44 protein-coding genes and 1 riboswitch are annotated in these 53,678 nt (G+C 56.6%); of the genes, 5 read left to right on the top strand and 39 right to left on the bottom strand.

Annotated features, from left to right (window positions below):
- Nucleotides 1-121 precede the first annotated feature (121 nt).
- From NE562_RS01650 to NE562_RS01485, 34 genes are all read right to left on the bottom strand, one after another.
- Entirely contained in the window at nt 122-931 is an 810-nt protein-coding gene (locus NE562_RS01650; protein ID WP_280960646.1) for a Cof-type HAD-IIB family hydrolase, read from the bottom strand.
- Entirely contained in the window at nt 928-1,848 is a 921-nt protein-coding gene (locus tag NE562_RS01645) for an RluA family pseudouridine synthase (protein WP_280960645.1), read from the bottom strand. The genes NE562_RS01650 and NE562_RS01645 overlap by 4 nt, the downstream gene beginning before the upstream one ends.
- Complete coding sequence (gene lspA, locus NE562_RS01640) at nt 1,841-2,332, bottom strand: signal peptidase II (protein ID WP_280960644.1); 492 nt, start codon at nt 2,330-2,332, stop codon at nt 1,841-1,843. The genes NE562_RS01645 and lspA overlap by 8 nt, the downstream gene beginning before the upstream one ends.
- Before the next feature lie 66 nt (nt 2,333-2,398).
- A complete protein-coding gene (gene ileS, locus NE562_RS01635; RefSeq protein WP_280960643.1) occupies nt 2,399-5,188 on the bottom strand; it encodes an isoleucine--tRNA ligase in 2,790 nt (929 codons plus the stop codon).
- Nucleotides 5,189-5,223: 35 nt separating this feature from the next.
- The gene (locus NE562_RS01630; protein ID WP_280960642.1) at nt 5,224-5,910 is read right to left on the bottom strand and encodes a DivIVA domain-containing protein; all 687 of its coding nucleotides are present in this window, start codon (nt 5,908-5,910) and stop codon (nt 5,224-5,226) included.
- 159 nt (nt 5,911-6,069) lie between these two features.
- Complete coding sequence (locus NE562_RS01625; protein ID WP_280960641.1) at nt 6,070-6,330, bottom strand: YggT family protein; 261 nt, start codon at nt 6,328-6,330, stop codon at nt 6,070-6,072.
- Between the two features lie 11 nt (nt 6,331-6,341).
- Entirely contained in the window at nt 6,342-6,803 is a 462-nt protein-coding gene (locus NE562_RS01620) for a cell division protein SepF (RefSeq protein ID WP_280960640.1), read from the bottom strand.
- Between the two features lie 26 nt (nt 6,804-6,829).
- Nucleotides 6,830-7,549, bottom strand: coding sequence for a YggS family pyridoxal phosphate-dependent enzyme (locus tag NE562_RS01615; protein ID WP_280960639.1), 720 nt, complete (start codon nt 7,547-7,549; stop codon nt 6,830-6,832).
- Nucleotides 7,546-8,814: an HlyD family efflux transporter periplasmic adaptor subunit gene (locus NE562_RS01610; protein WP_280960638.1), complete on the bottom strand. Its 1,269-nt coding sequence runs from the start codon at nt 8,812-8,814 to the stop codon at nt 7,546-7,548. Before NE562_RS01610 ends, NE562_RS01615 begins: the two co-directional genes overlap by 4 nt.
- Nucleotides 8,815-8,835: 21 nt before the next feature.
- The gene (gene hfq / locus NE562_RS01605; RefSeq protein WP_280960652.1) at nt 8,836-9,090 is read right to left on the bottom strand and encodes an RNA chaperone Hfq; all 255 of its coding nucleotides are present in this window, start codon (nt 9,088-9,090) and stop codon (nt 8,836-8,838) included.
- A gap of 26 nt (nt 9,091-9,116) precedes the next feature.
- Nucleotides 9,117-10,058 (bottom strand): tRNA (adenosine(37)-N6)-dimethylallyltransferase MiaA, encoded by a 942-nt coding sequence (miaA, locus tag NE562_RS01600; protein WP_280960637.1) that lies wholly within the window; start codon nt 10,056-10,058, stop codon nt 9,117-9,119.
- A 10-nt stretch (nt 10,059-10,068) separates the two neighbouring features.
- On the bottom strand, nt 10,069-12,039 hold the full coding sequence (gene mutL / locus NE562_RS01595) for a DNA mismatch repair endonuclease MutL (protein ID WP_280960636.1): 1,971 nt from the start codon (nt 12,037-12,039) through the stop codon (nt 10,069-10,071).
- Between the two features lie 43 nt (nt 12,040-12,082).
- Entirely contained in the window at nt 12,083-14,674 is a 2,592-nt protein-coding gene (mutS, locus tag NE562_RS01590) for a DNA mismatch repair protein MutS (protein ID WP_280960635.1), read from the bottom strand.
- 15 nt (nt 14,675-14,689) lie between these two features.
- Entirely contained in the window at nt 14,690-16,090 is a 1,401-nt protein-coding gene (miaB, locus tag NE562_RS01585; RefSeq protein WP_280960634.1) for a tRNA (N6-isopentenyl adenosine(37)-C2)-methylthiotransferase MiaB, read from the bottom strand.
- A gap of 53 nt (nt 16,091-16,143) precedes the next feature.
- Nucleotides 16,144-16,812, bottom strand: a complete 669-nt coding sequence (locus tag NE562_RS01580) for a TIGR03936 family radical SAM-associated protein (protein ID WP_280960633.1) — start codon at nt 16,810-16,812, stop codon at nt 16,144-16,146.
- The gene (locus tag NE562_RS01575; protein ID WP_280960632.1) at nt 16,805-18,667 is read right to left on the bottom strand and encodes a TIGR03960 family B12-binding radical SAM protein; all 1,863 of its coding nucleotides are present in this window, start codon (nt 18,665-18,667) and stop codon (nt 16,805-16,807) included. The genes NE562_RS01580 and NE562_RS01575 overlap by 8 nt, the downstream gene beginning before the upstream one ends.
- 73 nt (nt 18,668-18,740) lie before the next feature.
- Nucleotides 18,741-21,137: a heavy metal translocating P-type ATPase gene (locus NE562_RS01570; protein WP_280960631.1), complete on the bottom strand. Its 2,397-nt coding sequence runs from the start codon at nt 21,135-21,137 to the stop codon at nt 18,741-18,743.
- A gap of 4 nt (nt 21,138-21,141) precedes the next feature.
- Nucleotides 21,142-21,516: a metalloregulator ArsR/SmtB family transcription factor gene (locus tag NE562_RS01565; RefSeq protein ID WP_317865630.1), complete on the bottom strand. Its 375-nt coding sequence runs from the start codon at nt 21,514-21,516 to the stop codon at nt 21,142-21,144.
- A gap of 123 nt (nt 21,517-21,639) precedes the next feature.
- Entirely contained in the window at nt 21,640-22,548 is a 909-nt protein-coding gene (locus NE562_RS01560) for an SPFH domain-containing protein (protein WP_280960630.1), read from the bottom strand.
- A 32-nt stretch (nt 22,549-22,580) separates the two neighbouring features.
- The gene (locus NE562_RS01555) at nt 22,581-23,021 is read right to left on the bottom strand and encodes an NfeD family protein (protein ID WP_280960629.1); all 441 of its coding nucleotides are present in this window, start codon (nt 23,019-23,021) and stop codon (nt 22,581-22,583) included.
- A 126-nt stretch (nt 23,022-23,147) separates the two neighbouring features.
- The gene (gene groL / locus NE562_RS01550; RefSeq protein ID WP_280960628.1) at nt 23,148-24,773 is read right to left on the bottom strand and encodes a chaperonin GroEL; all 1,626 of its coding nucleotides are present in this window, start codon (nt 24,771-24,773) and stop codon (nt 23,148-23,150) included.
- Nucleotides 24,774-24,820: 47 nt separating this feature from the next.
- Nucleotides 24,821-25,105: a co-chaperone GroES gene (locus tag NE562_RS01545; protein ID WP_280960627.1), complete on the bottom strand. Its 285-nt coding sequence runs from the start codon at nt 25,103-25,105 to the stop codon at nt 24,821-24,823.
- 164 nt (nt 25,106-25,269) lie between these two features.
- Nucleotides 25,270-26,418, bottom strand: a complete 1,149-nt coding sequence (locus NE562_RS01540) for a THUMP domain-containing class I SAM-dependent RNA methyltransferase (protein ID WP_280960626.1) — start codon at nt 26,416-26,418, stop codon at nt 25,270-25,272.
- Between the two features lie 102 nt (nt 26,419-26,520).
- Nucleotides 26,521-28,089 (bottom strand): oligosaccharide flippase family protein, encoded by a 1,569-nt coding sequence (locus NE562_RS01535; RefSeq protein WP_280960625.1) that lies wholly within the window; start codon nt 28,087-28,089, stop codon nt 26,521-26,523.
- Between the two features lie 90 nt (nt 28,090-28,179).
- The gene (gene tgt, locus NE562_RS01530) at nt 28,180-29,322 is read right to left on the bottom strand and encodes a tRNA guanosine(34) transglycosylase Tgt (protein WP_280960624.1); all 1,143 of its coding nucleotides are present in this window, start codon (nt 29,320-29,322) and stop codon (nt 28,180-28,182) included.
- Nucleotides 29,323-29,382: 60 nt separating this feature from the next.
- Nucleotides 29,383-30,960: an amidohydrolase gene (locus NE562_RS01525; protein WP_280960623.1), complete on the bottom strand. Its 1,578-nt coding sequence runs from the start codon at nt 30,958-30,960 to the stop codon at nt 29,383-29,385.
- 95 nt (nt 30,961-31,055) lie between these two features.
- Nucleotides 31,056-32,360 (bottom strand): NCS2 family permease, encoded by a 1,305-nt coding sequence (locus NE562_RS01520; protein ID WP_280960622.1) that lies wholly within the window; start codon nt 32,358-32,360, stop codon nt 31,056-31,058.
- 30 nt (nt 32,361-32,390) lie between these two features.
- Nucleotides 32,391-34,124: an adenine deaminase gene (locus NE562_RS01515; RefSeq protein WP_280960621.1), complete on the bottom strand. Its 1,734-nt coding sequence runs from the start codon at nt 34,122-34,124 to the stop codon at nt 32,391-32,393.
- Between the two features lie 44 nt (nt 34,125-34,168).
- Nucleotides 34,169-36,283, bottom strand: coding sequence for a diguanylate cyclase (locus NE562_RS01510; protein WP_280960620.1), 2,115 nt, complete (start codon nt 36,281-36,283; stop codon nt 34,169-34,171).
- 18 nt (nt 36,284-36,301) lie between these two features.
- Nucleotides 36,302-36,655, bottom strand: a complete 354-nt coding sequence (locus NE562_RS01505) for an Hpt domain-containing protein (protein WP_280960619.1) — start codon at nt 36,653-36,655, stop codon at nt 36,302-36,304.
- A gap of 358 nt (nt 36,656-37,013) precedes the next feature.
- Nucleotides 37,014-39,764 carry an AAA domain-containing protein gene (locus NE562_RS01500; protein WP_280960618.1) on the bottom strand — a complete coding sequence of 917 codons (2,751 nt, stop codon included), beginning with the start codon at nt 39,762-39,764 and terminating at the stop codon, nt 37,014-37,016.
- Between the two features lie 166 nt (nt 39,765-39,930).
- On the bottom strand, nt 39,931-40,125 hold the full coding sequence (locus NE562_RS01495; protein WP_280960617.1) for a YwbE family protein: 195 nt from the start codon (nt 40,123-40,125) through the stop codon (nt 39,931-39,933).
- Between the two features lie 113 nt (nt 40,126-40,238).
- Nucleotides 40,239-41,267, bottom strand: a complete 1,029-nt coding sequence (queA, locus tag NE562_RS01490; protein ID WP_280960616.1) for a tRNA preQ1(34) S-adenosylmethionine ribosyltransferase-isomerase QueA — start codon at nt 41,265-41,267, stop codon at nt 40,239-40,241.
- A gap of 41 nt (nt 41,268-41,308) precedes the next feature.
- A complete protein-coding gene (locus tag NE562_RS01485; protein WP_280960615.1) occupies nt 41,309-43,042 on the bottom strand; it encodes a SpoIID/LytB domain-containing protein in 1,734 nt (577 codons plus the stop codon).
- Between the two features lie 79 nt (nt 43,043-43,121).
- A riboswitch (Lysine riboswitch) is annotated at nt 43,122-43,303 on the top strand.
- Nucleotides 43,304-43,446: 143 nt separating this feature from the next.
- Here NE562_RS01485 and asd point away from each other — a divergent pair.
- From asd to dapB, 3 genes are read left to right on the top strand one after another with little or no spacing between them, the layout of a single operon-like run.
- On the top strand, nt 43,447-44,529 hold the full coding sequence (gene asd / locus NE562_RS01480) for an aspartate-semialdehyde dehydrogenase (protein WP_280960614.1): 1,083 nt from the start codon (nt 43,447-43,449) through the stop codon (nt 44,527-44,529).
- Between the two features lie 15 nt (nt 44,530-44,544).
- Entirely contained in the window at nt 44,545-45,435 is an 891-nt protein-coding gene (gene dapA, locus NE562_RS01475) for a 4-hydroxy-tetrahydrodipicolinate synthase (protein ID WP_280960613.1), read from the top strand.
- Nucleotides 45,436-45,467: 32 nt separating this feature from the next.
- The gene (dapB, locus tag NE562_RS01470) at nt 45,468-46,229 is read left to right on the top strand and encodes a 4-hydroxy-tetrahydrodipicolinate reductase (protein ID WP_280960612.1); all 762 of its coding nucleotides are present in this window, start codon (nt 45,468-45,470) and stop codon (nt 46,227-46,229) included.
- Nucleotides 46,230-46,367: 138 nt separating this feature from the next.
- Here dapB and NE562_RS01465 read toward each other — a convergent pair whose 3' ends face one another.
- A complete protein-coding gene (locus tag NE562_RS01465; protein ID WP_330645823.1) occupies nt 46,368-47,408 on the bottom strand; it encodes a tyrosine recombinase XerC in 1,041 nt (346 codons plus the stop codon).
- Nucleotides 47,409-47,458: 50 nt separating this feature from the next.
- Nucleotides 47,459-47,815 carry a winged helix-turn-helix transcriptional regulator gene (locus tag NE562_RS01460; RefSeq protein ID WP_280960611.1) on the bottom strand — a complete coding sequence of 119 codons (357 nt, stop codon included), beginning with the start codon at nt 47,813-47,815 and terminating at the stop codon, nt 47,459-47,461.
- Between the two features lie 155 nt (nt 47,816-47,970).
- On the opposite strand from NE562_RS01460, the gene NE562_RS01455 reads away from it, so the two are divergent.
- Nucleotides 47,971-48,495: an O-acetyl-ADP-ribose deacetylase gene (locus tag NE562_RS01455; protein ID WP_280960610.1), complete on the top strand. Its 525-nt coding sequence runs from the start codon at nt 47,971-47,973 to the stop codon at nt 48,493-48,495.
- Nucleotides 48,488-49,486: a helix-turn-helix transcriptional regulator gene (locus tag NE562_RS01450; protein ID WP_280960609.1), complete on the top strand. Its 999-nt coding sequence runs from the start codon at nt 48,488-48,490 to the stop codon at nt 49,484-49,486. The genes NE562_RS01455 and NE562_RS01450 overlap by 8 nt, the downstream gene beginning before the upstream one ends.
- A gap of 231 nt (nt 49,487-49,717) precedes the next feature.
- On the opposite strand, the gene NE562_RS01445 is transcribed toward NE562_RS01450, so the two are convergent.
- From NE562_RS01445 to metF, 3 genes are read right to left on the bottom strand one after another with little or no spacing between them, the layout of a single operon-like run.
- Nucleotides 49,718-52,084 (bottom strand): homocysteine S-methyltransferase family protein, encoded by a 2,367-nt coding sequence (locus NE562_RS01445; RefSeq protein WP_280960608.1) that lies wholly within the window; start codon nt 52,082-52,084, stop codon nt 49,718-49,720.
- A gap of 42 nt (nt 52,085-52,126) precedes the next feature.
- Nucleotides 52,127-52,771, bottom strand: a complete 645-nt coding sequence (locus NE562_RS01440; RefSeq protein WP_280960607.1) for a vitamin B12 dependent-methionine synthase activation domain-containing protein — start codon at nt 52,769-52,771, stop codon at nt 52,127-52,129.
- The gene (metF, locus tag NE562_RS01435) at nt 52,768-53,628 is read right to left on the bottom strand and encodes a methylenetetrahydrofolate reductase [NAD(P)H] (RefSeq protein WP_280960606.1); all 861 of its coding nucleotides are present in this window, start codon (nt 53,626-53,628) and stop codon (nt 52,768-52,770) included. The genes NE562_RS01440 and metF overlap by 4 nt, the downstream gene beginning before the upstream one ends.
- Nucleotides 53,629-53,678: the final 50 nt, after the last annotated feature.

Below are 53,678 nucleotides of genomic sequence, written 5' to 3'. Positions count from 1 at the left end.
GCGTCAGCATACCCTAAGGCGCTGGGTGCGTTCAACTAATCCAATTATACAAAATAAAGATTTTGTATAATTAAGGGGAGGGGTTTACCAACCAAACCAGAACGGCCCTCTGAATTTTATTTTAAGTGTATTGTTTGTCCAGCCATTCCACAGCATCGGCCACGGCGCCGCGATTGTTATCGCAGACGACAACGTCCGCAACCTTTACGATATCTGTTTCGGCATTTTGAGGTGCAAATCCGATATGCGCGGTGCGCAGCATCATCTCATCGTTATAGCTGTCGCCGACCGCATAAATGTTTTGTTCAGCCACACCACAGCGCGCTGCGATCGATCGCAAGGCTGTACCCTTGTGTACGCCCAGCGCTGTGATTTCACAGAACGACGGCATGCTGGAAGAGATACAAAACCGATCCGCATAAGGCTGCAGCAGCTCTCTCAGCTGCCGCATCACGGCCGGGTCTCCGGTTAGGTTGATCTTGCACCAGCCGGCGGTGTCGCCAAGCTCATCCTGTGCGACCAATTCGTAGTCGAGCTTTAAGATCCGTAGGTGTTCCGCCGTGACTTCACCCATCTGCCGGATCAGGATCCGGTCATCTACAAAGATTTCACAACCGATTTGTGAAAAAGTTGACAATGCTACGCTGATCAGTTCCTTCGTGTCCGCCGGCATACCGGCGCAGCGCAGCACTTTATGCTGTTCATCCATCACCAGCGAGCCGTTCAGCAGGCTATACGGCGCATTAAACGGCAGCTGCGGCAGATAGGCTAAAATCGCTTTGGGCGCGCGGCCGGTCGCCAGAGAGAACAGTCCCCCCTGCTCGGTAAAGTGACGGAGTGCCTGCTCGTTGCGGGGCGAAATGCGCCGGTCGCTGTCTAGCAGCGTGCCGTCCATGTCGCAGGCCAAAAGGACGCCTTCAAACTTTTTCATTCCATACGCTCCAGTTTAGCAAGAATTTCTGTAAAGTATAGGGGCAGCGGGGCGCAAAATTCCATTAGTTCCCCTGTTTTGGGATGCCGCAGCGTCAAACGCACGGCATGCAGACACTGTCCCCCGATACTAGAAAAACGATCTTTTTTCAGGCCATACAACGGGTCCCCGATAATCGGATGTCCCAGCGACGCCATGTGTACGCGAATTTGATGCGTGCGGCCGGTTTCCAGTTGGAACGACAGGTGCGTATAGCCGTGATACCGTTTGATGACCTGATAGTGCGTCACCGCTTCGCGGCCGCCTTCGATGATCGCCATCTTCTTGCGATCGGTCTTATGGCGGGCGATCGGCTTATCCACCACGCCTTCATCGAGTCGCGGCGATCCCACAACGATTGCTTCATAGCCGCGAAACGCGCTATGCGACGCAATTTGGGCGGCTAGGCCTTGGTGTGACGCATCGTTTTTAGCGACCACGAGCAGGCCGCTCGTATCTTTATCAATCCGGTGCACGATACCGGGCCGGTGCTCGCCGTTAATGCCGGATAAGCTGTCGCCGCAGTGATACATCAGCGCATTGACCAACGTGCCCGACCAGTTTCCAGCAGCCGGATGAACGACCATGCCGCGCGGCTTATTGACCACGATGATATCCGCATCTTCATAGACTATATCAAGCGGTATATTTTCAGGAAGCAGCTCAGTTTCGCGGAGCGCGGGTATGGTAACGGTAATCTGTTCGCCGCCAAGCAGCTTGTAATTCTTTTTCAGTTTTTTCCCCTTCACGACGACCGCACCGTCGCTGAGCAGGTTCTGCGCCGCCGAACGGGTCAGTCCTTCGATCTGCTCCGATAGGTAACTATCGATCCGCTTGCCCGCGTCCTCCGACATAGCGGAAAGGATATGCTCATTCATGGTCTTCCGTCTCCTGAGTCACGGCGGGTTCTTTATCCTTATGCTGGAACAGCACGTAGATCACAAACAGCAGCCCGCCCAAACAAATAAAAATATCGGCAACGTTGAACACAGGAAAATGGATCAATCGAAAGTCAAAAAGATCGACCACAAAACCGCGTACCGCACGGTCTATCGCGTTGCCTAGAGCACCGGCGGCAACCAGCACAAGGGACCAGCGGCCCAGATTGCTCTGGATGACGCCTTTGTGCAGCACATAGATGATCACAATAGTGATCACCGTTGCGAGCACGACAAAAAGCCATGGAGAGTCAAACTTCGCAAACAGGCTGAACGCCGCGCCGCGATTTTCTACATAGGTCAGATGGAATACGTTTTCGATCACCGGGATCGTCCCTTGTGGCTGCAAAACAGTCAGCGCCCAGTATTTTACCGCCTGATCGGCGGCGATCATCAGCACAGCCGCGATGATGAAGAAAGGCATAGATGAAACTCCTTTTCGTAAAAAAGGGGAACAGATACATTTCTGTTCCCCCTTCCCCTTTTCATTTCAGCCGACGACCTGTGCGCAGCGCGCGCACAGCGCCGGATGCTTGGCATCCGTACCGACGGAGTGGGATTGTTTCCAGCAGCGCAGGCATTTTTCGCCAGCGGCCCGCTGAACCGCAATCGTCAGGCCCGGGAAGTATTCGCTCGCCATCCCCTCGCCCTCGCCGGAAACGACTTTGAGTTCGGAAACGATGCAAAGATCGGCCAGATCCTGACCGCAGCCGCTAAGCATCTTTGCGTCTTCTTCAGACGCGTAAATCGTGACGCTGGCTTCTAGCGGCTTGCCGATTACCTTTTCGTTTCGCGCGCCCTCAAGCGCCTTGTTCACGTCATCGCGGAAAGCGGTAAGCTTGCTCCACTTTGCCATGCCGGCCTCATCGAACGTATAGGCGTCGCAGGCGGAAGGCATATCGTTATAGGCGACATTGCGGGTATCGTCTCCCTCGCCGTGCGGCATAGCCTGCCAGATCTCATCCGCAGTAAAGCAAAGGATCGGCGAGAGCATACGCACCAGCGCGTTGAGGATCAGGTACATCGCAGTCTGCGCGGAACGGCGGCTTAAGCCGGTCGTATCGTCGCAGTACAGACGATCTTTGATCACATCCAGATAGAAATTCGACATATCCACCACACAGAAGTTATGAATCGCGTGGAAGACGGTGTGGAATTCATACGCATCATAACCGGCGCGCACCTTAGCGGTAAGCTCGCTCAACTTCATCAGCGCCCATTTATCCAGTTCAGGCATATCCGCATAGGCGATCTGATCCTTTGCGGGATCAAAATCGCTGAGATTGCCGAGGATATAACGCGCCGTATTGCGGATTTTCAGATAATTCTGCGACAAGTGCTTGAGCATGTCCTTGGAAATGCGCATATCCTGCCGATAATCGGCGGAAGCGACCCAAAGGCGCATGACGTCGGCGCCGTACTGGTTCAGGATATCGTCCGGCGCAATGCCGTTGCCAAGCGACTTGGACATTTTCTGACGTTCTTCATCCACGATCATGCCGTGTGTGATGACGGTCTTGTAGGGCGCCTTGCCCTGTGTTGCGATCGAGGTGAGCATGGAGGACTGGAACCAGCCGCGGTATTGGTCGTTGCCCTCGAGATAAACGTCCACCGGGGTCTGCTGGCCCTCGCGGTTTTCAATCACCGCGCGCCAAGACGAGCCGGAATCGAACCAAACGTCCATGGTATCGGTTTCTTTTTCAAACTCGTGGCTGCCGCATTCGCAAGTGACATCGGCGGGCAGAATCTCGCTTGCGTCCAGTTCAAACCAAGCGTTCGAGCCCTTTTCGCGGAACAGGTCGGCAACCAAGCGGATCGTCTGCTCGCTTACGAGCGGCTTACCGCATTTTTTGCAGGTAAAGATCGGAATCGGTACGCCCCAGACGCGCTGGCGCGAAATACACCAATCCGAACGTTCGCGGATCATCGAGGTCATGCGCTCCTCGCCCCAAGCAGGGATCCATTTGATACCGGCGCAGGCCTTCACCGCATCGTCCTTGAGCGCGTCGATCGAGCAGAACCACTGTTCGGTCGCGCGGAAAATGATCGGGTTCTTGCAGCGCCAGCAGTGCGGATAGCTGTGCACGATGTTTTCAATCGCCAGCAGCGCATGGCAAGCCTTGAGATCCTCCAAAATGACGGGCGTGGACTTTTCGTAGTACATACCGGCATACTTGCCCGCATCCTTTGTTGTGATGCCTCTGCCGTCGACCGGGACGATGATCGGAATGTCGTACTTTTGACAGACGACAAAGTCGTCCGCGCCAAAGCCGGGCGCGGTGTGTACGCAGCCGGTACCGGCGTCAAGCGTAACATGGTCGCCGCAGAGGATGACGCTTTCGCGATCCATAACCGGATGCTTGGTGCGCATCATCTCTAAATCCGAGCCCATCAGCGTGCCGACGACCTCATACGAATCGATCCCCGCCGCCTTCATGACCGCGGCGGCCAGTTCCTTGGCCAGCACATAAATATCGCCGGAAGGAACCTTCACCAGATCATACGCAAACGCGGGATTGACCGAGATTGCCAAGTTGCCCGGCAACGTCCAAGTCGTCGTTGTCCAGATGACGAAGTATACATGATCCAGACCGCCGGTAATCGGGCTGATCTTGCCCTTATCGTCGGTCACATGGAACTTTACATAGATGGACGAGCACGGCTCGTCCTGATATTCAATTTCAGCCTCGGCCAGCGCGGTCTCATCGTGCGGGCACCAGTAGACGGGCTTTAGGCCCTTGTAAATATAGCCCTTTTTCGCCATCTCGCCGAAAATCTCGATCTGGCTGGCCTCGTAATCATGCGTCAGCGTCAGGTACGGGCGATCCCACTCGCCGATTACGCCGAGGCGCTTGAATTGCGTGCGCTGCGTATCGACGTGCGCCTGTGCAAATTCCTCGCACTTAGAGCGGAACTCCGCAGTCGACACCTTGTCCCGATCCATGCCGTAGGCCTTGATCGCCTGCCGCTCGATCGGCAGGCCGTGCGTATCCCAGCCCGGGATATAGGGCGCCTGAAAGCCCGCCATATTTTTATAGCGCACAATGAAATCCTTCAGAATCTTGTTGAGCGCATGCCCCATATGCAGATTGCCGTTGGCATACGGAGGGCCGTCGTGCAGAACAAAGAGCGGCTTGCCTTCGTTCTTTTGCATCAGTGTCTGATAAAGATCGTCCTTTTCCCAGCCTGTCAGAAAATCAGGCTCGCGCTTTGGCAAACCTGCGCGCATGGGAAAATCGGTTTTGGGAAGATTGATCGTCTGGTTGTAATCCTGCGACATACCGTCGTGTCCGTCCTTTCGTGTTTGGGCTTTCCTTATTTAACATCCTTGGGATCGTAATCGTTCCCAAATTTCAGTTCGCCAAAATCAAAGTTTTTTTCTGTTCTGCCGCTATCCGGCATGGGTATACGGCGGGTCGCTTCCGCGACCGGCTCATCCCCCTTTTCAGCGGTTTCATCCTCGATGATATTGGATACCTGCTGTCCCACCTGCTGGTCGAGCGGCTGGGTCTGTTGCTGCGCCGGGGACTTGGGCGCTTGCTCGCGAACAAGCTTTTCCGCCTTCGCCAGATCGGCCAGCGCCTTTGCCTGCGCCTGATAGACCGCGGAAACGCGATATATAAAGTCCGACGTATATTTGCGCGCCGTTTTCAGCTTCTGCTCCTCCAGCGCGATTTCGCCCTGCGTGGTCTTGACCTTGTTTTCCGTTTCGTTTTTGGCGGCGGCAAGGATCTGCTCCGCTTCCGCCTTGGCCTTGTCGACCGTTTCCTGCGCAATGCTCTGCGCGCTCATCAGCGCGCGGCGCATGCCGTCCTCCACGCCGCGGTATTCCTCGATCTTATCGACAAGAACCTTCATTTTGGCCTTGAGCGCGGCGTTTTCCTTCTGCATCGTGGCAAATTCCTCGGCCACGCGCTCCAAAAAGGTATCGACCGACTTCATATCATAGCCGCCGAAGACCGCCTTTTCAAAACCGATTTCCTGAATTTCCTGCACCGTCATATCGTTTTTCCTCCGTACTTTCGCGCCGGTTTGCCCGGCGCTTTTCTGCTTATCTTTCTATATTGCCGTTAAACACGGTAAAATGGCCGGGCGAACCCGACCACCTCGAACCGAAACCATGGTTTCGTCAGTTTGCTGCGGCATACCCGCTGAAAAGACCTATAGGCTGTAAAGTAAAACCTGTAGTAACTCCAGCATTAAAAACGCTGCAAAAAACGGTATGTCCAGCGGAAAGCCGCGCAGGATCTGTAAGCGATCAAACAAGGCGCGAAACGGCATAATGACCGGCTCTGTGATGAGATAAAGAAACTCCTGAATCTTACTGCCCTGAGAGAACCAAGACATGATCGCACGCGCGAAGAACATAAACTCAAAACACCGGATGATGGACGAAACTAGATAAATTACAAAATGATTCACGTTATTCAGCCTTAAAAGTACATGCCGTTGTTTTCCAGCTCATCGATCAGATCACCCATGATATCGACGTTATACGGCGTTATGATGTATGTGCTGTTTGCAACTTTTTTTATTTTACCTTCATTGGCATAAGCCACTCCGCTGAGGAAATCGACCAAGCGACGCGCAACGTCCTTATTGGTCTGCTCTAAGTTGAGCACAACCGTGCGCTTGTCCTTGAGATGGTCGGCAATCTCGGCGGCGTTTTCAAACCGGTCGGGCTTAACGAGCACAACAGCCAGTTGCGTTGTCGCGTTGATATTGACGACCTTATTGCTGCGTCGTACGGAAGATGTGGTCTCGGGCGCGTCGAACGCGGACGGCGAAGACGAGATAGCGGGTTCCTCCGCGCGCTGGCGGGGCACCTGCTCGTCAAAATCGTCTTCGACATCTTCCCCCTTGACCCAATCAATAAAACCCTTGATCGAACCCATAGAAAGTTCCTCCTTATGACTTGCGGCTAGGGAACGGGATAGGGACGCGCGCCAAAAATCGCCGTGCCGATCCGAACCATGTTGGAACCGCATGAAATCGCTGTTTCAAAGTCATTTGTCATACCCATAGACAAATAATCCATATTTACATTATCGTATTTTTTCGTCAAAATGTCAACAAATATCTGGTGCATTTCGTTGAAATAGCGCAAATTTTTCGTGGTTTCATCTGCAATCGGCGGAATTGCCATCAGGCCGCGGATACGTATTGCGGGCAGCAAACGCAGCTGATCGAGCGCTTCCGGGAGCATTTCGGGCATAAGTCCGCTCTTTGCCTGCTCCCTGCCGATGTTGACTTCCAGCAAAATATCCTGCGTGATCCCCTTTTTTGCAGCTTCTTTTGCGATCGCCTGCCCGAGCTTCAGGGAGCCGACCGACTGGATGAGAGATACCTTGCCGATCAGATATTTGATTTTATTAGACTGCAGCGTGCCGATAAATTGCAGATCAGCGCCCGCGTAGGCGTTTTGTTCATATTTATCGGTCAGCTCCTGCACGCGGTTTTCGCCGCATACGCGAATGCCCGCCTCGATTGCGGCGCGCACCCTGTCCGCGTCGTTCATCTTGGTCGCGGCGACAAGGGTGATATCCTCCGCGCGGCGGCCGCTGGCTACGGCCGCGCGCGCAACGTGCGCCTGCACGTCCTTTATTCTTTCCGCCAGCGTTATTCTCTCTTCTTGTGTCATGTGTTCACCACCATATTATTTTGCAGGCCCTTACCGCGCACGATGATCTTATCCTGCGCTACCAGAGCGCTCGCGTCGGTCGCGCTCTGTTCGACGACATAATACGAATCTGTCTCAAAAAGCGGTGTGATATTTTTAAATTTGGTAACCGAACCGCTCAGGATGAATACGCCGAGGCGGCTGTTTCCTTCGGAATCGGTCATCATGCGCGCGGCCTCCTTCGGCACTTTCAAGCCGGTGTAGGTGCCGAGGATGATATCGATCGGCTGGTCACGCATCGAAACCATCTCGCTGTTAAACTCATTACCCTCCAAAACGATCAGCGCGGTCTCCGCGTCCCGTTCCTTGTTGACGGCATATACCGTTGCCGCCGTTTCGATCGAAGCGCGCGTAAAATTGACGCGCACGCTGCCCGCCTTGGCCAGCCGGTCGGCTTCCGCGACAGGCACCTCGGCGGCAAGATACCAGCTAAAGCCCTGCACGATCTTGCCAAGCGCGTCGTCAGCCCGCACGGGTTTGGTCTCGGTCAAATCCCGGAACTCCTCCACGGTCATTTTTTCGAGCTGATCGGGGTTTAGGATGCTTTCATATCCGTCCACGATCTCGGAAAAATAGCCGGAGGCGGGCGAAGTGATCTGATTGGTGCGTCCGGAGACCTGCTGGGACAGGCTTTGCTGCTCGCCTGTCAACGCGTCGCGCTCCGCTGAAACCGTGGCGGCGTCCAGATTGCCCGCGTCGCGCTTGAGCGAGAGCGAGCGCAGAGACTCCACGGCGGGCGCGAGCGTCGTGCCCGAACCGGACTTGAGAAGCGCCGTCATTTGCTGTAGATTCAGCGTGATCAACTGGTCGAGCTTGGCCGCGTCCGAACCGTCGCCCGCGGTTTGTAGCGCGGCGTCGAGCGTGGCGATCTGGCCTTCGACCTCTTCGAGCTCGCGGCTGAGGGACAACGTCTGCTCGTCCGCGTAAACGGTGGCCAGCGCCGCGTCCTGCTGCACACGCTCGCCACTGTAAACGATGTGCTTTACCGTGGAGCTTTCACTGCCGGACACGGTGGTTTCCGTACGGAAAAACCAACCGTTCGCCGCAAAGCTGTCGTTCGCCGTGATATGCACCGCGCTGGCCGTCTCGATCGAGCCGGAAAAGGCGGAATAGATTTGCGCGCCCAGATAAACGACTAAGAGCACAGAAATGACGATCAAGATCGGCCTTGCGCCTGTGCCCTGTCTTTGATTTTGTTTTTGTTTGGCTTTTGTCTTTTTCGCCATGGCTTGTCCTCGCTATGTAATTTATTCCGCGCCGTCATTCTCCTCCCTGTGTCCGGAAAGATCCACGCGATGCTGCGGAATAATGGTGGATATGGCATGTTTATAGATCATCTGCTGCTTGCCGTCGCTTTCCAGAATAACGGTGAAATTATCATAGCCGCGCACGGCGCCCCGCATCTGAAAGCCGTTGGTCAGGAACACGGTCACGTTTTGGCCTTGCTGGCGCACCGCGCAAAGCATTCTGTCCTGTAGGTTGATTTCGTTTCTCACAACAATTCCTCCATAATTTACAAATTATGGTCTCATTGTACACCGTGTTTTTGCAGATATTTTGTCGTTTCTTGGAGGAGGAAGCGAAGTTCTTCCCCTTTATTATAATAGATCCAGTGGATCCTGTCATCCTTTTTCAGCCATGTCAGCTGTCTTTTCGCGTAGTTGCGGCTGCGGCGCTTGAGTAGCTCGGTGCATGCGGCGAGCGTCGCTTCGCCGTGCAAATAGGCCGTTAATTCCTTGTAGCCGATCGCCTGCGCGGCGGTCCCGGTCAGGCGGCCGGCCTCCAAAAGGCGGCGGGTCTCTTCCAGCAGGCCCTGTTCCAGCATCTGATCGACGCGGCGGTCGATGCGTTCATAAAGCACCTGCCGGTCGGCCGGGCATACGCCGATCATCAGCGCGTCGTATTTGGGCGCGGGCCGCTTATTTTTCCTATTCAACTCGCCAATCGTCATGCCGGTCTGCTCGTACACCTCGAGCGCGCGGATCACGCGTTTGAGATTATTGGGGTGCAGGTTGCCCGCGCTTTCGGGGTCGACCCGCGCAAGACAGGCATGCACCGCGTCGTTCCCCTGCTCCCGCGCCATGAGGCGATATTTTTCGCGCACGGCCTCGTCGGTCTCGTTGCCGGAAAAGGCGGCGCATTCGATCAGCGCGTTCATATAAAGCCCGGTTCCGCCCGCGACGATCGGCACCATGCCACGGCGCAGGATATCGGCGGCGGCGCCGTCCGCAAGCTCGACATAGCGTGCAACGGAAAAGCTCTCATCCGGCTCGCACACGTCGATCAGATGATGCGGTACGCCCTCGCGCTCGGCCAGCGTGGGCTTGGCCGTGCCGATATCGAGATAGCGGTACACCTGCATCGAATCAGCCGATATAATTTCCGTATCCAGCATTTTGGCAAGCGCAACGGCAAGCGCAGTTTTGCCGCTCGCCGTTGGACCGCACAGGCAGATCAGGCGGTTATCCATCGGTTCACTCCTATTGGTTGACACGCTTAAACAGCTTGTCCAGCTCGTATTTGGTCAGTCGTACGGTGGTGGGTCTGCCATGGGGGCACGAACGCACGTCCTCGTCGCTCAGCACCCGGTCGCACAGATCCTGCAATTCCGTCAGCGAAGTCGCCTTGCCCGCTTTGATGGCGGCCTTGCAGGCGACCATATGGATCAGATCGTCTAGCCGGTCGGGCACGGGCGCGCGGCTGGTCAGCGTCTTTTCCGCCAGCTCGCTGATCACCGCGGGGATATCGCCGAAATCCAGATAAGCGGGCGCAGAACGAACAGCAAAGCTATTTTCCCCAAAAGGATCCACGTCAAACCCGGCCTGCAGCAGTTCGTTGAGCTGCTCGCGCAGCACGGCGGCCTGCTCGGCCGTCAATTCGACAACGGCGGGCGTCAATAGCTCTTGTGAGGGGATAACGCTCTCCCGGCGCAGCTTATTGAACAGCATGCGCTCATGCGCGGCGTGTTTATCGATTAAAATCAGTCCGTCCGCGTCCTCCGCAATCAAGTAGGTGTGGAAGCACTCGCCGATCACGCGCGCGCCGCCGGTAATCGTCTGAACCGCCGGCTCCTGCTTTTCGGCGGGTACCGCCGGCATGGCGGCGAGCGCTTGCTCCGGCGGCGCCTGTACCGGTTCCGCCTCCTCTCGCAGCGGCTGAAGCAGCGCCGGGTCGACGCGCCGCGGCGCAAAGCCGGGCGCGGATTGATAGGGCTGCATAGGCGCGGCGGCCGTGTCGCTTTCTATGGGCCGCTGAGGACGCACAGCGCGCGGCGGCACGGCGACAAAAAAGTCTTCTATGGGCGGCGGCGCGTTTTTTTCCTCACGCGGAAGCGCCTCATGCGCTGTCGCGGGTGGCGAAACCGGAACCGCGATCTGCTGCTGCGCGGCCGAAAGATTATCCTCCCGGGGCGCGGGCGTGGGAGCCGGTTTTTCCTGATGCGTCAAGAGCGGGATATTATCGCCCGCCGCGAGCGCATTTTTGCAGGCGATATAGACGGCCTCGAACACCGGCTTTTCCTGCGAAAATTTCACCTCTGTTTTAGCCGGATGCACGTTAACGTCGACCGAATTCAGCGGCAATTCCAGAAAGACCGCGCCGGAGGGGTACTTGCCCGTGATCATGGCATTGCGGTACGCTTCTTCCATCGCAGCCTGCATCAGCTTGCTTTTGACATAGCGGCCGTTGACGAAAAAATGCTGCATGCCCCGGTTGGGACGCCCCAGATGAGGCTTGACGATATAGCCGGTCACCGTCATATTTTGGTGCTCGGTTTTGGGGACGGGCAGCATGCTATCGGTCATTTCCTTGCCGAAAACAGCAAACACGGGCGCGATCAGCTTGCCGCGCCCATCGGTCGTAAAGACCTGCTTGCCGTCCCGGATCATGGTGAAACCGATCTCGGGATGCGACAGCGCCGCGTGCTGCACAACGCCGAGAATATAGCCCGCTTCGGTAAAGTCCTTTTTTAGAAATTTCATGCGCGCGGGCGTATTATAAAACAGATCGCGCACAACCATGGTCGTGCCCACCGGGCAGCCCGCTTCTTCGCACGTCTTTATCTGGCCCGCTTCCAGATGCAGGTGCAGGCCCGCGATCGCGTCGGCCTGACGGGTAAACAGATCGATGCGGGTGACGGAGGAAATAGCGGCCAGCGCTTCGCCACGGAAACCGAGCGTGCCGATCTTGTTCAGATCCTCCTCGGTGCGCAGCTTACTGGTCGCGTGGCGGCGAAACGCGATGGGCGCGTCCTCCGCCGCGATACCGCAGCCGTTATCCGCGATGCGCAGATAGGATATGCCGCCGTTTTCGATTTCCACCGTGATACGCGTCGCACCCGCGTCGATCGCGTTTTCCACCAGCTCTTTCGCAACGGACGCAGGCCGTTCGACGACCTCGCCCGCCGCGATCAGGTCGGCCAAATGCGGGGATAGTTCATGGATGATTGCCATTTTGATTCCTTTCAGAAGGTCGGGTCAAATACAGCGCTTGTTGTCAAAGCAGCTTTTTCAGCTCGTACAGTGCGTTGAGCGCCTCGATCGGCGTCATGGTATCCACCTGCATGGCGCGCAGGCGGTCGGCCACAGCGCCGCCGGAAAGCTCGTTCATGGTAAGCTGCGGCGCTTCTTCCTTGCTCTCTACGGCGCGCACCTCGGGCTTGGGCGCGGTGGCTTCCAGATCGGCAAGCACGTGCTTGGCGCGGCGGATCACCGCGTTTGGCACGCCGGCAAGTCCGGCCACTTCAATGCCGTAGCTGTCGTCCGCTCCACCGCGGACGATCTTGCGCAAAAAGGTGATATCGTCTCCGCGCTTCTTCACCGCGATGTTGTAGTTCTTTACGCCCGGCACAAGGTCTTCCAGCGCGGTCAATTCGTGATAATGGGTGGCAAACAGCGTGCGCGCGCCGATTTTTTTCATATCCGTGACGTATTCGACGACTGCGCGCGCGATCGACATGCCGTCGTATGTCGATGTGCCGCGTCCGATCTCATCCAGCACGATCAGGCTGGCCTTGGTCGCGTTTTTTAAGATTTCGGCAACCTCGGTCATCTCTACCATGAAGGTGGACTGGCCGCTCGCCAGATCGTCCGACGCACCGACGCGGGTAAACACGCGGTCGGCCACGCCGATGTGCGCCGCGGCCGCCGGTACGAACGAGCCGATCTGCGCCATGATGGTGATCAGCGCCACTTGGCGCATATAAGTAGATTTGCCGGCCATGTTGGGCCCGGTGATGATGGCGGTGCGGTTTTCCTTGTTATCGAGCACCGTGTCGTTCGGGATAAACAGGCTGTCCGCCAGCATTTTTTCCACCACTGGATGGCGGCCGTCCCGGATATCGATGCGGCCGGAAAAGTCGACCGTGGGGCAAACATAGTTGTTTTCCGCCGCCGCTTCCGCGAGCGCGCACAGCACATCCAGCGTGGCGAGCGCCTGCGCGGTGGCCTGTACGCGGTGCACCTCGGCGCCGACCGCTTCGCGCACCTGAACAAACACCTCGTATTCGAGCGCCGTCAGGCGTTCCTGCGCGCCGAGCACCGTGCTTTCGAGCGTTTTAAGCTCCTCTGTGATATAGCGCTCGCAGTTCGCGAGCGTCTGTTTGCGGATATAATGATCCGGCACCATGCTCACATTGGACTTCGTTACCTCGATATAATAGCCGAACACGCGGTTGTAGCCGATCTTCAGGCCCTTGATTCCCGTTTTTTCGCGCTCGACCTGCTCGATCGCCGCGATTTCCCCCTTGCCGCCGCTGGCCAGATCGCGCAGGTGGTCGATCTCTTCGTGGTGTCCGGTACGGATCAGTCCGCCGTCGCGTAGGCTGATCGGCGGTTCGTCCACAATCGCGGAGGCGATCAGCACGCGCACATCCTCCAAAAGATCAATCCTGCCGGTCAGTTCGCGCAGCAAACCCGTGCCGAAGCGCGAAGCCTCCTCGCGAATGGCGGGCAGATGCTCGATCGCGGCGCAGAGCGCCCGCAGATCGCGCGCGCCGGCCGTGCCGTATACCACGCGGCCGATCAGCCGTTCCATGTCGAACACCCGGTTGAGCTCGTCGGCGAGCGCGCCCCGCGCGATCACATCTTCAAACAGCGCGCTCACCGCGTGCTGCCTCCGTTCGATATGGAGCGGGTTGCGCAGCGGTTTTTCAATCCACTGCCGGATCAGGCGCGCGCCCATGGCGGTTTTGGTGCGGTCCAGCACCCACAGCAGCGTGCCGCGCTTTTCCTGCGTGCGCATGGTCTCGCACAGCTCTAAATTGCGGCGGGCGATCAGGTCTACCTCCATGTATTTGCCCTGCTGGTATACCTGCAAGGAGTTGAGGTTCGCAAGGCTCGATTTTTGCGTTTGTTCCAGATAGCAGAGCATGCCGCCGATGCTTTGCGCGGCCTGCGGCAGCTCGGTCAATCCGACCGCGTCAAAGTCGGTCACGCGAAAACGATCGATGATGCGCTTTGACGCAGCGTCCGCGTCAAAGCTTGCCTCGGGCATGGGCTCGATCAAGGCTTCCAGCCGTTCATGCAGAAAGGCCGTAAGCTGCGCTTCTCCCGCCGCTTCCCCGCCGACCAGCACCTCACGCGGGCCAAACCGGCCCAGCTCGCTGAGGATCTCGCCCCAAGAATCCGAGCCGGTCGCGTAAGCTTCGCCTGTCGTGATATCGGCAAAGCAAACGCCGATCCGGCCGCCCGCGGAAAAAACGCAGCCGAGAAAATTGTTGCGGTTTTCATCCAGCATGGAGGATTCAATCACCGTGCCGGGCGTTACCATGCGAACAATCTCACGGCGGACAAGGCCCTTGGCCAGCTTGGGATCCTCCACCTGCTCGCAGATCGCGACCTTATAGCCCTTCCGCACCAGCTTGGCGATATAACCTTCCGCGCTGTGGTAAGGAACGCCGCACATAGGCGCGCGCTCCTCCTGCCCGCAGTCGCGGCCGGTCAGGGTCAGTTCAAGCTCGCGTGAAGCGAGCTTGGCGTCGTCAAAAAACATTTCGTAGAAATCGCCCAAGCGGTAAAACAGAATATAATCCCGGTGCTTGTCCTTGATCTCAAAATACTGCTTCATCATGGGCGTAAGTTCTGCCATGCTATTTCCTCGTTTCTATCTTTTTTGCGCGTACAAACAGCGCAAAGAGGTTTTCTCAATCTCTGCTTCGATAAAGGAACCCACCACAATGTCTTCGCCGCGCACGCAGACGAGTAAATTGCCTTCGGTCCTCGCCGTAAAGGGATAGTCCGGATTTTTTGATTCGCCGTCCACCAGCAGACGCAGCGTTTTGCCCTGATAGGCCGCCTGCCGGCGGGCAACGATCTCGTCCTGCGCCCGCAGCAGACGTTCAAAACGAGCCTGCTTTTCCGCGCTTGTCGCGGGGTCCTCGTAGGACGCGGCAGGCGTGCCGCTGCGTTTGGAATACAAAAAGGTGAACAGGAGATCGTATTCGATCTCCTGCGTCAAACGCAGGGTCTCTTCAAAATCGGCCTCGGTCTCGCCCGGAAAGCCGACGATAATATCGCTGGAAAGCACAATTTCGGGTATTTCTTCGCGCGCATAACGGATCAGCTCCCGGTATTCGCCCGCCGTGTAGCGCCGGTTCATACGAGAAAGCACGGCGTCGCTGCCGGATTGCACCGGCAAATGCAGCTGCTTTGCCACCTTGGAACACGCGGCCATGGTATCAATCAGCTTTCTCGACGCATCCTTCGGGTGGCTCGTCATGAAGCGCAATAGAAAATCGCCCGGCACGTCATTCAAACGCCGCAGCAGATCAGAAAAATCGATTTCCAGCCCCAGATCCTTGCCGTAAGAATTGACGTTTTGCCCCAAGAGGGTGATGTCCTTATAGCCCTCCCGCGTAAGCTCGCGCAGTTCGGCCTCGATTTCCTCCGGCCGTCGGCTGCGTTCGCGGCCGCGCACATAGGGCACGATGCAGTAAGTACAGAAATTGTTGCAGCCATACATGATCGACAGCCACGCCTTGGGTCCCTCCCCGCGCAAAAGGGGCAGGCCCTCGGCGATATCGTCCGCACCGCCGATATCGAACACGCGCTTTTCACCGGTCAGCACCCGCCGCAGCAGCGACGGGAAACGCCAGAGCGCGTGCGTGCCAAACAGCAGGCTGACCTGCGGATAGCTTTTTTTAATCTTCTCTACATTCTTCTCCTGCTGTGCCATACAGCCGCACAGCGCGATAATTACATCGGGACGCTGCTTTTTCAAATGGGACAGCGCGCCGATATTGCCGAACGCCCGATCCTCCGCGTGCTCGCGCACCGCGCAGGTGTTAAACAGGATAAAATCCGCATGCTCCGGCGAATCGGTCATCTGGTAGCCCATCTCCGCGAGCATGCCGCGAATGGTCTCGGTATCGGCCTCGTTCTGCTGGCAGCCGAAGGTATGGGTGTACGCGCGTTTCTCCCTGCCGTGATTCATCGCGGCCACAAGGGACATATCGCCAAACTGCGCGCGCAGCTGTTCGGCGGAAACGGTGGTTTGCTGACTCATGCGGTAATTGCTCCTCTATATACGAATGCCGCATTCAAACGGCGCTTTCCGGTTTAACGAAACGGCTCGCCCTCGGCGGTAAATACGTTCATACGGTGGTAAGCGCAAAACGGAAGCGCATACTGCGGCAAATATTGCCTGATTGCGCGGGTCAGGTATTCCGGGCTCAGGCTCACGCTGCCGGCCGCCGTGGTGACGACCGCGACGGCTTCGCCCTCCTTTTCCTCTACGGAAAAGTCCCGCATTAGCTCGCGCATATTGACGAGCTTTTCTCCGCGCTTGGACTTTTTCAAAATTTCGATCTGCTTTTGCGCGAACAGCGTGCGCACATCGGTCAGGAATGAAGCGGGCAGGCCATCCTCAAAGCCCCAAGTGATACGGTACTGCGACCAAGCGATCCGCGCGATCTTCATGCCGCCGTCCTCTAGCGGATAGATTTCGATCGCGCGCAGGCCTTCCGGGAAAACATCGTTCAGCGCCTCGACCGCATTAATCGGCACGCTTTCGGAGGTGATGTTGAAATCCAAAAATTCGCACGCGCCGGAAAATCCGGTCGATAACGGCAGCGCCACGGAAACATAAGCGTGCTGGTTAAAGCCTTCGGTAAACCAAAGGGGCATTTGGCAGCGCGCCATCGAGCGCTGCATGGTGTGCATCAGGTCGAGGTGCGAAATATACTTGGCGCGCCCCTCCTTGGCAAATTTCATGCGGGCCTTAAACATGGCAGCGGCCTCCCTTCAGCAGGGCGCTCGCGCCGCACCCCGCGCACTTCTGCATGCAGTCCACGGTGGGGACCGCCTCGCGTGAGCGCTCCCACTCGCGCTTTAGGTGTTCCTTATCCGTGCCGCAGCCGATGTGATCCCACGGGAACACTTCGGTCAGCGGACGCTGGCGGGAAGCGTAAAACGCGGGGTCGAGCCCGCAGTCGGCAAAAGCCTGCATCCATTTTTCATAATCGAAGAACTGGTCCCACCCATCGAATTTGCAGCCGCGCTGCCAAGCCAGATAGATCGCCTTGCCCTGCCTGCGGTCGCCGCGGGCGATCACGCCCTCGAGAACCGAAGTTTCGGCGTCGTGCCAGTTATACGTCACGTTTTTGGTCTTCATGATCTTTTTCATGTAGGCCTGCTTTTCACGCAGCATGTCCAGCGTGTCCTGCGCGTCCCACTGGAACGGCGTTTGCGGCTTGGGCACAAAGCACGAAGCCGACGCCGTGACCCTTACGCCGCGCGCACGATTTTGTGTATTTTCCTTCCAGCAGAAAGCGACCTTTTTGCAGGTCTCCAAAATGCCGTCTAAATCCTCCGTGGTCTCGGTGGGCAGGCCCATCATGAAATACAGCTTGATATTGTTCCAGCCGCCGCGAAAAGCGATCGCACAGGCGGAGAGCAGGTCGTCCTCCTCCAGATTTTTGTTGATCACGTCGCGCAGGCGCTTGGAACCCGCTTCCGGCGCAAAGGTCAGGCCGCTTTTGCGCACCTTCTGCACGCGCTCCATCAGCTCGGCGTTGAAGCTGTCCGCGCGCAGGCTGGGCAGCGACAGGCTGATATGACGCGGCTCGCAGTAATCCAGCATGGTGGAGGTCAGCCCCGACAGGTCGCCATAGTCGCTGGTCGAAAGCGAAGAGAGCGAAATTTCCTCATAGCCCGAGTTTTTCAAAACAGCCTCGGCCTGCTTTTGCAGCACTTCTTTTGACTTGCTGCGCAGCGGCCGGTAGGTGTGCCCGGCCTGACAGAAGCGGCAGCCGCGCGGACACCCGCGAAACAGCTCCACCATCGCGCGGTCGAACACGATATCGGTGGACGGGACGACGAACGATTCCGGATAGTACATCGTGTCGAGATCCTCTACAATGCGCTTTTGCACCTTAGCGGGCGCGCCGTCTATCGGCGCAACGCTTTCCACCGTGCCGTCCTCGTGGTAGCGCACCTCGTACAGCGCAGGCACGTAGACGCCCGGAATGCCGGCGGCCTGACGCAAAAAGCGGGGTTTGTCCCAGCTTTCCCGCTTGGCCTGACGGTACAGATCGGTGAACTCAAGCATGACCTCTTCCCCGTCGCCGATCAGGAACACATCGACAAAATCAGCCAGCGGCTCCGGGTTATAGGCGCACGGTCCGCCGCAGACGACCAGATGGGAAAGCGCCTTCCGCTCCGCCGCAAGCACCGGGATACCGCCGAGATCCAGCATGTTCAGGATGTTGGTGAAGGAAAGCTCGTATTGCAGCGTAAAACCGATTATATCAAACAGATGGAGCGGATCGCCGCTCTCCAGCGCGTACAGCGGGATGCCCGCGCTGCGCAGTTCGTCCTCCATATCGACCCAAGGCGCGCAAACGCGCTCGCACCAAACGCCGGGTTGATCGTTTAACAGGCCGTACAGAATGCGCGAGCCCAAGTGGGACATGCCTACTTCATATACATCGGGAAAGCAAAAAGCAAACCGCAGGTCTACCTCTTCCCTGTTTTTCATCACCGAACCCCATTCGCCGCCGACATAGCGCGCCGGCTTCTGAACACGGGACAGGATGGCTTCCATTTTCTTGTGCAATATGTTTTCCTCCCAAGCGAAATACATTTTTAGTATATCATAAAACGCGAAAAAACGCCATACCGAAAAACGGTACAGCGTTTGTTTCGCCCGCGAAATATCACTTGATGCTGAGCGTGCGCGAGGCGTTGAGCACGGTGAGTACGGTGAGCAGCACATCGGCCGCGACCGCCTGCCACATCATCGTTACGCCGAACATCGTCAGCAGCAGCAAAACCACCTTAACGCCGAGCAACAGCACCATGTTTTGCAGCGCCACGCCGTGCGTGCGGCGGCTGATGCGCACCGCGTCGGTCAGACGGGTCAGGTCGTTGGTCATAATGAGCACATTTGCCGCGCCAGCCGATTCCGGAGAGCCTGCCGCGCCCATCTCAACGCCGATATCCGCCTGCCCCAGTTCAGACGCGTCGTTTACGCCGTCTCCCACATAGGCGGCCGTGCCGTCCGTCGGGATGGTGCGCAAAAGGAATTCAAGCTTGGAGGCCTTTTCCTCCGGTAGCAGCCCTGCGTGCACCGTGTCGATACCGATCGTATCGGCCGCCTGCTGCGCGGGCAGCTCGGTGTCGCCGGTCAGAATGACGGTGCGCAGAACGCCGAGCGATTTTAAGCCGGAGACCGCCTCCGAAGCTTCGCTCCGCACGGTATCCTGCAAAACGATCGCACCCGCGTAATCGCCTTCGTATGATACATATACGACGGTGCCCGCTAGATCGGGCACGCCCTTGACGCCGCGCGAGATCATCAGCTTGCGGTTGCCGACCAGCAGGTTGTGGTTGCCGATGCGCGCGCGCACGCCGCGCCCCGGGAACTCCTCAAATTCGGATATTTTCTGCGGAATGCCTTGATAGGCGGCCACAATGGCGCGCGCCACCGGATGGTCGGAGAGCTGCTCCGCCGTCGCGGCGAGAGCCAAACAGCTTTCCGCGTTGAAATCAGGGGTGGCCTGAATCTCCTTGACATGCAGCTTGCCCTCGGTCAGCGTGCCGGTTTTACCAAACACGACCATGCGCAGCTCGGCAAGCTTTTCGATGGCGTCGTTGCCCTTGACCTGAATGCCCTTTTGTGCAAGCCGGCCGTTGCCGCCGACAAAGCTCATCGGCACGGAGAGCAGCAGCGCGGTCGGACAGCAGATGACAAGCACGGTCAGCGCGCGATAAATCCACGTGGCTGTATCGCCGATACGGAATAGAGGCGGCAGCAAGGAGAGCAGTACCGCCAGCACGATAATGATCGGCATGTAGCGGGACGCGCCGTGGATCACGCTGTTTTCCAGCGACGCGCGGCGGCCTGCGGATTCCTCCCGCATGCGCAGGATTTGGCTGACGGCGCAGTCTTCAAACTTCGCTGTCGCGCGGATCAGCATCAGCGTGCCGGTATAAAGGCTGCCGGCCAGCACCTTGGCGCCCTTTTCGACCGCCTTCGGTTCGCTGTCGCCGGTCAGTACGGTGTCGTCCACCGTACCCTCGCCGCGCAGGATCACGCCGTCGATCGGGATACGCTCGCCGGAGCGCACCATAATAAAATCGCCAACGTTGATTTCCACCGGCTGTACGTGCTTTTCTTCGCCCTGCATGTTGACGATGGACGCTCTTTCAGGCACAAAATCGGTCTGTTCCCGCAAAGCGCCGTGCGTCGAATGCAGCACCATATCGGAGATCAGCTTGCCCACGCTGTGAAGGATCAGCACGATGCTGGCTTCCGGGCGGCGGCCAAGCAGAAAGGCGCCTAGGGACGCGATAAAGATCAGCAGGTATTCGTTAAAATATTTGCCGTGCGTAAAGCCGCGAACGACACGCGCCGCGACCGGCAGCACCGTGATCAGGTATGCGACCACATACATGGCCAGCGAAACGCCGGCGATCGGCAACACCATGCCGAGCACCAAGAAAACGGCGGCGATCGCTAAACGGATCAGCGTAAAGCGAATATCGGCCGTTGTCATGGGCTGGTACACGGCCTCGTCGCCGCTGATGCCCCGGCGCGCGTTTTCACGGCGCTGGCGGGTCTGTTCGCGGCGGCGTATTTTGGCGCGCACCCGTGCGCGTTCGACAAAGGAAAGCCCGTCCAGATTGGGGCTTAGATCGTCCTTTACGGTAAGCGCGGTCTCCGAGATCGGCGGCAGTTCTTCGCCCTGCTCGTCCGGCGAGGCTTCTTCGTCCTCGGCGGACGCGGCTTCGGCTTCGCCGCCTTCGTCCTCAGCCGCCGCTTCGTCTGTCTCGTCCGGCGCGGCCTCTTCAGTCGGCGGCTCGTCGGCAGCGTCCTGCGGCGGTTCGGGGGCGGGCTGCTCCGGCTCGTCCGGCAGCGGCGCTACCGGCTGAGGAAAGGGCACCGTGTTGCCGGGCGCAGCGATATCCGCCGTGCCCTCCAGATCGGACAGAATCTCCTCGACCAGCTCGGTGGGAAATTCAATCGGCTCGGGCGCGGCGAGTATTTCCTCCGGCGCGCGCTGCTCCGGCGACTGTTCCGCCTCATCCGAGCGTTCTACTTTTTTACTCATCAATCTATCCCTCCTGCACATGTGCGATGCCCTGCGCCAATATCGTTTGGATATGGCTATCGCACAAGGCGTAATACACCGTTTTGCCGCTTTTCCGGCTGCGGACGAGCCGCGCCTGTTTCAGAAAACGCAGCTGATGGGATATGGCGGATTGGCTCATATTCAAAAGCGAGGCGATATCGCACACGCAGAGCTCCTCCGTACCCAATGCGGCGAGAATGCGCAGGCGCGTTTTATCGGAAAACGCCTTAAAGAAATCCGAAGCGGCGCTGGTGATCTCCTCCGCCGGCATTTGCTGCCTTGCGTGCTCGATCGGGCCCGCATGAATCACATGCTCTTCGCAGCATTCCGCCTCCGCCGCTTTCTTTTTCGTTGCCAACCGCAATCCCTCCCGCGATGTAGAAACATCCATTGAATAATGCTACCATTAAAACGGGTTTTTGTCAATGTCAGCGACAAAAAAGCGGCCTGCCGAACGGATTCGGCGGCCGCTTTTGCTGGTTTATTCGCCCTTGGGGTCGGTGATAACTTCCTTGAACGAGGTCGCCAGACCTGCGAGACTCTGGATCTGGCTCGGAATAATGATTTTGGTCGCCTTGCCGTCTGCCGCCTTGCCGAAGGCTTCAAGCGACTTGAGCTTGATGATCTGCTCGGTCGGCTCGGCGTTGTTCAGCATGACGATCGAATCGGCCAGCGCCTTCTGCACGGTCAGCAGCGCTTCGGCTTCGCCTTCCGCTTCACGGATTTTCGCCATACGGCTGGCTTCCGCGCGCAGTACGGTGGATTCCTTTTCGCCTTCCGCCACCAGAATAGCGGATTGCTTCTTGCCTTCCGCCACGAGAATTGCTTCGCGGCGCTCGCGCTCCGCCTTCATCTGCTTTTCCATGGATTCTTGGATCGCGGCGGGCGGGATGATATTTTTCAGTTCCACGCGGTTTACCTTGATGCCCCATGCGTCGGTCGCTTCATCAAGGATGGCGCGCATTTTGGTGTTGATGATGTCGCGGCTGGTCAGCGTCTGATCGAGTTCCAGATCGCCGATGATATTACGCAGCGTGGTCGCGGTCAGGTTTTCGATCGCGCTCATCGGCGCTTCGATACCGTAGGTGAACAGCTTGGGGTCGGTTATTTGGAAATAGACGACCGTATCGATCTGCATGGTGACGTTATCCTTTGTGATAACGGGCTGCGGCGGAAAATCGACCACCTGCTCCTTGAGCGTCACCTTGCGGGCAATGCGCTCGAACAGCGGGATTTTAAAATGCAGGCCGGTGCCCCATGTGCCCTGATAGGTGCCGAGGCGTTCAATGATGAACGCGCGTGCCTGCGGCACGATGACGATGTTGCTCGCAATGAACGCAATCAGGATGATCGCAAGGATAATCCAGATAAACGGAACGATAAATGGCATGATAATTCTCCTTTACTCCAAAACGGTCTTCGCTACACCTTTTCTACAATGGCCTTTACGCCGCGTATCGCGGTCACGCGCACGGCAGCGCCCTTGGGAATGACCGAATCATCCGCGGAGCGCGCGGTCCACAGCTGACCGAACACCTTGATTTCTCCCGTTTCCTGCACGTTGTCGATCTCGATCACAACGATGGCCGGTTCTCCTATGATACGGTCCGCGTTGGTCGGTTCGTTTTTCGTGTGCAGAAATTTGCGGCAAAAGGGTCGCACCAGAATGAGCAGCGCCGCGGAAAACAGCACAAAGATGAGCAGCTGCGCAGGCAACGGCAAGCCGATACTCGCAGCGACAAGCGCCGCAACCGAGCCGACCGCGAACCAGATCGCCGACAAATCGAGAGTGAACGCTTCCACCGCGACGCCGATGATGATCACCGCAGTCCAAATGTAGAGGCTGTTAATTCCAAAGATCATGGCAGCGCCTCCTTTCTTCTACGAGCATAGTTTACCATAGTATTCCCCAGAAGTACAGGAAAAAATCAAAACGCGAAGCGGGGCGCAGTATTGAACTGCACCCCGCTTTAAAAAGCATCTGCTAAATTAATACATGCCGCCCATGTCCGGCATCGGAGCAGCCGGAGCCGCAGGCTCCTTCTTATCGGCGACCAGACTCTCGGTGGTGAGAACCATGGAAGCGACGGAGGCCGCGTTCTGCAGCGCGGAACGGTTTACCTTGGTCGGATCGACAATGCCGTTGGCGATCATATCGCCGTAGGTCTCGGTCGCGGCGTCAAAGCCATAGCCGACCTTGCCGGAGGTCTTGACCTTATCGACAACGACGGCGCCTTCGATGCCCGCGTTGAAAGCGATCTGCTGGATTGGCGCTTCCAAACCGCGCGCAACGATTTGCATGCCGGTCTTCTCGTCGCCCTCGGCCTTCTCAGCCAGCGCGATAACAGCCGGGATCGCGTTGATATAGGACACGCCGCCGCCCGCGACAATGCCCTCTTCCACAGCGGCGCGGGTCGCGTTGAGAGCGTCCTCGATGCGCAGCTTCTTTTCCTTCATTTCGGTCTCGGTAGCGGCGCCGACCTTGATGACGGCTACGCCGCCGGCCAACTTGGCCAGACGCTCCTGCAGCTTCTCACGGTCAAAATCGGAGGTGGTGCGCTCGATCGCATTGCGGATCTCGTTGACGCGCGCCTCGATATCCTTCTTATCGCCTGCGCCGTCAACGATCGTGGTGGTTTCCTTGCTCACCTTGATCTGGCGCGCGGTGCCCAGCATATCCATGGTCGCGTCCTTCAACTCGATACCGATCTCCTCGGAGATCACGGTGCCGCCGGTCAGAACAGCGATATCCTGCAGCATTTCCTTGCGGCGGTCGCCGAAGCCCGGCGCCTTAACGGCAACGCAGGTGAAGGTGCCGCGCAGACGGTTGACGATCAGGGTGGACAGAGCCTCGCCCTCTACGTCCTCCGCAACGAGCAGCAGCTTCTTGCCGGCCTTGACGATCTGCTCAAGGATCGGAAGCAGCTCCTGAATGTTGGAAAGCTTCTTATCGGTGATGAGAATGAGGGCGTCGTCCAGAACGGCTTCCATCTTCTCGGTATCGGTGCACATATAGGGGGTGATATAGCCGCGGTCGAACTGCATGCCCTCGACTACCTCGGAATAGGTCTCGGCGGTCTTGGATTCCTCGACCGTGATAACGCCATCGGTCGAAACCTTTTCCATCGCCTCGGCGATCAGCTTACCGATCTCCTCGTCGCCGGAAGAAACAGCGCCTACGCGAGCGATATCGCCCGTGCCGTCTACCTTTTTAGAGTGCTCCTGAATCGCCGCAACAGCAGCGTCCACAGCCTTGGCGATGCCGCGGCGCATAACCATCGGGTTGGCGCCCGCCGCCACGTTCTTGAGGCCTTCGTGAACAAACGCCTGCGCCAGTACGGTCGCGGTGGTGGTGCCGTCGCCCGCGACGTCGTTGGTCTTGGTCGCGACTTCCTTGACCAGCTGCGCGCCCATGTTCTCATAGGGATCTTCCAGTTCGATCTCCTTGGCGATGGTCACGCCGTCGTTCGTGATGAGCGGAGAGCCGAACTTCTTGTCCAGCACTACGTTGCGGCCCTTGGGGCCAATGGTCACTTTAACGGTATCGGCGAGCATGTTGATGCCGCGCTCCAGCGCCTTGCGTGCTTCTTCGCCGTAGATCAGTTGCTTAGCCATGATTGCTATTCCTCCTAAAAATCGTATCTTGGTAAAAAGGTGGTCAGTTATTCAACGACTGCAAGGATATCGCTCTGGCGAACGATGATGTATTCCTCGCCGTCGAGCTTGATCTCAGTTCCGGTGTACTTGCCGGTGATGACCTTCTGGCCCTTATGGACCTCCATCTTGATCTCCTTGCCATCCACAATGCCGCCGGGGCCAACCTCGATGATTTCCGCAACCTGCGGCTTTTCCTTGGCAGAGCCGGCAAGAATGATTCCGCTGGCCGTGGTCTCCTCCGCCTCGATCATTTTGAGTACGACTCGATCGGTAAGGGGCTTGAGTTTCATAACGGGTTCCTCCTATAAATATAAAAATTAACGAAGTGAGTTTTAGCACTCGTTTAGCAAGAGTGCTAACATGAGTATTATATTACACCACTGCATGCGATTCTGCAAGAGTTTTTTTGGAAATTTCCCCACGAAATTTATGAATTTTTTGTGAATCGCCCGAATTATCCAACGTCGGTTTTAGCAGCCGGCCTTGGCGAGTGCTTAAAATACATATATAGGTCGCATTTGATCATGCCGTTATAGAGTTTGCGCCGCTTATCGGCCTTCTTGCCGTAGAAATGCTCAAACTGCGCGTCCGAACTGAGCACATACTGCTTCATGGGCGACGCGGACACCGCTTTGCCAAAGGCGGCGTAAAGCTGCTCGGCCCGCTCGATATCGAGCAGGCGCTCGCCGTAGGGCGGGTTGGCGAATAGAACGCCGCCCTGCGAATAGTCGCGTTTCGCGGCGTCCGCCTGTTCAAACCACACGGTGTGGCCGACGCCCGCCTTGCGCGCGTTAGCCATGGAAAGCGCGACGCAGGCGGGGTCGATATCGCTGCCCACGATCGAAAAACGCGCGCCCGCTATCGCCTCGTCCACTGCCTGCTGCCGCGCTCTTTGCCAAACCGCCGGATCGAGCACCGGCCATGTTTCCGCTTCAAACGTGCGCATCAGCCCGGGCGCGCGGCGGCAGGCGATCAGCCCCGCTTCGATGGCGATCGTACCCGAGCCGCAAAAAGGATCCAGAAACGGTTCCCTGCCCCGCCACCGCGCGAGCTTCACCATGGCGGCCGCCAGCGTTTCCCGCAGCGGAGCCGCGTTCGCCTCGGCCCGGTAGCCGCGCTTGTGCAGGCCCGCGCCCGAGGTATCGAGAAACAGCTCGGCCTTGTCGTGCATGATGGAGAACTGGATCTGATGCCTTGCGCCGCTCTCTTCAAACCAGCTTTGGCCGTAGGCCTGCCGCAGGCGCTCTGCCACGGCCTTTTTGATGATCTTCTGGCAATCCGGGATCGAATGCAGCGCAGAGTCGAGGCTGTGCCCCTTTACCGGAAACGCGCCGTCTTTCGGGATAAACTGCTCCCACGGCAGCGCGCGCACCCCTTCAAAGAGCGCGTCAAAGCTCCCCGCGGAAAACACGCCAAGGCGGATCAGCACGCGCTCGGCGCAGCGCAGGTTTAAATTGGCCCAAGCGAGCGTATGCTCATCTCCGGTAAACAGCACGCGGCCATTTTCCGCCGTTACATCGGTAAGCTTTCCGTTAAAGCGCAGCTCATCCGCTACGATACCTTCCAGCCCAAACAGTGTTGGGCAGCACATCGTCAATTCCATTAATTTTGTTCCTCTTTTCCAATCCAAAAAAACAGCTCTTGCCGCGCCCGCGGTCAAGAGCCGTACACTTGTTTAACATGATATCGGTTTTGTCTCCGCTTGTCAAGGCCGCCCGCGCATCGACAGCGTCCCGGCGGAAGTTTCAATTCGGCGGCCGAGATAGGTCATCAGCCGCACGCCGCACAGGCGCAGCACAAACAGGTAGACCGCGACGGCGCCAAGCGCTGTGCACAATAAAGCGGGCACCGCGTCCGATACAAACGGGCGAACGAGGCGGTAACAGACCTGCGTCCAATAAAACAGCGTCAGCGCGCACAAAACAGGTACGCCGAAACGCCGTAAGGGCCGCAGCGGAAAGCGCGTGTGCTGGTGCAGCACCGTGAGATTGGCCGCGAACGCCGCAATGGCTGAAAGCAGCATGGCAAGCAGGTAGCCGTAAATGCCGAGTGTCGGCCGCGCCGCCCATCGGTACATGACGGCAAGCTGCATCAGCTCGGACAGAATAGCGGTGGCGACATTGATGTGCTGTAAACCGAGCGCGTTGAGCAAGCTGCCCGAAGCCATCTGGTAATAGCTTGCCACCGCCACCGCGCCGAGCAGCATCACATAGTGGGTGGACAGCGGCTGGCCGAAAATTAATTCGGATAGTCTGGGCGCCATCGGCACAAGCACCGCCGTTGCCGGCAGCGCGATCAGGCCGACGGTCGAGATCGTCCGGCCGACCAGCGAACGCATGCGCTTTTCGTTCCCCACTGCCTGCGCCGCCGTGATAGCGGGCAGCAGCGCCGTGCACACCGAGCTCACGAGCGCCACCGGCAGCAGGATCAGCGGCATCGCCATACCGGAAACGACGCCGAGCGCGGAAAGCGCCTGACCGTAGGTGAGTCCCGCTGCCATGAGGCGCTGCGGGAGCAGCACTGCGCCCGCGGAGGAGAGCAGGTTGCTTGCCAGCGCGGATATCGATAGCGGCAGCGCAATGGCAAAAAACTGGCCGCCAAGCACCCGGTCTACCGGCAACGGCCGCGCCGGCGCGCGCAGCTGCTTTTTATACAACGTGGTCAAAAAAACCGCGCTGAAGATCTCGCTCACCACCATACCCGCGAAAATCAGCATCGCGATCACGCCATAATCCTCGCCATGGTAGCGCGATAGCAAAAAATAAACCGCGAGGATGCGTATCAACTGCTCCCCTACCTCGGATACCGCGGAGAACTGCATCTGTTCCAATCCGATGCAAAAGGATTTAAAAATATTTTCAATGCCGGTGAGCGCCAAACAGAGCAGCAAAAACGGCAGCGCCATCGCGCATCGCGCATCGCCCAAAAGGTCGGCCGCGATTTTGGTGCGCAGCGGCAAAACAAGGACCGCGCACGTGCAGAACATGGTGCCGAACGACACAAAGGATAAACGCAAAATGGCGGGCAGCTTGCCGCGCTCCCGCCTCGCCGCGCTCGCCGCGGATAGGCGGGAGCATGCCATCGTCACCCCGGATAGGCAGCCCGCGTTGAGTACCAGATAGGCGGAATTGACCAGCCGGTACACGCCCAGACCTTCCGCGCCCGCGTAGTGGCTGAGCAGGACGCGGTATAAAAACCCCAGCGCTTGCAGCGCTATATTACCGCAGGCCAGCACGCTGGCCGCGTATAAAATTGTCTTTTTTCGTATCCGCACTGCACGACCCCATTTCCCTCTACAGGGTATGCGGTCCGCCCAAACAACAGAACGGGAACGCCAAAATTGGCGTTCCCGGTTTTGGGGTGTTTAAATGCGTTTTGCCATTTTCTCGCTGTTGGCCGCGCGGTATGCGGCAAAGTCGCCGTGATCCAAAGCCTCGCGGATATCTTCCATCAGGTGGTTGTAGAACCAAAGGTTGTGCGTCACCAGCAGACGCTGGGACAGCATTTCACCCGCTTTGAGCAAATGGCGCAGGTAGGCGCGGCTGAACCGGCGACAGGTCGGGCACTGGCAGCCCTCTTCAATTGGGCGGTCGTCCGTCTGGTACTTGGCGTTCATAATGTTCAAAATGCCGTCATGCGTGAACAGATGGCCGTGACGCGCGTTGCGCGTCGGCATGACGCAGTCGAAGAAGTCGATACCGCGCGCAACGCCCTCGATGATGTTGGATGGCGTGCCGACGCCCATCAGGTAACGCGGCTTACGCGCCGGTGCGTGCGGCAGAGTAACGTCTAGGATATGATACATCACATCGGTCGATTCTCCGACCGCCAGGCCGCCGATCGCGTAGCCCGGCAGGTCGAGCGCGGCGATCTCCTGCATATGCTCGGCGCGAAGGTCGTCATACGTGCCGCCCTGATTGATGCCAAACAGCAGCTGGCGGGGGTTGACCGTTTCCGGCAGGCTGTTCAGCCGAGCCAGCTCCTCTTTGCAGCGTCGCAGCCAACGCGTCGTGCGGTCGATCGAAGCCTTGACATATTCGCGCGGCGCGGGGTTTTCAATGCACTCATCAAAGGCCATGGCAATATCCGAGCCAAGATTCGACTGGATGCGCATGCTCTCCTCCGGGCCCATGAAGATTTTGCGTCCATCCACGTGGGAATGGAAATAAACGCCCTCTTCCTTGATCTTACGCAGTGTGGCGAGTGAGAAAACCTGAAAACCGCCCGAATCGGTCAGCATCGGCCCATCCCAGCGCATAAAACGGTGCAGACCGCCCATCTGCCGCACGATCTGATCGCCCGGCCGCACGTGCAAATGGTAGGTGTTGGACAGCTCGATCTGGCAGTCGACCTCCTTCAGGTCAAACGCGTCGAGCGCGCCCTTGATCGCTCCCTGCGTGCCGACGTTCATAAAAACCGGCGTTTGCACCTCGCCGTGCGCGGTCATAAAGCGGCCGCGACGCGCCTGCTCTTCGGTTTTTAACAATTCAAATGTTCCGATCTCCATAATTCCCTCGCTCTGCAAAATTCATAATTGCAGTTATTCTATCACAAATACACGGGGGATTCAACTATCCGCAGCATAAATCGTCTCGCCGTCCTTGATGGTCTCGACAACACGTACGCCGCGTAGGTCCTCCGGCGGTACGGCCAGCGGATCTTGATCGAGCACGACCAGATCGGCCCGTTTGCCCACGGCGATACTGCCCTTTTCGTTTTCCTCAAAGTACTGATAAGCGGCGTTCGCCGTCACCGCGCGCAGCGCTTCATATACGGGGATGCGCTCGTTTTCGCCGAGCAGCACGCCGGCCTTGGTGCGGCGCGTAGCCGCGCACCAGATCGTTTCCAGCATGTCCGGATCGAGCACCGGCGTATCCTGATGAAACGTGAAACAAATATCTTGATGCAGCGCCGATCCAGTCGGGCTGATTAGCTTTGCGCGGTCGGCGCCGAAGTTTCTGATATGCGTATCGCCCCAATGATATACATGCGCGACAAAAAAGGAAGGAATGACGGAAAGCGCACGCACCTCGTCCAGCTGGTCCGGCCCCAATAGCTGCGCGTGGATCATCACCGGACGAATCGCCGCAAGGTCGGCGCCCTGCCCTGCGGCCTCGCGGCAAAGCCGCAAGTACTGCGCCGCCGCCGCGTCCCCATTGCAATGGGCCAGCAGCTGCATACCGTCCTTCAGCGCTCGCTGCAAATACCGCCGCGCCTCATCATCCGTCAATGTGGGATAGCCGCAGCCTCCGCCCACGTATGGCGTGCGCATCCAAGCCGTCCGCCCCTGCGGCGAGCCGTCCAGAAACATCTTATAGCCGCCGATCTTAAAATGACCCACATACGTGCGGAGGTGCGCGCGGAACGCATTGAGCAAGCGCTCGCCCCCTGCCGCGTCCACATAGCCGACCAGATCAAGGCGCAGCAGTCCGGCGTCCAGCATCGCGCGCAGCATCGGCTCCATCAAATCAACCATCATGCCTTCCTGCACGGTCGTGATCCCGTGGGAAGCGTATTTTTGCTGCGCCAGCCGGTAAGCGTCTAAAAGCGCTGCCGGCTCCGGCGTGGGTACCTGCTTTAAATACTGAAGGAATGCGGTCTCTTCCATATAGCCGGTCAAACGTCCGTCCTTCTTTTGGATCAGTCCGCCCGGCGGCGGTACGGTCTCGTCTGTAACGCCAAGCCTTTGAAGCGCCCGCGTATTGAACACGCCCACATGCCCGGACCTGTGCTGCAACACAAGCGGATTCGTCGGCGCCACACGGTCCAGCGTGTCGCGATCCGGGTGCAGTCCACCGGCAAGCTGGTTGTGATCGTATCCGCGCGCGGTCACCCATTCTCCGGGCGCGATCCGGCGTTCCTTGATGAACGCGCCGACGCGCTCCGTGATTTCTTCCTTGGTCACGCATTCCTCAAGCGGTACTTGCAGCAAGGCGTTTGCCGCAGCGGAAAAATGGCTGTGCGCGTCAATGAAAGCGGGCAGCAGCGCTTTACCGTTCAAATCAACGGTTTCAGTCGGCGCCACACGCGGCGCGCTTCGCTGCGTGCCTACATAGCGGATTCGTCCATCCTCCACAAGCACCGCTTCCGCTAGCTCGTCGTTCTCCATGGTCAGGATCGTTCCGTTTTGATAAAGCCGCTTCATGCAGTTCCCTCCTATCATTTTCAGTTTGCGCAGCACGGGTGCGCTTCAATCAAAAAGGCTGCCCCGCATGCTTTCGGAGCAGCCCTTCAAGCCAATTATAAGATGGTCCAGAAATACAGCAGGCACACCGCGATCAGCACATACATAACCTTCGGTATCTCGCGGATACGGCCGGCGGCCAGCTTGAGGATCAGATAGATCGGCAGCGCCACGCAGATGCCGTTTGCAATATTGTTCGCAAAAACGGTGAACGCCACACAAATAAACGCTGGAAAGCTCTCGGTATAATCGGAGAAATCGACGTTTCTGAGCGCGCTCATCATGCCGACGCCGATGATGATCAGCGCGGGCGCCGTCGCGGCCGATGGGATCATCAGCGCAATCGGCGTGAGCAGCAGCGTAAACGCGAAGCATACCGCGGTGGACACGGCGGTAAGACCGGTCTTGCCGCCCGCCTCGACGCCCGCGGAGGATTCAAGATAGGTGGTCATACAGGGCATGCAAAATGCCGAGCCGATCACGGTCGAGACCGCGTCTACCTTGAACACACGATCGATACCGGGCAGGTTGCCGTCCTTATCCAGATAGCCTGCCTTGCCGCCCACACCGATCGCCGTGCCAAAGGTTGAAAAGAAATCAGGCACGAACAGTGCGATCAGGAACGGGATATAGGCGAAGCGCAGCGCGCCGAGCAGATCAATGTTCAAAAAGTTGCCGAGCGGGTTGCCGGGCGCGGTGAACAGCGTTTCCGGCAGCTTGGTGATGCCCATCGGAATACCGATCAGCGTGGTGACCAAAATAGAAACGATCATATAGCCAGGCACCTTCATGGTTTTGGTGACAAGGATTAGAATAAAGCCAATGAGCGCCAAAACCACGGTCGGGCTGGCCAGCTCGCCCCATCCCAGATTATTCTTGCCCTCTACCGCGATGATGAGCTTGGCGTTCTTGCAGCCGAGCAGCGCGATGAACAGGCCGATGCCCGCGCTGACCGCGTGCTTGAGGCTGGGCGGGATCGCCTTGACGACCGCGTCGCGCAGGCCGATATAGGAGATGACGACAAAAATCATGCCGCTCCAGAAAATGACGCCCGCCGTTACCGCCGGAGAAACGCCGTCGTTCGCCATCATACCCACCACGATGCCGACGCTGCCAAGGCCGGGCGCGAGCGCGAAGGGCCGGTTGGTGACAAGCGCCATAGCCACGGTGGTCAAAATAATGAGCAGGATCATCGAAGTTAGGATAACGCCGCGATCCATACCGGCATTGCCCATCATGTTCGGTATCGTGCCCAGCACGTACGCCATCGTGACAAAGGTCGTGATGCCCGCCACGATCTCGGTGCGCACACTCGTCTTGTATTCGCTAAGGTGGAACCGCTTTTCCATCCAGTTGTTCATAAAAGAATCCCCCTATTTTTATGTCTTCAATCAAACGCTGTCAACAAATAGCGGCACGATCTGCGCCGCCTTGACATCGATCAGGCCTTTATCCGTCAGCTTGAGCGCCGGACTGACCGGCAGCGTAATCGTGCCGAACGACATGATCGGGTTGTAATGCCGGTAACCGAGCGCGGTCATGGCCGCGCGCACGCGGCCTAGGGCCGCGCCGACCTCTTCCGCGGGGCGGTCGGACAAAATACCGCCGACACCCAGCTTAAGCTCGGCCAATATCTCCCCGTCCTCGGCGCAGACGAAGCCGCCTTGCAGCGCGATCACGCGGTTGACCGCCGCCGTTAGATCGCGCGCCGTTGCGCCGGCCGCGAGCAGGTTGTGGCAATCGTGCGCATAGCTGGTCGCGACCGCGCCGCGCTTATGGCAGTCGCCCGTCATAAAGCCGTAGCCTACCCCGCCGTTTTTTCCGTACCGTTCCAGCACGACCGCGAGCAGCAGGCCGCTCCCCTCCCACTGCACCAGACCGTCCTGGACGGGCAGCTCGAAAACGCGCTCTTCCGTCCGGGTACTGCCGTCCCGTACCTCGATGGCGCGAACGCGTACCACGCCCTGCCGTACCGGCGCCTGCACCGCAAAGCGCTGCTCCGTCTGCGGCGTTAAATGGATGCTGCTGTAGTACGGCGCGCTGAACGGCCTCGCGCGCGCTGCCTCGTGCCTCGCCGCCCCCTTTTTATAAATACATTTGCCGCCGCGGTAGGTCGCCTGCACCTCGAACCGCGCCAGATCGGAGAGCAGCACAAAATCCGCGCGCTTGCCTGAATCGAGCGCGCCCCGGTCGAGCAGGTTCATACGCCGCGCCGGCGTAAAGGTGGCGTTATAAATCGCCTGCGCCGGCGCAAGGCCAAGCGCGATCGCCCGGCGCACCAGCGCGTCCAGATGGCCTTCCTCCACCAGCTTGTCCGCCATGACGTCGTCGGTGACAAAGCAAAAGTATTCGTACAAATTATTTTCTCGGATGAGCGCAAGCACCTCTGGGGACAGCGTCTTTTGCTGGATCTCCACGAACATACCGCCCTCGAAGCGGGCCCTGAGCTCCGCCACGCTGTGCTCGGTATGGTCGCCGTTGATCCCTAGAAACAAAAATTCAGCCAGATCGGCCCCCATAAGCGCCGGACAATGGCCCTCGATCGGAAAAATCGTATCCCTGGCGCGCAGTTTTTTCAGAAACTTCGTGATCTCCAAATCGTTTTCATGTATGATCTGGCGGTAATTCATCACCTCGCCGACACAAGCGACGGCAGGGTCGCCGTACAGCGCCTCCATATCCGCGCAGCCAATCTCCCCGCCCGTCGTCTCAAGGCGGGACGAGGTGGAAGGCACACAGCTCGGTATGCCGTACCGCACATCAATAGGCGCGCCGCGTCCCGCTTCAATCATTTCGGTCACACCGCTCAGTCCGCCCACGTTCGCCATTTCGTGCGGCTCGGATACGATCGTGGTCACCCCGCACTGTGCCAGCCTTTCGCAAAAGGCCGCGGGCGTCATCATCGAGCTTTCGATGTGCATATGGATATCGATCAGACCGGGCGCCATATAGGCCCCGCCCGCATCGATCTCTTCCGCCGCTTCGTAGCACTGCTCTTCCGCGCGGTCGACATATAAGATCTTGCCGTCCCTCATGTATACATCGGCGCGGTCAAAGGTTTTAAAATAGCTGTTCAACACCGATACGTGCCGGACGCACAAATCGGCTTTTCGTTTTTCGGCCATGCCTCACACCTCTTTTCCGTTATCGTGTTCCGTTTGCCGCCGCCTTATTCGCGCTTATCGCTGTCCGGCTCGGAAAGAACGGTGCGAAAGCCCGCCGTTTTCGCGTTGCGGTCATAAAAAGCGTAGCGGTTTTTGCCCGCGTTTTTCGCGCTGTAAAGAGCCTGATCCGCGCAGTCGATCGCAGCGTCGTAATCCGCGCCGTCCTCCGGACAGAGCGCGATGCCTACGCTGCCCGAGACCGAAGCCGCGCGCACTTCCGGAATGCGGACCTCCTGAAACATCCGGCAAATATCCTGCGCCTTGCGTTCCAGCAGGCTCCGATCGTTTTGGCCGTGCAGGAACACCGCGAACTCATCCCCGCCGATCCGACCGACCAGATCGTCATGCCGGAACATCGCTTTAAGTCCGCTGCCGATCTGCTGCAGAACGCGGTCTCCGTTGGCATGGCCGAAGCGGTCGTTGATGCCTTTGAAATTGTCCACATCGATAAAAAACACCGCGCCGACCTCGCCCTCGGCCATGCGTTTGACCGCCGAGCGGTTATAAAGGCCGGTTAGCGGATCGGTCTCCGCCCGCCGCCGCAGCCGCGCGTTTTCCAGCTTGGTTTCGTTTACATTGGTCAGCTTGCCGATCAGGTTGGAGCACGAATCGCTTTCATCCGCCATATAGATGCCGTTAATCCAAATTTCAAACCATTCGTATTCCCCGGTGTTGGTCTTGATCCGCAGCTCAAATTTCCGCACGTTGTCGGCGGGCGTCAGCTGGGCCAGCTTTTCCTCAATGATCTTTTTATCCGCTTCGTAGATCATGGTGGAGTTGCACAGCGTTTCGCGCGCGTGCATCATACGGAAGCTTTCGTTAAAAACAGAAACAAACTTTTCTGAAAATTGCAGCACGTCGGTGCTGACGTCGTAGTCAAAGGTGATCTCGCCCGAAAGCTCGGCCAGCACGTGATACTTTTCACGCTCCAATTCCAAAAGGCGCAGGGTGCGTTCGGTCAGTGTGGCCGGGCCCGAAGGCGTGGGCGGCTGCTGGGATACCAGCTCGGATTCGAGCGACACCGAGCCGTCGCCAGCCGAACGGGCCGGCACAACGGTGATTTCACGCAGTTTGTCGGACGCCTGCAAAAAACAGTCGAGCAGCTGCGGGTTGAACGAGCCGCATTCGCCGTTCAGGATCATGGATACCGCGCTGCTGTGTGTGTACGGCGGCTTATAGACGCGCTCGTTGGTCAGCGCCTCATACACATCGGCCAATGATACGACCTGCGCCCAGATCGTGATCTCGCTCCCCTGCAGCCCGTCGGGATAACCGCGACCGTCCCACCGTTCATGGTGGTGGCGGCAGATCTCGTAACAGTACTGGTAAAACTCATCGTTTTGCAGATGGCCGAGATCGAGTCGCTGCAAAATTTCACAGCCCTTGATGGTGTGAGACTTCATCACCTCGAACTCTTTTTCGGTCAGCTTGCCGGGCTTTAAAAGCACCGAGTCAGGAATGGCAATCTTACCGATATCATGCAGGGCCGAAGCGTCGGTGATCAGGCTGATTTGCGCGTCGGTAAAGCGGTATTCCTCATACTGCGCGGACAGCGCTTCCAGCAGCACGCGCGTGATCTGCCGGATGCGGCGGATATGAGAGCCGGATTCGCCGTTTCGGAACTCGACCACGGTGGACAGCGTATCGATCACGAACGCGCTGGTGCGCGCCAGCTTCTTCGCCTGTTCCTCCAGCGCGGCGTACTGCTCCTGCAGCTTGCTTTCCAAATGTCGCTTATGTTCGTACAGCTCCATGACGTTTTCAACGCGGCGGCTGACGATCTCCGGATTGAACGGCTTGTTGACAATATCGGCCACGCCTAGGTTGTAGCCCTTCAGCGCGGTGCTCTCGCTGCTTTCCGCCGTGATCAGGATGACGGGGATACGCTCCAGCGCGGCGTTGCCCTGCAAGCGGCGCAACACCTCGATTCCGTCCATCACCGGCATGACGACGTCGAGCAGCACGATCGAAAGCTCCTCCTGATGCTGCTTGATGACGCGCAGCGCTTCTTCTCCGTTCTCCGCCTCCAAAATGGCATAGGTGTGCTGGAATAGCTCGCAGAGGATGGCTCGGTTAAGCTCGACGTCGTCAACAATCAGTATCGTCTTCTGTTTAGCCAAAACGCTCATCTTCTCTCCTTAGTCGATCAGGTCGATCAGGCTCAAAAGCTTTTGATATTCCTCTTGCACCGCCTGAAAAAGCCGGCGGACCTGTTCCGCGTCCTTCTGTTCACGTATAGCTGACACCAACGCGGCGCTATTGTCGCTCAGCTTTTGGAAACCCAAATTTGCCGCCGTCCCTTTTAGCGTATGGGCGCTTGTTTCAATCCGCTCGACATCCCCGGCGGCAACGGCGTCGCGCAACTGCTGATAAGTGGGATCCTGCGCAAACTTTTTCACAAATCGATTCAGCAGCGCGGCGTTTCCGACAAAACGGTGCAGCGTGGTTTCCACATCCACGCCGGCCTGTTGTAATACGGTAAATAACTCCATGACGATCGCTCCTTTCCGCACACAACCCGCCAAGACACACCACGGCCAGCCGTGTACAGAGCTTTTTGCGCCTGCCGATCTCTAGAACGGCAGCAAAGCTCGTTATTACCTTATATTATCATCCCCACACGAAATAATCAACCGAACGCCTCCATGTTTTTGTCGCTTTTCCGTGGATTATGCACAAAAAGAAAGAAACACCCCCTTGCTGCACGGGCGTTTCTTTCTTTTTTAAGCATCTTCCCAGTGTCTTTAGTACAAAAGCATGGCTATCTGCCTTATCTCAAACACAAACTTCTTCCCTGTTTTCCGATGTTCTCTTTTGATACATTCTCCAATCAATGATTATCTGCTACTATCAGGCGATACAATCTCTCAACGCATTGCGAATTTTTTCATCTTCCCCGCTACCATTCGTCGGCAGCCGCAAAACCCGAATTCCGTATTTTTTTAAAATATTGTCCTTCAGCTCATCTCTTATGAACTGATCCGGTTTATTTTCATGGAACGCAAAGCCATCCACTTCAATGACGAGAACACAAGTTTTATCTTGCTTATAAAACACAACAAAGTCCAGTGATGCTCTGTTATTGACATATCTCAATTCATCTGGCGTTAATAATCCTGTATCATGGAGCAAATTTCGCAGCAGAACCTGCTGCGTATAACTGAACCGATGAAATTCTTCTTTGCTGAGGATATCCTCTAACAGCACGCGGAGAGCCTCTTCCGATTGGTATGGCGCGCTAGACTTCATTTTGGCTTTGAGCCGAAGCAGCTTACTTGAGTACTTCTGATACAGTAGATCAAAAATAGAAACAACCTGACTTTCAATCACGTTTTCATCCAATGTGCTGTATTGTATATACCGGATCAGGTCACCAATGTCCTTTCCTTTTTTATAAAACAAGTCATGATCTGTCACCAGAATAAACTGACGAATGGCCCTAGAAACAGCAACATTGATCATTTGAGGGTCATCCACAAAATTTAAACTATATTCGCCTCTGGTTCCGGACAGAACCGTGGACATTATCATGGTATCTTTTTCACGCCCTTGATATTTATGTACAGTATCGCTTTGAACACCACCTGAAATTATTCTCCCAGCTTCATCCGCCTGCTTTCGATACGGGGTTACAATTCCGATAGATCCCTGATCCATTGCAAACTCTGGCGCAGTCAAAACCTCCTGAATAATAACATCAAGTTCTCTCTGATTATATATACCCTTTTGGTTTCCCTGCGTCACCTGACGCATATGATTGCCCTCTACCGTTCGATAGAGCACCAGAGGATGCTCCGACAAACTTGTCTCTGTGAACGGTATCAGTTCACCATCATAATATTTCTGATTGCAAAATTCAATAATTCGAGGATGACAGCGATAATGCTCCCGTAATATTTCACGCGGCAGTTGATCTCCATATAGGTTTATGGCTGAGGACAGGATACTGTGGGCGAAATAATCATAAATAGGAGTAGCGGCCTCCGTTTTTAGCTTGGTTTTGATTTTATCATTGGTAATTTGGGGTAGTTGCTTTGTATCGCCTACAATGATGACATTCCGGCAACAGGAAAGGGCCAATACACCTGTAATTAAATCGACTTGAGATGCTTCATCTATAATCACATAATCTAAAAGGTAGTTTTGCGGAATCGATAACCGCAGAGCATGTGTCGTGCTAAGAATGATGGGGAAAGTTTTAATAAATTCCTGAAAGCGAAATTTAAAATTCTTTTTCGAAAAGTTGGGCGCCGCCATCTTTCCATGACTCTCATTGAGGCATTTGCGAAAGAATTTCTCTGAAAGCTGCTGATGATCCTTTAGCAAATCTTCAAAGCAGGCTCCTTCCAGCTGATGATTATAATCGATAATTTCTTTTTCCAATTTACTTATTTGCTTTTTATAAAACGCTTTCTGCAATCCTAGCAAAACTGACGTCTCATGCTGCCGCAACACTTTTTGATTCCAAATACCATACTTAATCAGCAGCTTTAACTTATAGAATATTTTATCTGATTGCTGACGCTCTTGCGCCAGAGTCGTTTCCGCCAGAAATGAAATTATCTGATCTGGATTTGCCTTTAGAAGCGGTAGTTTTGCGATTTCCTCAACAGCCTGCCGATCATAGTAAATCTCAAAGTGTTCCTGTTCAAGTCTCCAGCCCAATAACTCCTGCTTGAGCTGGGCTCTCTTTCGGTCTGCTTGCAGTAAATGATCTAATTTCACATTCATAGATGCAAGCTGCTCCATCAATGCTTTCTTCTCTTCTTCGCAATCCCATTCTTTTACCTGTGAAGCAGGCATATCTGCAAAAAAAGCGTCCTGATTCTCGCTCTTTCCAAGCATAGCGGTCAAGAACCCGTATCCACCTTTTGAAAGCTTTTCAATGACGTTTTTGACCGCTTCATTGTTATTTGATACGACACCGACACTTTTTTTCTGAACAGCTATGAGGTTAGCAATAATATTCAAAATTGTCTGCGTTTTGCCTGTGCCGGGAGGTCCTTCGATTACAGAAACGGAATGTGCGAGGGCATTCTCCAAGGCCTTCTTTTGACTCAAATTAAACCGAAACGGGAATATAACGCCGTCCATTTCAGGAGTTCTTTCCTGAATCGGCAACCGATTCAAATAACAGCTTAAAACGCTTTCAGGATGAACGAAAGTAAGCTTATCCATTTCACGCTTTAGAAATGCGTTTTCTTCTTTCGCTTTTGACGTGTACTGAGAGATATCTTTCAAGTAGTTTAAAATACTCGCTGCATCGTTATTGCAAGCACTGTTTTCTACTAAACAAAACGCGCTCGGAAGTACGGTTTCCGCTATGCCGCGGTATCCAATTATCCGAATCCGCGCCCCAAAGTCAAGGATAGCCTGCGGTTCAAAAACCGGCATACCGTCGACAAAAGCAACGCATTCGTTTAATTCAATAACCTTGGGATTCTCAAGTTTTTGAACACGGCTGCAAGAATAAGGATATACTTTTTCCCCTTTGAAATAACTGATTAGCATTTTATTGCTTTTTGCATCATGTTGAATTACGCGGACTTCATGTGTTTTATCTTGTCCATCTACAAGCACCATGATTTCTTTCAAATTCATATGACAGTAACCCTATCCTCAAAATTATCTGCTTGATTGTATTGATAATGCAATAATTTGACTGAATATTTCACCTTATTCAACGTTCATTGTTTCCATATTCTAGCTACAATCATGTCATTTGTCTTTGCTATTAAAGGTTCCTTCATATCACATTTGCCAACATCTATCCGACGATTTCCTGTACCCGGCCGACTTGCCCATCCGCAAGCATCACTTTAATGCCGTGAGGATGGCAGCTACTCTTTGTCAGTATCCGCGCCACAATACCTTCTGTCAACTTGCCGGTACGTTGGTCTGCTTTCAGGATAACCTTGACTGCCGCTCCGACCTTCACATCAGACCTGTTTTGTCCGCTCATTATTTTTCTCTCCTGTTGTTAGCTCTTGATATACGTGTGGACGCTCTTTGTCATCCTCACACCAGATAATCGCCGATCTTCGCATATTACGCCGAATCACACACCTATGGGGTTTATAATATCAGCATGGAATCGCCGAACGAGAAAAAGCGGTATTCGGCCTCGACCGCCTGACGGTAAGCCTCCATCACCATCTCGCGGGACGCGAAGGCCGAGATCAGCATCATCAGCGTGCTTTCGGGCAGATGGAAGTTGGTGACCAAATGATCGATGGATTTAAACCGGTAGCCGGGATAGATAAAAATATCTGTCCAACCTGATTGAGCCCGCACATGGCCGGTCTCGTCCGCGATGGTCTCCATCGTGCGGCAGGCCGTGGTGCCGACCGCCCAAACGCTTCCACCCGCGTCCCTTGTTTCATTAATCAGACGGGCGGTGTCCTCATCCATAATATAGAATTCGGAATGCATCACATGGTCGGTGATCTCTTCTTCCTTGACCGGGCGGAACGTGCCAAGACCGACGTGCAGCGTTACAAAGGCGAGCTTTACCCCCTTGTCGCGCAGCAGTTGAAGCAGTTCTTCGGTGAAATGCAGGCCCGCCGTCGGCGCGGCGGCCGAGCCGGGCGTCTTGGAGTAGACCGTCTGGTAGCGCTCGGGGTCGTCCAGCTTTTCACGGATATAGGGCGGCAGCGGCATGGTTCCAAGCTTATCTAGCAGTTCCAGAAAAATGCCCTCGTAGTGAAAGCGGATCATGCGGTTGCCGTCTTTGGGATTGATGCTCTCCACCGTCGCGGTGAGCAGGCCGTCGCCAAAGGTGAGTTCGACGCCCTCGCGCGTTTTTCTGCCCGGGCGCGTCAGGCATTCCCAAAGGCCTTCTCCCCGGTCATTCAAAAGCAGGACCTCGATCGGTGTTGTATGGCCGACCGCGTGCCCCATCAACCGCGCCGGAATGACGCGGGAATTGTTAAAGACCATGCAATCGCCCGGCCGCACATATTCCAAAAGCTCCCTAAAATGCCGGTGCTGCACCGAGCCGTCCCGCCGGTCTAGCACCAACAGGCGCGAGGAGTCCCGTTCAGCCAGCGGATGCTGCGCGATCAGGCGCTCGGGCAGGTCGTAATAAAAATCACTTTTTTTCATCTCAAAAAGCAGGGGCGCCCGCACGGAGCGCCCCGTCCTCCTTATTTCTTGATCTCAATATCGGTGAAGTAGAACGATAAGATCTCGTCGTAATCAAAGCCCTTTTTCGCCATGGCCAGCGCGCCGTATTGGCTCATACCCACGCTGTGGCCCCAGCCGGTGCCGTTGAAGGTGTAGCTGTCCACCTTGGCCGTGGGGGTCTCGGGCGTGGTTGTTCCGCCGTCGTCCGGGCTCTCCGGGTCGCCGGGAATCGTGCTTGACAGCAAAACGGTCTGGCTTTGCTTGTCCCAATCAACGCCAAAGCCAAGCTTTTCGCCCACGTCGCGCACCTTGTAATAGTTATTGCCGTTGACGCGGTAGCCGTCAAGCTCGATCGTTTTGCCATCCAGCAGGATCGTGGAATCGGATGGCGTGCAGTTTTTTATTACGGTTCCCTCGGCCGGGGTCATTTCGCCGCCAACCTTTTCATAATTGGTTTTGCTCGCAAGCTCGATCTGGTTATCCTTACTGTTCCAGACCACGTTGAACTGCGCCGAGGTGCCGTTCAGTAGATAGGCCAGATCGCGCAGCTTAAAATAGTTGTAATCATTGATATTGTAGCCCTGCGGCGCGACCGCCTTACCGTTCAGCGTAATGTTTTGATCGGTCGCGCTGATCTTGATCGGCTCGGTTTTGGGCAGCGTGTCTGCTGTTTGGGTGATGTTCGGCGTTTGGGTCGTGATCGGCCGCCCGTCCACATTGGGCGTAATCGTGTAGCGGATGCTGTTCAGCCCAAAGACCGAGCGCACCGCGTCCTTGGTGATCGTGACCTGCTTGCCCGTCGTATCCGTCACGGTCACTTCGTTCACATTGTCGGTCGCCGTGCGTTTGGTCACAGCGACACTCGCGACCTCGCCGATCATATGGCCCGCGGCGATCAGCTTCTGCTGCACCTCGGAAGGCGTCAGCGTTACGCTCCACACGCCGTTCTGCGCGCCCTTGACATCCTCGTAAGGATCGATCTTGCCCTTTAAGTACGGATAGTCGCCGCCCCAAACGTTTTTAGCGTCCTCTGTCGCGCCGCCGTCGGAGGAGAAGAAATAGCCCACGGCAAGCTTGCCGCCGTATGTCAGATATTCGCCCTTGGTCTGGTCTACCGCGTTATCGGAATTATCCGTGGCAAGGTTCGCGCCTTTATAGACCTGACAGTTGGTCGTGTTACAAACGTCAAACCCATAGGAAGCATGCTTGTCCAGTGTGCCGAGCGCAAAGGAGCGCGCGCAGACCGCCTGCGCCTTGAGCGCTTCGATCGGCCAATCCGCACTGACCTCGTAGGGCAGCACGCCCTTCACATAATCTTCTAAGCCGACATAGTTTATAACGGCGACGTTTCCATTGGACGCCTTGCGGTAAACAAAATCGCCGCGCCATTTGTAGCCCTTGCACCATGTCAGCTCGCTGTTGGGGCGGATCGCCAGATTGTCCGCCCCGGCGGCGGACGTATATAGCGTTTCTCCGGAAATCGTATCGGTCACCGTAAAAACATCGGAAATGATCTTCACCGTCAGCTCTTTATTGGATATGGTCTTATCGGGCACAAAGGTCATGCCATCGTACTTACCGGCGGTGTAGCCCGCGGTATCGACGTTTTCCAGCTTTGCCTCGGGCAGCGCGGTAGATTCGTAAAACAGGCCGACGCGGAGCGTGATATCCGTATCGACGGCCGAAGCCGGCACAGCGCTCAGCAGGCCGACCGCCAGCGTACACGACAGCAGCATGGAAAGGAATCGTTTCATCTTTTTTGTCCTCCAGTTAATTTTGCGCGCTCTATTGACAAATATCCTGCATTATTTTACAATATAGGAACAAGTGGATCGCAAAGATAGAGGCGCGGGTTTCATCAGTATCGTCTGGGAGGGGCCGTTAACCCCAAGGAGCAGTCGAAAAAGGGTCTCCCGCCGAAGTGCAGCCTTGTTACGGCAAGCTGTGCTGGATGCCGGGGAGAATATCCCAGCGTCTGTCATCAGCAGTTATGCCGGTGGAGAGCTATCCTTTTTTAGAAGCGATGCGATGTTCGCAGCTTCTATTATAGTATAGGTCATACCGGTTTTTCAACCGGTATTTTTCTTTGCCGCCATTATTTCACGTGATTTTACCGAAATCCGTGTGATTTTAATTCTTTTGGGAGGATCTGAACGAAATGAATCATTACAAAGTCGGCATAGTCGGTGCGACGGGCATGGTGGGCCAGCGGTTTTCCCTGCTGCTCGAAGACCACCCTTGGTTCGAGGTCGTTGCGCTTGCGGCCAGCGGCCGCAACCGTGGCAAAACCTATGCGGAAGCCTGCGAAGGCCGCTGGAAGATGGCGAAGCCAATGCCCGAAGGGTACAAAGACATGGTGCTGTTCGACGCAACGGCCGACGCGGAGGAGATCGCCGCTAAGGTGGATTTCATTTTCTGCGCCGTCGATATGAAAAAAGAAGAGATCCGCGCCTTGGAAGAGCGCTACGCAAAGCTTGAGTGCCCGGTCTGTTCCAACAACTCTGCGCACCGCATGACCCCCGACGTTCCGATGATCATCCCGGAGATCAACGCGGACCATGCAAAGATCATCCCCGCGCAGCGGGAGCGCCTTGGCACGAAGCGCGGCTTTATCGCGGTCAAGTCCAACTGCTCGATCCAAAGCTATGTCCCCGCCCTTTCCGCGTTGATGGATTTTGAACCGACCGAGGTCGCCGTGTGCACCTATCAGGCGATCTCCGGCGCGGGCAAAACCTTTGAATCGTGGCCCGAGATGGTCGACAACGTGATTCCCTACATCGGCGGCGAGGAAGAGAAGAGCGAAAAGGAGCCGATGAAGGTTTGGGGCCATATCGAAGGCGACCGGATCGTTTCCGCTGTTTGCCCCGTGATTACCGCGCAGTGCCTGCGTGTCGCCGCGTCGGACGGACATATGGCGGCCGCTTTTGTAAAGTTTAAAAACAAACCCTCGAAGGAGAAAATGATCGCGCGCTGGAAGAGCTTTTCCGGCCGGGCGCAGGAACTGAAGCTTCCTTCCGCGCCGGAACACTTTCTTACCTATTTTGAAGAGGATAACCGGCCGCAGACCCGGCTTGACCGCGATCTGGAAGGCGGCATGGGCGTTTCGATCGGCCGCCTGCGCGAGGACAGCCTCTATGATTACAAGTTCGTCAGTCTTTCTCACAACACCCTGCGCGGTGCGGCGGGCGGCGCGGTCCTGATGGCCGAGTTGCTTTGCGCCGAAGGGTATATGGACCGTTAAGGAGGCCAAACTACTATGAAGAATCCCATTTTTACAGGTGCGGGCGTTGCCGTCATTACGCCGTTCCATGCGGACGGTTCGGTCAATTACGAATCCTTTAAGAAGATCCTTGACCACCAGATCGAAAACGGCACGGATGCGATCATCGTTTGCGGTACGACCGGCGAAGCCTCCGCGCTGCGCGACAAGGAGCACAAGGAAGTGCTCTCCTTTACCTGCGAATACGTCAACCACCGCGTGCCCGTGGTCGCGGGCGTCGGCTCCAACCACACCGACTACGCGGTAGAACTGACAAAGTTTGCCGCATCCTGCGGCGCCGACGGCGGTCTTTCGGTCACGCCCTATTACAATAAGACCTCTCAGCGCGGCCTTGTCGCACACTTTACGGAGATCGCGGACTGCTCGGACCTGCCGATCATCCTTTACAACGTGCCCAGCCGCACCGGCGTGTGCTTTACGGCGGATACGCTTCTGGAGCTGTCGAAGCATCCGAATATCAACGGACTGAAGGCGGCTTCAGGCAACTTCACGCTGCTGGCCGAGGTCATGAGCAAGTGCGGCGACGAACTGAACGTTTGGTCCGGCAACGACGACCAGATCGTTCCCTTGATGGCGCTCGGCGGAAAGGGTGTTATCTCGGTACTTTCCAACGTTGCCCCGCGTGAAACGCACGATCTGACCCAGCTTTGTTTGGAAAACCGCTATCCGGAAGCGGCAAAGCTACAGCTTGGCCTGCATAACCTGATTGACGCGCTGTTCTGCGAGGTCAACCCCATTCCGGTCAAGAAGGCCATGGCGCTGCTTGGCTGGGATGTCGGTGGTCTGCGTATGCCGCTGGTCGATCCGAGCGACGAGCACACGGAATTTATCCGCCGCGAACTCGCGGCTGCGGGCTGCAAGATCTAAGGCTGCCGCCCGAAAAGTAAGGAGTTTGAAAAATGCTGAATATTGCGCTTTCCGGCTGCAACGGCCGTATGGGCCATGTCGTGACCGATATCGTTTCCAAGCGGAGCGATATGCGCATTGCGGCGGGCTTTGACCTGAACGCCGCAAAAACCGGTGACTTCCCTGTTTTTGCCGATCCGTTTGAGTATACGGGCGTTTGCGATGTGATCATCGATTTTTCCAATGCATCGAGCACCGAGCACCTGCTCTCCTACTGCGAAAAGCATCAGGTCCCGATCGTTATCTGCACCACCGGCCATTCCGCCGAGCAGCTGCAAAACATTCGCGCGGCTTCGGCAAAGTTTCCGGTGTTCCGTTCGGGCAACATGTCGCTCGGCATCAATTTGATGATTGATCTATTGAAAAAAAGCGCCGGTGTCCTTGGCGAAGGCTTTGATGTGGAGATCATAGAAAAGCACCACAACCAAAAGCTTGACGCTCCCTCCGGTACCGCACTCATGCTGGCGGACGCTGTTTCCGAAGCGCTGCCCTATGATGCGGCGTACGTCTACGACCGCCATGAGCGTCGCGAAAAGCGGCCCGCGCACGAGATCGGTATTTCCGCGATCCGCGGCGGTACGATCGTAGGCGAGCACAGCGTATTGTTCTGCGGCCGCGACGAGGTCATTGAGATTCGCCACACGGCACTCTCGCGCGAGGTATTCGCCGTCGGCGCGGTGGACGCCGCCGCCTTCATGGCGACCTGCACCCAGCCCGGCATGTACGATATGTCGGACGTGATCGCTTCCAAGTAAACAAAAGACGGACTGCCGGTAAAATCCCGGTCGTCCGTCTTTTGTTTTATTCAGAGCACGGCAGAAAGGTACCTTTTCAAATGTATTTCTTATATAAAAACGGCATAGCCGATCGACTATGCCGTCGATCTCCCGTTTTTACTCCCCGTCGCTGTCCGGCTCATCGTTGTCCGGCGGGCGCACCGAGGCCAGCGGATTTTTGTGTGCCGCCTCGCGGATGCTTTGATCTTCGATATGGGTATAGATCATGGTCGTATCCACGCTTGTATGGCCTAGAATGCTTTGCAGCGTGCGAATATCAACGCCATTCTGGTACATGAGCGTGGCCGCGGTGTGGCGCAGCTTGTGAGCCGAGTATTTCTGCGTATCCAGCCCCGCCTGCCCCAGATACTTTTTCACCAGCCATTTGACCGTCTGCACATTGATGCGATTGCGGTTACGGCTGACGAATAGTGCGTTTTTATCCTTATCATGCGGTTTCAGGCGCGTGGGCAAATAAGCCGCAAGCGCGGCGGCGCAGGCCTCGTTCAGATAGACCGTGCGCTGCTTATTGCCTTTGCCGGTCACACGTACGGTGTCGCCCTGAAAGTCCTGCAAATTAAGGCCGACGAGCTCGGATACACGCATGCCGCAATTCAGGAACAGCGTCAGAATGCAATAATCCCGTTCCCGGTATTCCCCCTCCACCGATTGGAGCAAGCGCAGTGAATCCTCAGTCGACAGGTATGCGGGCAGCGCGTGGCGCACCTTGGGAGATTCCAAACCGGCCATTGGATTGGTTTCGAGTAAATGCTGCTTATCGCACACATAGCGAAAAAAAGCGCGGATGGAGGATACCTTGCGCGCGCGCGAGGTGCTGCTCAGTCCATAGCCGCTTTCCGTGCTGTTTTGCTGTGTCGGCCGTTCACCGGACATGTACTCCAAATAGTCGTATGCATCCGACAGCGTAACGCCTTGTAAAAACGACACGTCGATATCCTCTATCGGGATCTGCTCGATCGGCATGTCCGCCGGTACCATGCCCTTGTTACGCTTGAGTACGCGAAAAAACAGCCGCAGATCCAGATAGTATTCGTGTGCTGTTTTAGCGGATTTACCGCGGATCGTCGAAATATAGGTCAAAAAATCGCGCAAAACACGCGGTGCGTCCGCGGCGTATACGCTCATTGGCTTATCCAAACTCGCCTGCCCCTTTCCCTGCTATTTCATATCCATTTTCTTCGGAGCGCCTAAAGCAAGCCCTTTTCGCGTAAAAAGTCCTCCCTGTCGTCCTCCAACATCATTTCTATCCCAATGCTTTGCATGATGGAGATCGCTTCAAACACCTTTCTCCCCCGCTCCGTGAGAAAGTAATCGGATTTCAGCGGATAACCATCGCTGACGGTCTTGCCGATCATGCCGCATTCCAGCAGTTCGTTTAAATGCTGCACCAGCATCTTTTGACTGATGCCCTGTATCGCCTTTTTCATTTCAGATAAGGAACAGCCGCCTTGGCTGAGCTGCCATATGATAATGGGCTTCCATTTACCCTTGAGCATGTCATGCGTCATTTCCAGCGGACAGGTGTATTCACTTCGCAGTTTCATATTTATTTTCTCCTACATAAGCGCGGCGTTTCATGCGGCCGGAAGCGCGTTATTAGTATTATACCGCGGCTGGCCGCCGCCGTCAAACTTGCCTTTTTTAGCAAAATAGCTTATACTGGTCCCATCCAGAATTTCCTTTTCAGGAGGCGTATACAATGGAACGTTTACAGGTGATCCAAGGCGATATTACGCATATGCAGACGGATGCGATCGTCAATGCTGCCAACACCAGCCTGCTTGGCGGCGGCGGTGTGGACGGGGCGATCCACCGTGCGGCGGGACCGGAGCTGCTGGCGGAATGCCGCACGCTTCATGGCTGTCAAACGGGTCAGGCTAAGTCGACAAAGGCTTACCGTCTGCCCTGCCGACATATCATCCATACGCCGGGCCCTATTTGGCATGGCGGCGCCCAAGGTGAAGATGAGCTGCTCGCTTCGTGCTATCGGAATTGTTTGGATGTCGCGGCGTCTCTCGGCTGCAAAACCGTGGCCTTTCCGTCGATCAGTACGGGGGTATACCATTTCCCGCTTGATCGCGCGGCGGCCATCGCCATTCAAACGATCATGGCCGCGCTTGCCGCGCACCCGGCGATCGAACGCGTGACCATGGTTTGCTTTGACCCCGTAACCAGCGCGGCCTACGAAAGCGCACTGGCGGATTGGGGGGCGGGCCATGGCTAAAAACGCGCATCAAAAGTTAAAGCTGCTTTATTTGGCCAAGATTTTGACCGAGAAGACCGACGAAAACAACCGGCTGACCATGGACGAGCTGATTGCCGCCCTTGCCCAGCAAGGCATCGAGGCTGAGCGCAAAAGTATTTACGACGATATTGCCGCTTTGCAGGATTTTGGTCTGGATATCCTGATGCAGCGGGGACGAAACGGCGGTTATTATGTGGCCTCGCGAGATTTTGAGCTGCCCGAGCTAAAGCTGCTCGTGGACGCGGTACAGTGCTCGCGTTTCATCACCGAGAAAAAATCGCGCGAGCTGATCCATAAGGTGGAATCGCTCGCCAGCGAGCCGCAAGCCCGCGCGCTCCAGCGTCAGGTATACATATCGGGTCGAGTCAAAACCATGAACGAGGGTATCTACTATAGCATCGACCGTCTGCATGAGGCGATTTCCGCCGGGATGAAGATCTCGTTTCGCTATTTTGAATGGGCGCTAGATTACAACGCGCAGCCGCCTATCCAAAAGAGATACCGAAAGAATGGCGCGGCCTACCGCATCAGTCCATGGGCGCTCACTTGGGACGACGAAAACTACTATCTCGTCGGCTTTGACAGCGCGGCCGATCAAATACGCCATTACCGCGTGGACAAGATGGAACAGCTTGAGGTGCTGCCTGAACCTCGCGAGGGACAGCGGCATTTTGAGGACGCTTTTGACATCGCCGCCTATTCCCGCAAAATGTTCGGTATGTTTTCCGGCGAGGAAAAGGCTGTGACCCTTGTTTGTGAAAACCGTTTTATCGGTGTGATCCGCGACCGGTTTGGTACGGATGTAATGATCCGCCGACATAGTGACACGCATTTTTCCATCTCCGTCACGGTTGCGGTCAGTCCGCAGTTTTTCTCGTGGGTATTTGGGCTGGGCGGCGCGGTCACCATTGCTGAACCCGCCGAAGTACGCGCTGATTTCCAAAAACAACTTTACGCCATGCTCGATTAAGTCCGGTTTATTGGACTCCTTCTTTGCTATACTAAGGATAGTAAAAGAAAGGAGAACGAAAAATGAGCTATTCGATTGAGTATGTAGGCGGGCATGTAGAGGTGTATGACGCATCCGGCGCATTTCTCTTCTCCGCCGATAATAAACAGGAAGCGCTGCAAGAGCTTGCCGCTGCTTAAAATTGAAAAACAGGGCGTGTTGCATAAAAAGCAACACGCCCTGACTTTGTTGTTAGCCCAGTACCTTTTGTGCGCAATGAACGGTCGCCATGGCGTCGCGCGCGTAAAAGTCCGCGTCGATCGATTCCGCGTACTCAGGCGTCAGCACCGCGCCGCCGACCACGATCTTCGTTTTGGGGCAGCGCTCGCGCAGCAGCCGGATCGTCGCCTCCATACTAACCACCGTCGTCGTCATCAAGGCGCTCAGGCCGACGAGTGCGACGCCGTTTTGCTCCGCCGCGAGAACGATCGATTCAGGCGGCACGTCCTTGCCCAGATCCATGACCTCATAACCGTAATTTTCGAGCAGCACCTTGACGATGTTTTTGCCAATATCATGGATATCGCCCTTGACCGTCGCCAAAATGATCTTGCCCTTCTTTTCCGTGGCTTCGCCCTTCATTGCGTCTTTCACAACTTCAAAAGCGGCTTTGGCGGCTTCCGCGCTCATCAGCAGCTGTGGCAGGAAAACCGTGCCCTTTTCAAAGCCCTTGCCCACGCGGTCAAGCGCAGGGATCAATTCGGTATTCACAACTTCAAGCGGCGCCATCGCTTGAAGCAGCTCCGCCGTCGCTTTTGCGGCATGCTCGCGCAGGCCCTTTTCAATGGTCTCTCCGAGTGGCAGTGGCGCTCCGGCGGGCTGCGCCTTTTCTACCGCCGCCTGCCCGCCGTAGGCCGTGATATATTCGGCGCACTGCGGATCGCGGTCCGAAAGGGCTAGGAAGGCGCGGTAGGAACGCATCATTGCGTCCGCGTTTGGGTTGATGATCGCGCAGCTCAATCCGTTTTGCAGCGCCATGGTATAAAAGTTGGCGTTGATGATTTCACGCTGCGGCAGACCGAACGAGATGTTGGACACGCCAAGAATCGTGTGCCCCTGCAATTCATCACGGATCCGGCGCAGCGTTTCCAACGTGACGAGCGCCGAGCCGCTGTCCGAAGAGATGGTCATCGCCAGCGCGTCGATCACGATATCGTCCCGAGAAATTCCGTAAGCCTCGGCGGTCTCGTAGATGCGCTTTGCGATCGCGACGCGGCCTTCGGCGGTATCCGGGATGCCGCTTTCGTCCAGCGCCAAACCGACGACCACGCCGCCGTATTTCCGTACCAGCGGGAGTACGGCCTCCATGCTCTCGCGCTTGCCGCTGACCGAGTTGAGCATGGGCTTGCCGTTGTAAAGGCGCATGCCGCGTTCCATCGCGGTATAATCCGAGGTGTCGATCTGCAGCGGCAGCGCGGTGACGCTTTGCAGTCCGGTAACGACCCGCTCCATCATCGCGGGCTCATCGATTCCGGGCAGGCCGACGTTGACATCCAGAATGTGCGCGCCGTTATCCTCCTGCGTCAGGCCCTCGTTCAAAATATATTCCATGCGGTTTTCCCGCAGCGCTTCCTTAAATTTGCTTTTTCCCGTGGGATTGATGCGTTCGCCGATGATGACCGGCGCGCCGCCGATCTCGACCGCCTGCGAAAAGGAGCAAACCACGGTGCGGTGCTTTTTTACGGGCTGCGTAAACGGGAGATCCCGACAGGCCGCCACGGTGTGGCGGATGTGCTCGGGCGTGGTACCACAGCAGCCGCCCATGATAGAAACGCCCAGCGAGGCGAGTTCGGCCATACAGTCCGCAAATTCCGCCGGGTTGACATCGAACACGGTCTTGCCGTTTTCACTGCGCGGCAGTCCGGCGTTGGGATTGACGATCAGCGGCAGCGAACTGATCTCTCGCAGACGCTTAACGATCGGCAGCATCTGCTTCGGACCCAACCCACAGTTCACGCCAAGCGCGTCCACGCGCAGTCCTTCCAGCATGGCGCATGCGGAATCCACCGTGCCGCCAGTGAGCAGTTTGCCCTTTTCGTCAAAGATCAGCGTGATGAGCACGGGCAGATCGCAGCCTTCCTTGGCGCCCAACACGGCGGCTTTGGCCTCATAGCTGTCGCTCATGGTCTCGATCAAAATGAGGTCCGCGCCCGCTTCCGCGCCGATACGCGCGGTCTCGGAGAAGAGCGCTACCGCCTTTTCAAAGTCCAGATCGCCCATGGGTTTTAACAGTTTGCCCGTTGGACCCAGATCGAGCGCGATATAAGCATCCGGCCTAGCGGCCTTGTCGCGGGCTGTTTGGGCGCACCGCACCGCCGCCGTGACAACCTGACACAGGTCGTCCGGATATTTCAGCGCGTTGGCGCCAAAGGTGTTGGTGGTAATGATATCGCTTCCCGCTTCCAGATAGGCGCGGTGCACCGCGGTGATCGCATCCGGGTGCGACAGGTTCCACGTTTCCGGCAGCTCACCGGCCTTCAGGCCGCGTTCCTGCAGGATGGTGCCCATGCCGCCGTCGCAGAAAAGGCGTTTTTTACTCATTGCTTCAAGAAAGGTCATTGTATATCCCCCAAAAGCCGCGGCGCGGCTGAAATGTTTCTATTACCTGCGGTATTCGCAGTTTTTCTTCCCGCATTCCTCGCAGCCGTTCTTGTGGCAGGGCTGCGGCTCGCTTGACAGACCGATCACCGCCGTGACCGATTTGACCGGCGCCAATAGCAGGCTGTCGGTCACCGTCAGGCCGATCTGGCGCGGCGTATCCAGCAGCCGCACGATGTCCTGCTGGTGCTTGATATCAAAATCGCCGTAGCCCGGACTGAAGCGCGGGCGGCAATATAGCCCCTGTGTTCTCGCTTCCTCACGCAGCACGTCGTTTATCTCGTCGCAATACGCTTCGATCCGGGCGGCGGCAGCCGCCTGATAGACCACGGCCTGACTCATACGCACCGCACTGGCGCGGGCGATCAACCGGTCGACCTCCACGCCGAGCGTTGCCGCCATCAGAAATACACAGCTGCATCCCTTTAGGTTGCGTGCCAAATTGCGGCTGATGACGCTTAGCGTATCGATCCGTACAACGCCTTCGATCGGAAGGGCAAGCGAAAACTCGCGGAACACAGACTTCGGGCGGGCCACACGCCCAATTTCCTCCGCACATTCGGCGACCGATTGCTGTACCTCATCGGTCGGCGTTTCGCCATGGTAACCCAGATAGCGGTAAATCTCCCGCTGTTCGTTCTCCGTCATCCCAGTATCTCCGACAGGCTGGCCTGAATGCCCGCGGCGATCTCGGGCCGGTTCATGGAGTACACATGGATGTGGTTTACGCCGTTCGCGATCAGATCGATGATCTGCTCGGTCGCATAGATCACGCCCGCCTGCCGCATGGCGGCGGGGTTGTCGCCGAACCGGTCGACGATCGCCTTGAAGCGTTCGGGCAGATAGGTGCCGCTCATCGATGTGATGCGCTTGATCTGCTTGACGTTGGTCACCGGCATGATACCCGCGACGACCGGCACCGTGATGCCCTGCTCGCGGATGCGGTACAGAAAATTGTAAAGGATGTGATTGTCAAAAAACATTTGCGTGGTCAAAAATTCGCAGCCGGCATCCACTTTTTCCTTCAAGTAGCGGATATCCTCGGCCTTGTTGGCGGATTCCACATGCCCCTCCGGGTAGCATGCGCCGCCTACACAGAAATCGCCCTGCGACTTGATGTCGCGCACCAGTTCTGCCGCGTAGCGGTAGTCGCTCGCGGGCGCGCCGCCCTCCGGAATATCGCCGCGCAGAGCCAGAATGTTCTGAATCCCTTTATCTTTTAGCTGCGCGAGCATATTTTTCACATGCTCCTTGGTGGAAGAGACACAGGTCAGGTGCGCCAGCGCGTCTACCCCGTACTGTTCGGACAGCTCCGACGCAATGTTCACGGTATGCGCGCTCGTGCCGCCGCCCGCGCCGTATGTAACGCTCATAAAATCCGGTTTCAGCGCGGCGATCTCATGCGTCGCCTGCGCGACCGCCTCATAGGTGTCGCTTGTCTTGGGCGGAAAAACCTCAAACGACAGGGTCACTTTATCCTGCCGCAAGATATCGATAATCTTCATCCTTCTTGCTCCTCAAAAAATCTTTTTCATTAGTATAGCATATTCTCCCT

The organism is Butyricicoccus faecihominis (assembly GCF_024462775.1).
GTDB classification, from domain to species: domain Bacteria; phylum Bacillota; class Clostridia; order Oscillospirales; family Butyricicoccaceae; genus Agathobaculum; species Agathobaculum faecihominis_A.
This window is presented reverse-complemented; position numbering and strand designations above follow the sequence as displayed.

Excerpts from the sequence above, each read along its gene's own strand:
- queA (WP_280960616.1), bottom strand. The coding sequence starts at position 41,267 with ATGAAAAAAAGTGATTTTTATTACGACCTGCCCGAGCGCCTGATCGCG.
- NE562_RS01540 (WP_280960626.1), bottom strand. The coding sequence starts at position 26,418 with ATGGAATTGACGATGTGCTGCCCAACACTGTTTGGGCTGGAAGGTATC.
- NE562_RS01575 (WP_280960632.1), bottom strand. The coding sequence starts at position 18,667 with ATGTATTTCGCTTGGGAGGAAAACATATTGCACAAGAAAATGGAAGCC.
- NE562_RS01555 (WP_280960629.1), bottom strand. The coding sequence starts at position 23,021 with ATGATCTTTGGAATTAACAGCCTCTACATTTGGACTGCGGTGATCATC.
- NE562_RS01630 (WP_280960642.1), bottom strand. The coding sequence starts at position 5,910 with ATGACGGTGCAGGAAATTCAGGAAATCGGTTTTGAAAAGGCGGTCTTC.
- NE562_RS01500 (WP_280960618.1), bottom strand. The coding sequence starts at position 39,764 with ATGAATTTGAAAGAAATCATGGTGCTTGTAGATGGACAAGATAAAACA.
- miaA (WP_280960637.1), bottom strand. The coding sequence starts at position 10,058 with ATGGATAACCGCCTGATCTGCCTGTGCGGTCCAACGGCGAGCGGCAAA.
- mutL (WP_280960636.1), bottom strand. The coding sequence starts at position 12,039 with ATGGCAATCATCCATGAACTATCCCCGCATTTGGCCGACCTGATCGCG.
- asd (WP_280960614.1), top strand. The coding sequence starts at position 43,447 with ATGAATCATTACAAAGTCGGCATAGTCGGTGCGACGGGCATGGTGGGC.
- NE562_RS01615 (WP_280960639.1), bottom strand. The coding sequence starts at position 7,549 with ATGACACAAGAAGAGAGAATAACGCTGGCGGAAAGAATAAAGGACGTG.
- NE562_RS01525 (WP_280960623.1), bottom strand. The coding sequence starts at position 30,960 with ATGAAGCGGCTTTATCAAAACGGAACGATCCTGACCATGGAGAACGAC.
- ileS (WP_280960643.1), bottom strand. The coding sequence starts at position 5,188 with ATGTCGCAGGATTACAACCAGACGATCAATCTTCCCAAAACCGATTTT.
- NE562_RS01445 (WP_280960608.1), bottom strand. The coding sequence starts at position 52,084 with ATGACCTTTCTTGAAGCAATGAGTAAAAAACGCCTTTTCTGCGACGGC.
- NE562_RS01580 (WP_280960633.1), bottom strand. The coding sequence starts at position 16,812 with ATGTTTAAGGCCCGCATGAAATTTGCCAAGGAGGGGCGCGCCAAGTAT.
- NE562_RS01560 (WP_280960630.1), bottom strand. The coding sequence starts at position 22,548 with ATGCCATTTATCGTTCCGTTTATCTGGATTATCCTTGCGATCATCCTG.
- mutS (WP_280960635.1), bottom strand. The coding sequence starts at position 14,674 with ATGGCAGAACTTACGCCCATGATGAAGCAGTATTTTGAGATCAAGGAC.
- NE562_RS01455 (WP_280960610.1), top strand. The coding sequence starts at position 47,971 with ATGGAACGTTTACAGGTGATCCAAGGCGATATTACGCATATGCAGACG.
- NE562_RS01460 (WP_280960611.1), bottom strand. The coding sequence starts at position 47,815 with ATGAAACTGCGAAGTGAATACACCTGTCCGCTGGAAATGACGCATGAC.
- NE562_RS01515 (WP_280960621.1), bottom strand. The coding sequence starts at position 34,124 with ATGGCCGAAAAACGAAAAGCCGATTTGTGCGTCCGGCACGTATCGGTG.
- tgt (WP_280960624.1), bottom strand. The coding sequence starts at position 29,322 with ATGGAGATCGGAACATTTGAATTGTTAAAAACCGAAGAGCAGGCGCGT.
- NE562_RS01610 (WP_280960638.1), bottom strand. The coding sequence starts at position 8,814 with ATGGCGAAAAAGACAAAAGCCAAACAAAAACAAAATCAAAGACAGGGC.
- NE562_RS01545 (WP_280960627.1), bottom strand. The coding sequence starts at position 25,105 with ATGAAACTCAAGCCCCTTACCGATCGAGTCGTACTCAAAATGATCGAG.
- NE562_RS01495 (WP_280960617.1), bottom strand. The coding sequence starts at position 40,125 with ATGAGCGGACAAAACAGGTCTGATGTGAAGGTCGGAGCGGCAGTCAAG.
- NE562_RS01440 (WP_280960607.1), bottom strand. The coding sequence starts at position 52,771 with ATGACGGAGAACGAACAGCGGGAGATTTACCGCTATCTGGGTTACCAT.
- miaB (WP_280960634.1), bottom strand. The coding sequence starts at position 16,090 with ATGAGTCAGCAAACCACCGTTTCCGCCGAACAGCTGCGCGCGCAGTTT.
- NE562_RS01520 (WP_280960622.1), bottom strand. The coding sequence starts at position 32,360 with ATGAACAACTGGATGGAAAAGCGGTTCCACCTTAGCGAATACAAGACG.
- NE562_RS01485 (WP_280960615.1), bottom strand. The coding sequence starts at position 43,042 with ATGAAACGATTCCTTTCCATGCTGCTGTCGTGTACGCTGGCGGTCGGC.
- NE562_RS01650 (WP_280960646.1), bottom strand. The coding sequence starts at position 931 with ATGAAAAAGTTTGAAGGCGTCCTTTTGGCCTGCGACATGGACGGCACG.
- NE562_RS01450 (WP_280960609.1), top strand. The coding sequence starts at position 48,488 with ATGGCTAAAAACGCGCATCAAAAGTTAAAGCTGCTTTATTTGGCCAAG.
- groL (WP_280960628.1), bottom strand. The coding sequence starts at position 24,773 with ATGGCTAAGCAACTGATCTACGGCGAAGAAGCACGCAAGGCGCTGGAG.
- lspA (WP_280960644.1), bottom strand. The coding sequence starts at position 2,332 with ATGCCTTTCTTCATCATCGCGGCTGTGCTGATGATCGCCGCCGATCAG.
- dapA (WP_280960613.1), top strand. The coding sequence starts at position 44,545 with ATGAAGAATCCCATTTTTACAGGTGCGGGCGTTGCCGTCATTACGCCG.
- dapB (WP_280960612.1), top strand. The coding sequence starts at position 45,468 with ATGCTGAATATTGCGCTTTCCGGCTGCAACGGCCGTATGGGCCATGTC.
- NE562_RS01505 (WP_280960619.1), bottom strand. The coding sequence starts at position 36,655 with ATGGAGTTATTTACCGTATTACAACAGGCCGGCGTGGATGTGGAAACC.
- NE562_RS01620 (WP_280960640.1), bottom strand. The coding sequence starts at position 6,803 with ATGGGTTCGATCAAGGGTTTTATTGATTGGGTCAAGGGGGAAGATGTC.
- NE562_RS01570 (WP_280960631.1), bottom strand. The coding sequence starts at position 21,137 with ATGAGTAAAAAAGTAGAACGCTCGGATGAGGCGGAACAGTCGCCGGAG.
- NE562_RS01645 (WP_280960645.1), bottom strand. The coding sequence starts at position 1,848 with ATGAATGAGCATATCCTTTCCGCTATGTCGGAGGACGCGGGCAAGCGG.
- metF (WP_280960606.1), bottom strand. The coding sequence starts at position 53,628 with ATGAAGATTATCGATATCTTGCGGCAGGATAAAGTGACCCTGTCGTTT.